The 54,041-nt window shown below is 69.2% G+C and carries 66 protein-coding genes (1 of these 66 running past the window's edge); 51 read left to right on the top strand and 15 right to left on the bottom strand.

All coding sequences use genetic code 11. The annotated features are described in order from the left end of the window. The 12 genes from rplD to A5673_RS21970 form a co-directional block, all read left to right on the top strand. A protein-coding gene (gene rplD, locus A5673_RS22025) for a 50S ribosomal protein L4 (RefSeq protein WP_068237447.1) crosses the window boundary here: on the top strand, window positions 1–515 show its 3' portion. 142 nt of this gene lie to the left of the window's left edge; the window shows 515 of its 657 coding nt (coding positions 143–657); the start codon falls outside the window, past its left edge; it ends in the stop codon at window positions 513–515. Continuing rightward, entirely contained in the window at window positions 515–817 is a 303-nt protein-coding gene (gene rplW, locus A5673_RS22020; protein WP_067873335.1) for a 50S ribosomal protein L23, read from the top strand. Before rplD ends, rplW begins: the two co-directional genes overlap by 1 nt. 16 nt (window positions 818–833) lie before the next feature. Continuing rightward, the gene (rplB, locus tag A5673_RS22015) at window positions 834–1,676 is read left to right on the top strand and encodes a 50S ribosomal protein L2 (protein ID WP_066907356.1); all 843 of its coding nucleotides are present in this window, start codon (window positions 834–836) and stop codon (window positions 1,674–1,676) included. Between the two features lie 9 nt (window positions 1,677–1,685). Then, window positions 1,686–1,967 carry a 30S ribosomal protein S19 gene (rpsS, locus tag A5673_RS22010; protein ID WP_066907363.1) on the top strand — a complete coding sequence of 94 codons (282 nt, stop codon included), beginning with the start codon at window positions 1,686–1,688 and terminating at the stop codon, window positions 1,965–1,967. Next, entirely contained in the window at window positions 1,964–2,497 is a 534-nt protein-coding gene (gene rplV / locus A5673_RS22005; RefSeq protein ID WP_068237445.1) for a 50S ribosomal protein L22, read from the top strand. The genes rpsS and rplV overlap by 4 nt, the downstream gene beginning before the upstream one ends. Next, window positions 2,497–3,333 (top strand): 30S ribosomal protein S3, encoded by an 837-nt coding sequence (gene rpsC, locus A5673_RS22000; protein WP_068237442.1) that lies wholly within the window; start codon window positions 2,497–2,499, stop codon window positions 3,331–3,333. The genes rplV and rpsC overlap by 1 nt, the downstream gene beginning before the upstream one ends. Window positions 3,334–3,336: 3 nt before the next feature. Then, window positions 3,337–3,753, top strand: coding sequence for a 50S ribosomal protein L16 (rplP, locus tag A5673_RS21995; protein ID WP_066907369.1), 417 nt, complete (start codon window positions 3,337–3,339; stop codon window positions 3,751–3,753). Further along, a complete protein-coding gene (rpmC, locus tag A5673_RS21990) occupies window positions 3,753–3,986 on the top strand; it encodes a 50S ribosomal protein L29 (RefSeq protein WP_068237439.1) in 234 nt (77 codons plus the stop codon). Before rplP ends, rpmC begins: the two co-directional genes overlap by 1 nt. Continuing rightward, window positions 3,983–4,345 (top strand): 30S ribosomal protein S17, encoded by a 363-nt coding sequence (gene rpsQ / locus A5673_RS21985; RefSeq protein ID WP_369806513.1) that lies wholly within the window; start codon window positions 3,983–3,985, stop codon window positions 4,343–4,345. Before rpmC ends, rpsQ begins: the two co-directional genes overlap by 4 nt. Before the next feature lie 116 nt (window positions 4,346–4,461). Beyond that, a complete protein-coding gene (locus A5673_RS21980; protein WP_068237433.1) occupies window positions 4,462–6,822 on the top strand; it encodes an arylsulfatase in 2,361 nt (786 codons plus the stop codon). Between the two features lie 13 nt (window positions 6,823–6,835). Beyond that, window positions 6,836–7,492: a hypothetical protein gene (locus tag A5673_RS30170; protein WP_231971421.1), complete on the top strand. Its 657-nt coding sequence runs from the start codon at window positions 6,836–6,838 to the stop codon at window positions 7,490–7,492. A gap of 51 nt (window positions 7,493–7,543) precedes the next feature. After that, window positions 7,544–8,470 (top strand): DUF4436 domain-containing protein, encoded by a 927-nt coding sequence (locus tag A5673_RS21970; protein WP_068237430.1) that lies wholly within the window; start codon window positions 7,544–7,546, stop codon window positions 8,468–8,470. Here the strand turns inward: A5673_RS21970 and pstS are convergent, their stop codons facing one another. After that, on the bottom strand, window positions 8,471–9,598 hold the full coding sequence (gene pstS, locus A5673_RS21965; RefSeq protein ID WP_068237427.1) for a phosphate ABC transporter substrate-binding protein PstS: 1,128 nt from the start codon (window positions 9,596–9,598) through the stop codon (window positions 8,471–8,473). 261 nt (window positions 9,599–9,859) lie between these two features. On the opposite strand from pstS, the gene A5673_RS21960 reads away from it, so the two are divergent. The 14 genes from A5673_RS21960 (at window position 9,860) to rplO (ending at window position 17,710) form a co-directional block, all read left to right on the top strand. Beyond that, entirely contained in the window at window positions 9,860–10,810 is a 951-nt protein-coding gene (locus tag A5673_RS21960) for a DUF4436 domain-containing protein (protein ID WP_068237423.1), read from the top strand. Window positions 10,811–10,831: 21 nt separating this feature from the next. Next, complete coding sequence (locus A5673_RS21955) at window positions 10,832–11,722, top strand: formylglycine-generating enzyme family protein (RefSeq protein ID WP_068237421.1); 891 nt, start codon at window positions 10,832–10,834, stop codon at window positions 11,720–11,722. A gap of 136 nt (window positions 11,723–11,858) precedes the next feature. Continuing rightward, window positions 11,859–12,818, top strand: coding sequence for a DUF4436 domain-containing protein (locus A5673_RS21950; RefSeq protein WP_082958886.1), 960 nt, complete (start codon window positions 11,859–11,861; stop codon window positions 12,816–12,818). 73 nt (window positions 12,819–12,891) lie between these two features. Next, window positions 12,892–13,428: a DinB family protein gene (locus tag A5673_RS21945; RefSeq protein WP_068237418.1), complete on the top strand. Its 537-nt coding sequence runs from the start codon at window positions 12,892–12,894 to the stop codon at window positions 13,426–13,428. A 132-nt stretch (window positions 13,429–13,560) separates the two neighbouring features. Next, complete coding sequence (rplN, locus tag A5673_RS21940; RefSeq protein ID WP_003403649.1) at window positions 13,561–13,929, top strand: 50S ribosomal protein L14; 369 nt, start codon at window positions 13,561–13,563, stop codon at window positions 13,927–13,929. After that, on the top strand, window positions 13,930–14,247 hold the full coding sequence (gene rplX, locus A5673_RS21935) for a 50S ribosomal protein L24 (RefSeq protein ID WP_068237416.1): 318 nt from the start codon (window positions 13,930–13,932) through the stop codon (window positions 14,245–14,247). Continuing rightward, window positions 14,247–14,810, top strand: coding sequence for a 50S ribosomal protein L5 (gene rplE / locus A5673_RS21930; RefSeq protein WP_068237414.1), 564 nt, complete (start codon window positions 14,247–14,249; stop codon window positions 14,808–14,810). Before rplX ends, rplE begins: the two co-directional genes overlap by 1 nt. Window positions 14,811–14,814: 4 nt before the next feature. Then, a complete protein-coding gene (locus A5673_RS21925) occupies window positions 14,815–15,000 on the top strand; it encodes a type Z 30S ribosomal protein S14 (protein ID WP_055580333.1) in 186 nt (61 codons plus the stop codon). Between the two features lie 15 nt (window positions 15,001–15,015). Continuing rightward, on the top strand, window positions 15,016–15,414 hold the full coding sequence (rpsH, locus tag A5673_RS21920) for a 30S ribosomal protein S8 (protein WP_066907410.1): 399 nt from the start codon (window positions 15,016–15,018) through the stop codon (window positions 15,412–15,414). Between the two features lie 12 nt (window positions 15,415–15,426). Further along, window positions 15,427–15,966 carry a 50S ribosomal protein L6 gene (gene rplF / locus A5673_RS21915; RefSeq protein WP_066907413.1) on the top strand — a complete coding sequence of 180 codons (540 nt, stop codon included), beginning with the start codon at window positions 15,427–15,429 and terminating at the stop codon, window positions 15,964–15,966. 41 nt (window positions 15,967–16,007) lie between these two features. Beyond that, on the top strand, window positions 16,008–16,376 hold the full coding sequence (rplR, locus tag A5673_RS21910) for a 50S ribosomal protein L18 (RefSeq protein ID WP_082958888.1): 369 nt from the start codon (window positions 16,008–16,010) through the stop codon (window positions 16,374–16,376). Between the two features lie 22 nt (window positions 16,377–16,398). After that, window positions 16,399–17,088 carry a 30S ribosomal protein S5 gene (gene rpsE, locus A5673_RS21905; RefSeq protein ID WP_068237410.1) on the top strand — a complete coding sequence of 230 codons (690 nt, stop codon included), beginning with the start codon at window positions 16,399–16,401 and terminating at the stop codon, window positions 17,086–17,088. A 2-nt stretch (window positions 17,089–17,090) separates the two neighbouring features. Continuing rightward, complete coding sequence (gene rpmD / locus A5673_RS21900; RefSeq protein WP_066907422.1) at window positions 17,091–17,273, top strand: 50S ribosomal protein L30; 183 nt, start codon at window positions 17,091–17,093, stop codon at window positions 17,271–17,273. Continuing rightward, entirely contained in the window at window positions 17,270–17,710 is a 441-nt protein-coding gene (rplO, locus tag A5673_RS21895; RefSeq protein WP_068237408.1) for a 50S ribosomal protein L15, read from the top strand. Before rpmD ends, rplO begins: the two co-directional genes overlap by 4 nt. A gap of 18 nt (window positions 17,711–17,728) precedes the next feature. On the opposite strand, the gene A5673_RS21890 is transcribed toward rplO, so the two are convergent. Further along, the gene (locus tag A5673_RS21890) at window positions 17,729–18,655 is read right to left on the bottom strand and encodes an LLM class flavin-dependent oxidoreductase (protein ID WP_068237405.1); all 927 of its coding nucleotides are present in this window, start codon (window positions 18,653–18,655) and stop codon (window positions 17,729–17,731) included. A gap of 39 nt (window positions 18,656–18,694) precedes the next feature. Here A5673_RS21890 and sppA point away from each other — a divergent pair, with 39 nt between their 5' ends. Beyond that, window positions 18,695–20,470, top strand: coding sequence for a signal peptide peptidase SppA (gene sppA, locus A5673_RS21885; protein WP_068237403.1), 1,776 nt, complete (start codon window positions 18,695–18,697; stop codon window positions 20,468–20,470). Here the strand turns inward: sppA and A5673_RS21880 are convergent. From A5673_RS21880 to A5673_RS21870, 3 genes are read right to left on the bottom strand one after another with little or no spacing between them, the layout of a single operon-like run. After that, a complete protein-coding gene (locus A5673_RS21880; RefSeq protein ID WP_068237401.1) occupies window positions 20,467–21,378 on the bottom strand; it encodes a class I SAM-dependent methyltransferase in 912 nt (303 codons plus the stop codon). The genes sppA and A5673_RS21880 overlap by 4 nt on opposite strands. Window positions 21,379–21,388: 10 nt before the next feature. Continuing rightward, entirely contained in the window at window positions 21,389–22,297 is a 909-nt protein-coding gene (locus A5673_RS21875) for a class I SAM-dependent methyltransferase (protein ID WP_068237398.1), read from the bottom strand. Next, the gene (locus tag A5673_RS21870) at window positions 22,290–23,234 is read right to left on the bottom strand and encodes a class I SAM-dependent methyltransferase (RefSeq protein WP_068237395.1); all 945 of its coding nucleotides are present in this window, start codon (window positions 23,232–23,234) and stop codon (window positions 22,290–22,292) included. The genes A5673_RS21875 and A5673_RS21870 overlap by 8 nt, the downstream gene beginning before the upstream one ends. A gap of 96 nt (window positions 23,235–23,330) precedes the next feature. On the opposite strand from A5673_RS21870, the gene A5673_RS21865 reads away from it, so the two are divergent. Beyond that, window positions 23,331–24,107 (top strand): SDR family oxidoreductase, encoded by a 777-nt coding sequence (locus A5673_RS21865; protein WP_068237393.1) that lies wholly within the window; start codon window positions 23,331–23,333, stop codon window positions 24,105–24,107. Then, the gene (locus tag A5673_RS21860; RefSeq protein ID WP_068237390.1) at window positions 24,104–25,336 is read left to right on the top strand and encodes a zinc-binding dehydrogenase; all 1,233 of its coding nucleotides are present in this window, start codon (window positions 24,104–24,106) and stop codon (window positions 25,334–25,336) included. Before A5673_RS21865 ends, A5673_RS21860 begins: the two co-directional genes overlap by 4 nt. Here A5673_RS21860 and A5673_RS21855 read toward each other — a convergent pair. Beyond that, on the bottom strand, window positions 25,333–25,971 hold the full coding sequence (locus A5673_RS21855; RefSeq protein WP_369806512.1) for a class I SAM-dependent methyltransferase: 639 nt from the start codon (window positions 25,969–25,971) through the stop codon (window positions 25,333–25,335). The genes A5673_RS21860 and A5673_RS21855 overlap by 4 nt on opposite strands. Before the next feature lie 74 nt (window positions 25,972–26,045). Here A5673_RS21855 and A5673_RS21850 point away from each other — a divergent pair, with 74 nt between their 5' ends. Continuing rightward, window positions 26,046–26,900, top strand: a complete 855-nt coding sequence (locus A5673_RS21850) for an AraC family transcriptional regulator (RefSeq protein WP_068237384.1) — start codon at window positions 26,046–26,048, stop codon at window positions 26,898–26,900. Here the strand turns inward: A5673_RS21850 and A5673_RS21845 are convergent. The 4 genes from A5673_RS21845 to A5673_RS21830 are packed head-to-tail and all read right to left on the bottom strand — an operon-like array spanning window position 26,889 to window position 30,449. After that, the gene (locus A5673_RS21845) at window positions 26,889–27,923 is read right to left on the bottom strand and encodes a dihydrodipicolinate reductase (protein WP_068237379.1); all 1,035 of its coding nucleotides are present in this window, start codon (window positions 27,921–27,923) and stop codon (window positions 26,889–26,891) included. The two genes, A5673_RS21850 and A5673_RS21845, sit on opposite strands and share 12 nt — an antisense overlap. Window positions 27,924–27,925: 2 nt before the next feature. Beyond that, window positions 27,926–28,819, bottom strand: a complete 894-nt coding sequence (locus A5673_RS21840; protein WP_068237377.1) for an MBL fold metallo-hydrolase — start codon at window positions 28,817–28,819, stop codon at window positions 27,926–27,928. Then, on the bottom strand, window positions 28,819–29,472 hold the full coding sequence (locus A5673_RS21835) for an L-fuculose-phosphate aldolase (protein ID WP_068237375.1): 654 nt from the start codon (window positions 29,470–29,472) through the stop codon (window positions 28,819–28,821). The genes A5673_RS21840 and A5673_RS21835 overlap by 1 nt, the downstream gene beginning before the upstream one ends. After that, on the bottom strand, window positions 29,469–30,449 hold the full coding sequence (locus A5673_RS21830; protein WP_068237489.1) for an NAD(P)-dependent oxidoreductase: 981 nt from the start codon (window positions 30,447–30,449) through the stop codon (window positions 29,469–29,471). Before A5673_RS21830 ends, A5673_RS21835 begins: the two co-directional genes overlap by 4 nt. A 30-nt stretch (window positions 30,450–30,479) precedes the next feature. On the opposite strand from A5673_RS21830, the gene A5673_RS21825 reads away from it, so the two are divergent. Together A5673_RS21825 and A5673_RS21820 are read left to right on the top strand one after the other, a co-directional pair. Continuing rightward, the gene (locus tag A5673_RS21825) at window positions 30,480–31,838 is read left to right on the top strand and encodes an FGGY-family carbohydrate kinase (RefSeq protein ID WP_068237373.1); all 1,359 of its coding nucleotides are present in this window, start codon (window positions 30,480–30,482) and stop codon (window positions 31,836–31,838) included. A 9-nt stretch (window positions 31,839–31,847) separates the two neighbouring features. After that, window positions 31,848–32,513 (top strand): GNAT family N-acetyltransferase, encoded by a 666-nt coding sequence (locus tag A5673_RS21820; RefSeq protein WP_068237369.1) that lies wholly within the window; start codon window positions 31,848–31,850, stop codon window positions 32,511–32,513. Window positions 32,514–32,708: 195 nt separating this feature from the next. Here the strand turns inward: A5673_RS21820 and A5673_RS21815 are convergent, their stop codons facing one another. Continuing rightward, the gene (locus A5673_RS21815; protein WP_068237366.1) at window positions 32,709–33,626 is read right to left on the bottom strand and encodes a class I SAM-dependent methyltransferase; all 918 of its coding nucleotides are present in this window, start codon (window positions 33,624–33,626) and stop codon (window positions 32,709–32,711) included. 184 nt (window positions 33,627–33,810) lie between these two features. Here A5673_RS21815 and secY point away from each other — a divergent pair, with 184 nt between their 5' ends. The 11 genes from secY to A5673_RS21760 all read left to right on the top strand — a co-directional run bounded on the left by secY (window position 33,811) and on the right by A5673_RS21760 (window position 43,498). Further along, entirely contained in the window at window positions 33,811–35,136 is a 1,326-nt protein-coding gene (gene secY, locus A5673_RS21810) for a preprotein translocase subunit SecY (protein WP_068237363.1), read from the top strand. Further along, window positions 35,133–35,678, top strand: coding sequence for an adenylate kinase (locus A5673_RS21805; protein ID WP_068237359.1), 546 nt, complete (start codon window positions 35,133–35,135; stop codon window positions 35,676–35,678). The genes secY and A5673_RS21805 overlap by 4 nt, the downstream gene beginning before the upstream one ends. Window positions 35,679–35,680: 2 nt before the next feature. Further along, a complete protein-coding gene (map, locus tag A5673_RS21800; protein WP_068237350.1) occupies window positions 35,681–36,481 on the top strand; it encodes a type I methionyl aminopeptidase in 801 nt (266 codons plus the stop codon). Window positions 36,482–36,588: 107 nt separating this feature from the next. After that, window positions 36,589–37,134: a sigma-70 family RNA polymerase sigma factor gene (locus tag A5673_RS21795; RefSeq protein WP_082958885.1), complete on the top strand. Its 546-nt coding sequence runs from the start codon at window positions 36,589–36,591 to the stop codon at window positions 37,132–37,134. A 46-nt stretch (window positions 37,135–37,180) separates the two neighbouring features. Further along, a complete protein-coding gene (locus tag A5673_RS21790) occupies window positions 37,181–37,945 on the top strand; it encodes an anti-sigma factor (RefSeq protein ID WP_068237344.1) in 765 nt (254 codons plus the stop codon). A 49-nt stretch (window positions 37,946–37,994) separates the two neighbouring features. After that, window positions 37,995–39,713 carry a thiamine pyrophosphate-binding protein gene (locus tag A5673_RS21785; protein ID WP_068237341.1) on the top strand — a complete coding sequence of 573 codons (1,719 nt, stop codon included), beginning with the start codon at window positions 37,995–37,997 and terminating at the stop codon, window positions 39,711–39,713. After that, on the top strand, window positions 39,694–40,341 hold the full coding sequence (locus A5673_RS21780; RefSeq protein WP_068237338.1) for a hypothetical protein: 648 nt from the start codon (window positions 39,694–39,696) through the stop codon (window positions 40,339–40,341). The genes A5673_RS21785 and A5673_RS21780 overlap by 20 nt, the downstream gene beginning before the upstream one ends. A 1-nt stretch (window position 40,342) precedes the next feature. Next, a complete protein-coding gene (locus A5673_RS21775; protein WP_068237336.1) occupies window positions 40,343–41,362 on the top strand; it encodes a 3-oxoacyl-ACP synthase III family protein in 1,020 nt (339 codons plus the stop codon). After that, complete coding sequence (locus A5673_RS21770; RefSeq protein ID WP_068237334.1) at window positions 41,362–42,414, top strand: histidinol-phosphate transaminase; 1,053 nt, start codon at window positions 41,362–41,364, stop codon at window positions 42,412–42,414. Before A5673_RS21775 ends, A5673_RS21770 begins: the two co-directional genes overlap by 1 nt. Window positions 42,415–42,422: 8 nt before the next feature. Beyond that, window positions 42,423–42,932, top strand: a complete 510-nt coding sequence (locus tag A5673_RS21765) for a MarR family winged helix-turn-helix transcriptional regulator (protein WP_068237329.1) — start codon at window positions 42,423–42,425, stop codon at window positions 42,930–42,932. Between the two features lie 20 nt (window positions 42,933–42,952). Next, window positions 42,953–43,498, top strand: coding sequence for a TIGR03086 family metal-binding protein (locus A5673_RS21760; RefSeq protein ID WP_068237326.1), 546 nt, complete (start codon window positions 42,953–42,955; stop codon window positions 43,496–43,498). Between the two features lie 16 nt (window positions 43,499–43,514). Here A5673_RS21760 and mmsB read toward each other — a convergent pair whose 3' ends face one another. The 3 genes from mmsB to A5673_RS21745 are packed head-to-tail and all read right to left on the bottom strand — an operon-like array spanning window position 43,515 to window position 47,087. Continuing rightward, window positions 43,515–44,390, bottom strand: a complete 876-nt coding sequence (gene mmsB, locus A5673_RS21755) for a 3-hydroxyisobutyrate dehydrogenase (protein ID WP_068237324.1) — start codon at window positions 44,388–44,390, stop codon at window positions 43,515–43,517. A 10-nt stretch (window positions 44,391–44,400) separates the two neighbouring features. Continuing rightward, window positions 44,401–45,561 carry an isobutyryl-CoA dehydrogenase gene (locus A5673_RS21750; protein WP_068237322.1) on the bottom strand — a complete coding sequence of 387 codons (1,161 nt, stop codon included), beginning with the start codon at window positions 45,559–45,561 and terminating at the stop codon, window positions 44,401–44,403. A gap of 5 nt (window positions 45,562–45,566) precedes the next feature. Beyond that, the gene (locus tag A5673_RS21745) at window positions 45,567–47,087 is read right to left on the bottom strand and encodes a CoA-acylating methylmalonate-semialdehyde dehydrogenase (RefSeq protein ID WP_068237318.1); all 1,521 of its coding nucleotides are present in this window, start codon (window positions 47,085–47,087) and stop codon (window positions 45,567–45,569) included. A gap of 118 nt (window positions 47,088–47,205) precedes the next feature. Between A5673_RS21745 and A5673_RS21740 the strand changes: the two genes are divergently transcribed. From A5673_RS21740 to A5673_RS21705, 8 genes are all read left to right on the top strand, one after another. Beyond that, window positions 47,206–48,036, top strand: coding sequence for a DUF4226 domain-containing protein (locus tag A5673_RS21740; protein WP_082958884.1), 831 nt, complete (start codon window positions 47,206–47,208; stop codon window positions 48,034–48,036). Between the two features lie 97 nt (window positions 48,037–48,133). Further along, window positions 48,134–48,649 (top strand): hypothetical protein, encoded by a 516-nt coding sequence (locus tag A5673_RS29250; RefSeq protein WP_156748474.1) that lies wholly within the window; start codon window positions 48,134–48,136, stop codon window positions 48,647–48,649. A gap of 5 nt (window positions 48,650–48,654) precedes the next feature. After that, window positions 48,655–50,070: an NAD(P)-binding protein gene (locus tag A5673_RS21730; protein ID WP_068237317.1), complete on the top strand. Its 1,416-nt coding sequence runs from the start codon at window positions 48,655–48,657 to the stop codon at window positions 50,068–50,070. A gap of 22 nt (window positions 50,071–50,092) precedes the next feature. Further along, complete coding sequence (locus tag A5673_RS21725) at window positions 50,093–50,629, top strand: RNA polymerase sigma factor (RefSeq protein WP_068237314.1); 537 nt, start codon at window positions 50,093–50,095, stop codon at window positions 50,627–50,629. Continuing rightward, a complete protein-coding gene (locus A5673_RS21720) occupies window positions 50,626–51,324 on the top strand; it encodes a Rieske (2Fe-2S) protein (protein ID WP_068237312.1) in 699 nt (232 codons plus the stop codon). Before A5673_RS21725 ends, A5673_RS21720 begins: the two co-directional genes overlap by 4 nt. Window positions 51,325–51,345: 21 nt before the next feature. Then, a complete protein-coding gene (locus A5673_RS21715; RefSeq protein ID WP_068237308.1) occupies window positions 51,346–51,777 on the top strand; it encodes a cupredoxin family copper-binding protein in 432 nt (143 codons plus the stop codon). Then, window positions 51,774–52,700, top strand: coding sequence for a metallophosphoesterase (locus A5673_RS21710; RefSeq protein WP_068237305.1), 927 nt, complete (start codon window positions 51,774–51,776; stop codon window positions 52,698–52,700). The genes A5673_RS21715 and A5673_RS21710 overlap by 4 nt, the downstream gene beginning before the upstream one ends. Then, window positions 52,697–53,089, top strand: a complete 393-nt coding sequence (locus tag A5673_RS21705; protein ID WP_068237303.1) for a hypothetical protein — start codon at window positions 52,697–52,699, stop codon at window positions 53,087–53,089. Before A5673_RS21710 ends, A5673_RS21705 begins: the two co-directional genes overlap by 4 nt. Window positions 53,090–53,270: 181 nt before the next feature. On the opposite strand, the gene A5673_RS21700 is transcribed toward A5673_RS21705, so the two are convergent. Continuing rightward, a partial coding sequence (locus A5673_RS21700) for a PecA family PE domain-processing aspartic protease (protein ID WP_197518449.1) occupies window positions 53,271–54,041 on the bottom strand: 771 nt, incomplete at its 5' end.

Here is a 54,041-nt window from a genome sequence, read left to right as displayed (position 1 = left end):
AGGGCACGCACTCGACCAAGACGCGCGGCGACGTCAGCGGCGGCGGGCGCAAGCCGTACCGGCAGAAGGGCACCGGCCGTGCCCGGCAGGGTTCGACGCGGGCCCCGCAGTTCACCGGCGGTGGCGTCGTGCACGGTCCGAAGCCGCGCGACTACAGCCAGCGCACGCCCAAGAAGATGATCGCCGCGGCGTTGCGGGGTGCGCTGTCCGACCGTGCGCGCAACGGACGCATCCACGCCATCACCGAGTTGGTCGCGGGCCAGGCCCCGTCCACCAAGAGCGCCAAGGCATTTCTGGGCACGCTCACCGAGCGCAAGCAGGTGCTGCTCGTCATCGGCCGCACCGACGAGACCGGTGCGAAGAGCGTGCGCAACCTGCCGGGCGTGCACGTGCTGGCGCCCGACCAGCTCAACACCTATGACGTGCTGCGCTCCGACGACGTGGTGTTCAGCGTCGAGGCCCTCAACGCCTACATCGCGGCCAACACCAGTTCTGCCGAGGAGGTTTCGGCCTGATGGCGACCATCGCTGACCCCCGCGACATCATCCTGGCGCCGGTCATCTCCGAGAAGTCCTACGGGCTCCTCGACGAGAACGTCTACACCTTCGTGGTGCACCCCGACTCGAACAAGACGCAGATCAAGATCGCTGTCGAGAAGATCTTTTCCGTCAAGGTCGCGTCGGTGAACACCGCGAATCGACAGGGCAAGCGCAAGCGCACCCGCACCGGATACGGCAAGCGCAAGAGCACCAAGCGCGCGATCGTCACCCTGGCGCCGGGCAGCAAGCCGATCGACCTCTTCGGCGCACCGAGCTAGAAAGACCTGATCAGACATGGCAATTCGTAAGTACAAGCCGACGACCCCGGGTCGCCGCGGCGCCAGCGTCTCCGACTTCGCGGAGATCACCCGGTCGGAGCCGGAGAAGTCGCTGGTTCGTCCGCTGCACGGTCACGGTGGCCGCAACGCGCACGGGCGGATCACCACCCGCCACAAGGGTGGCGGGCACAAGCGCGCCTACCGGGTGATCGACTTTCGCCGCAACGACAAGGACGGCGTCAACGCCAAGGTCGCGCACATCGAGTACGACCCGAACCGCACCGCCAACATCGCGTTGCTGCACTACCTGGACGGCGAGAAGCGTTACATCATTGCGCCGCTTGGCCTCTCGCAGGGCGACGTGGTGGAGTCCGGCGCCAACGCCGACATCAAGCCGGGCAACAACCTGCCGCTGCGCAACATCCCGGCCGGCACCCTGGTGCACGCCGTGGAGCTGCGGCCGGGCGGCGGCGCGAAGCTGGCGCGGTCGGCCGGGTCGAGCATCCAGTTGCTCGGCAAGGAGGGCAGCTACGCCTCGCTGCGGATGCCCAGCGGTGAGATCCGCCGCGTCGACGTGCGCTGCCGCGCCACCGTCGGCGAGGTGGGCAACGCCGAGCAGGCGAACATCAACTGGGGCAAGGCCGGTCGCATGCGGTGGAAGGGCAAGCGCCCGTCGGTCCGCGGTGTGGTCATGAACCCGGTGGACCACCCGCACGGCGGTGGTGAGGGCAAGACCTCCGGCGGTCGGCACCCGGTCAGCCCGTGGGGCAAGCCGGAGGGCCGCACCCGCCACCCGAACAAGGCCAGTAACAAGCTCATCGTCCGGCGACGCCGCACCGGCAAGAAGCATTCGCGGTAGGAGTAGCACATGCCACGCAGCCTGAAGAAGGGTCCGTTCGTCGACGGCCATCTGCTCAAGAAGGTCGACGTACAGAACGAGAAGAACACCAAGCAGGTCATCAAGACCTGGTCGCGCCGGTCGACGATCATTCCGGACTTCATCGGCCACACCTTCGCGGTGCACGACGGCCGCAAGCACGTCCCGGTGTTCGTCACCGAGGCGATGGTCGGCCACAAGCTCGGCGAGTTCGCCCCGACGCGCACCTTCAAGGGGCACATCAAGGATGATCGGAAGGCCAAGCGGCGATGACCAGTACTGAGTTTCCGTCTGCGGTCGCCAAGGCGCGGTTCGTGCGCGTGTCGCCGAGAAAGGCGCGCCGGGTGATCGACCTGGTGCGCGGCAGGTCCGTGGAGGACGCGCTGGACATCCTGCGCTGGGCGCCGCAGGCCGCCAGCGAGCCGGTCGCCAAGGTGATCGCCAGCGCGGCGGCCAACGCGCAGAACAACAACGGGCTGGACCCGGCGACCCTGGTGGTCGCCACCGTCTATGCCGACGAAGGGCCGACCGCCAAGCGCATCCGCCCGCGCGCCCAGGGCCGCGCCTTCCGGATCCGCAGGCGCACCAGCCACATCACGGTCGTGGTGGAAAGCCGGCCGGCGAAGGACGCCGGGTCGGCGAAGTCGACGCGGGCCCGCCGCGCCGAGGCCAGCAAGGCCGCGGCGAAGGCGCCCGCCAAGAAGGCGCCCGCCAAGAAAGCGCCGGCCGCAAAGAAGGCGCCGGCAAAGAAGGCCCCGGCCAAGGCTTCTGAGGCTTCTGAAGCGAAGGGAGGCTCAGACTAGTGGGCCAGAAGATCAATCCGCACGGCTTCCGGCTGGGCATCACCACGGACTGGAAGTCCCGCTGGTACGCCGACAAGCAGTACGCCGACTACGTCAAGGAAGACGTCGCGATCCGCCGGCTGCTGTCCACGGGCCTGGAGCGCGCCGGCATCGCCGACGTCGAGATCGAGCGCACCCGCGACCGGGTTCGGGTGGACATCCACACCGCGCGCCCGGGCATCGTCATCGGTCGCCGCGGCACCGAGGCCGACCGGATCCGCGCGGACCTGGAGAAGCTGACCGGCAAGCAGGTCCAGCTGAACATCCTCGAGGTCAAAAACCCGGAGTCGCAAGCGCAATTGGTGGCCCAAGGCGTCGCCGAGCAGTTGAGCAACCGCGTGGCGTTCCGCCGGGCGATGCGCAAGGCCATTCAGTCGGCGATGCGCCAGCCCAACGTCAAGGGCATCCGGGTGCAGTGCTCCGGCCGCCTCGGCGGCGCGGAGATGAGCCGCTCGGAGTTCTACCGCGAGGGCCGGGTCCCGCTGCACACGCTGCGCGCCGACATCGATTACGGCCTGTACGAGGCCAAGACCACCTTCGGCCGGATCGGCGTGAAGGTGTGGATCTACAAGGGCGACATCGTCGGCGGCAAGCGCGAGTTGGCGGCCGCCGCCCCGGCGGGCGCCGACCGTCCGCGCCGCGAGCGGCCGTCGGGCACGCGTCCGCGGCGCAGTGGCGCGTCGGGCACCACGGCGACCAGCACCGAGGCCGGCCGCGCGGCGGGTGCCGAAGAAAGCACTCCGCCGGCCCCGGCCGAAGCTGCGCCTCCCCTCGAACCAGAGAGCACGGAGAGCTGAATCATGTTGATTCCCCGCAAGGTCAAGCACCGCAAGCAGCACCACCCCCGCCAGCGCGGCATCGCCAGCGGCGGCACGGCGGTGAACTTCGGCGACTACGGCATCCAGGCCCTCGAGCACGCCTACGTCACCAACCGGCAGATCGAGTCGGCCCGTATCGCGATCAACCGGCACATCAAGCGTGGCGGCAAGGTCTGGATCAACGTCTTCCCCGACCGCCCGCTGACCAAGAAGCCCGCCGAGACCCGAATGGGTTCGGGTAAGGGCTCGCCGGAGTGGTGGGTCGTCAACGTCAAGCCGGGCCGGGTGCTGTTCGAGCTCAGCTACCCCAACGAGCAGGTCGCCCGGGCGGCGCTCACCCGCGCAATCCACAAGCTGCCGATCAAGGCACGCATCGTGACCCGAGAGGATCAGTTCTGATGGCACTGGGAATTTCGCCTGGCGAACTGCGCGAGCTCACCGACTCCGAACTCGCCGAGCGCGTGCGGGAATCCAAGGAGGAGCTGTTCAACCTGCGCTTCCAGATGGCGACCGGACAGCTCACCAACAATCGCCGGCTCCGCACGGTGCGTCAGGAAATCGCGCGCGTCTACACGGTGCTGCGCGAACGAGAACTGGGCCTCGCCAGCGGGCCCGATGGTAAGGATTCGTGATGGCAGAAGCGAAGAAGGCCACCGCCAAGGCCGCTCCCAAGAAGGCCGCCGCCAAGGACGCCGACTCGAAAGACAAGGGCCCCAAGCACACTCCGGCCAACCCCAAGTCGCGCGGCCGGCGCAAGGTGCGCATCGGCTACGTGGTGAGCGACAAGATGCAGAAGACCATCGTGGTCGAGCTGGAAGACCGTATGCGCCACCCGCTGTACGGCAAGATTATCCGGACCACCAAGAAGGTCAAGGCGCACGACGAGGACAGCACCGCCGGAATCGGCGACCGCGTCTCGCTGATGGAGACGCGCCCGATGTCGGCGACCAAGCGCTGGCGGCTGGTCGAAATCCTCGAGAAGGCCAAGTAGCGCTCAGGCAACGCAAAAGCGCCCGGGACCCCGTGGTCTCGGGCGTTTGCGTTCGCCGAGCGTAACCCCACCGCGAAAAAAGGCCGGAAGTCTCGCAGTGGCGTTACGCTCGGCGCATGTCTCCTGACTCGCGAAACTTCCAAGGCAAGATCGAGCTGGATATCCGCGATTCGGAGCCGGACTGGGGGCCGTACGCGGCGCCGACGGCCCCGGCGAACTCGCCGAACATCCTGTATCTGGTTTGGGACGACACCGGCATCGCGACGTGGGACTGCTTCGGCGGCCTGGTCGAGATGCCGGCCATGACGCGCATCGCCGAGCGCGGCGTGCGGTTGTCGCAATTTCACACCACCGCGCTGTGCTCGCCGACCCGGGCGTCGCTGCTGACCGGACGCAACGCGACCACCGTCGGCATGGCCACCATCGAGGAATTCACCGATGGTTTTCCCAACTGCAATGGGCGGATCCCCGCCGACACCGCGCTGATCTCCGAGGTGCTCGCCGAGCGGGGTTACAACACGTATTGCATCGGCAAGTGGCACCTGACGCCGCTCGAAGAGTCCAATCTCGCGTCGACGAAACGACACTGGCCCACCTCGCGCGGCTTCGAGCGGTTCTACGGGTTCATGGGCGGCGAGACCGACCAGTGGTATCCCGACCTGGTCTACGACAACCACCCCGTCAGCCCGCCGGGCACGCCGGAAGACGGCTATCACCTGTCCAAGGACATTGCCGATAGGACCATCGAATTCATCCGCGACGCCAAGGTGATCGCGCCGGACAAGCCGTGGTTCAGCTACGTGTGCCCGGGCGCCGGGCATGCGCCCCACCATGTCTTCAAGGAGTGGGCGGACCGCTACGCCGGCCGGTTCGACATGGGCTACGAGCGCTACCGCGAGATCGTGCTGGAAAAGCAGAAGTCGATGGGCATCGTGCCGCCGGACACCGAACTGTCGCCGGTCAACCCGTATTCGGACGTCAAGGGACCGAACGGCGAGACGTGGCCGCTGCAGGACACGGTGCGTCCCTGGGATTCGCTGGGCGACGAAGAGCGCAAGCTGTTCTGCCGTATGGCCGAGGTGTTCGCCGGGTTCCTCAGCTACACCGATGCCCAGATCGGCCGCATCCTGGACTATCTCGAGGAGTCCGGCCAGCTGGACAACACCATCATCGTGGTCATCTCCGACAACGGCGCCAGCGGTGAGGGTGGGCCCAACGGGTCGGTGAACGAGGGCAAGTTCTTCAACGGTTACATCGACACCGTCGAGGAGAGCATGAAGCTCTTCGACCACCTGGGCGGGCCGGAGACCTACAACCATTACCCGATCGGGTGGGCGATGGCGTTCAACACCCCCTACAAGCTCTACAAGCGCTACGCCTCGCACGAGGGCGGCATCGCCGACACGGCAATCGTCTCGTGGCCCAACGGCATTGCCGCGCACGGCGAGGTCCGCGACGCCTATGTCAACGTCTGCGACATCACACCGACCGTCTTCGACCTGCTGGGCATGACGCCGCCGGAGACCGTCAAGGGCGTCGCGCAGAAACCGCTGGACGGCGTGAGTTTCAAGGCGGCCCTGGGCGAGCCGGGCGCCGACACCGGAAAGAAGACCCAGTTCTACACCATGCTGGGCACCCGCGGCATCTGGCATGAGGGCTGGTTCGCCAACACCGTCCACGCCGCCACCCCGGCCGGCTGGTCGCACTTCGACGCCGATCGCTGGGAGCTCTTCCACATCGAGGTCGACCGCAGCCAGTGCCACGACCTGGCCGCCGAGCGCCCCGACAAGCTGGAAGAGCTTAAGGCGCTGTGGTTTTCCGAGGCGGCCAAGTACAACGGCCTGCCGCTGTCGGACCTGAACATCGTCGAGACGATGATGCGTTCGCGTCCCTACCTGGTCGGCGAACGGTCCAGCTACACGTACTACCCCCACTGCGCCGACGTCGGCATCGGCGCCGCCGCGGAGATTCGCGGCCGCTCGTTCGCCGTGCTCGCCGACGTGACCGTGGATACCACCGGCGCCGAGGGCGTGCTGTTCAAACAGGGCGGCGCCCACGGGGGCCACGTCCTGTTCGTCCAGGACGGTCGGCTGCACTACGTCTACAACTTCCTCGGTGAACGCCAGCAGCTGGTCTCGTCGTCCGGCCCGGTCCCGTTGGGGCGACACCTGTTCGGCGTTCGCTATGCGCGCACGGGAACGGTCGAGAACAGCCATACCCCACTTGGCGACCTCACGCTGTTCGTCGACGACGAAATGGTCGGCACGCTGCCGGCGGTGACGACTCACCCCGGGACGTTCGGCCTGGCCGGGGCCGGCATCACGGTCGGGCACAACGGTGGATCGGGGGTGTCGAGCCGCTACAAGGCGCCGTTCGCCTTCACCGGCGGCACCATCGCGCAGGTCACCATCGACCTGTCGGACAGGCCGTACCAGGACGTCGAAAAGGAACTCGCGCTTGCGTTTTCGCGCGACTGATCTGGCAGTCGGTGTGGCCGTCCTGGTCTGCCTGGGGGCGGGTGTGGGTTGCGAGCGGAGCACCGGCGGCCGCGCGGTCCGCACGAGCGGTGCGGCTCCGTCGACGACGTCCGTCGCGCCGACGCGGTCCGACCCCGCCGAGCCGGTGCCCGGCGTCGAAGTCACGCTGCCCGAACACATTCCGCCCAACGCCGTGGTGTGCTTTCCACGCCCGCCCGCCAGCGGCACCATGGCCGTCGCCTCGGTGCCGGATCCGGCGGCGCCCGTCATCACGCTCCCGCTGCCCGACGGCTGGAACTCTGCCCGCGGCTCCGGCGACGTGGCGTTGACGGCGTCAGGGCCCGCCGGCATGTCGGTGCGGGTGACGATCACGCCGACGGACCTCGAAGCCGGCGGGGCGTTCCTGCGCTACGCGGCCGAGCTGCGCACCCGATGGCCGGGCGTCGCCGTCGCCGTCGCGCCGGCGCAATTCTGCGGCTACAGCAGCCAGTTGCTGAGCGGGACCGTCGCGGGGCCCGGCGGGGTGGCGTTCGCCGACCGCATCACCCACGTCTGGACGAACACAAAGTCGTTCCTGGTGGTAATCCATCTCGAGGGGCCGGTCGGTGTCCCCGGATTCGACGCGGCGAAGGCGACGACGATGCAGCAGTTTGCTGTCGTCATTCCGTAAAGACCCGTTTTCAGCGCACGCGGGCGGTAGCATCTCGCCCCGTGATGCCCCATGAGCACTGATCCGTCGCCCCCGCCGGCACCGCCCGCCCCACGAGGACCGCGCATCGCCATCGCGTTCGGCATCGTCGTGGCGATCATCGTCATCTACGTCCTCTCCCTGATTGCCGTGCACCTGCTGGCCCAATCGGCGCCTGCGCTGCCCTCGGTGGACCTGAGCAAGGTCGAGGCCGAAGACAGCGTGGTGCAGGTTCGCCTGGAAAAGCTGGACACCGTCGCCAACCGACTCACGGTGAATGTGCTTGTCTACCCGAAGGATTCGCTGTACGACAAGAACAACGGCGTGCTCACGACCGACGCCGCCGTGCGCCTGTACCCGGAGAACGACCTGGGCGACCTGCAGTACCCGGTCGGAAAAGCGCCGGCGCAGGTCAGCACCACCATCCAGGCGCAGGGCGACCCCGGTAATTGGCCGTTCGACTCCTACACCACGCAGGTGATCGCGGCCGACGTGTTCACCGGCACCGGCCAAAGCCGTGAGAAGGCGCCCGCCCGCGTCGAAGTCACCGGAAAGCTGGACGGCTGGGACGCCAGTGTCACCCGGGTCCACGACCCCGAGGACCCCAACCCGGACGTGAAGGACAACGTGACCATCACGCTGCACCGGGCCAGGGGTCCGCTGATCTTCGACCTCGGCATCTGCCTGGTGCTGATCGCCCTGCCCGTGCTGGCGCTGTGGGTGGCCATTCCGGTCGCGCTGGGCAAGACCTCGTTCCTGCCGCCGATGACCACCTGGTACGGCGCGATGCTGTTCGCCATCGTCCCGCTGCGCAACATCCTGCCGGGCAGCCCGCCCTACGGTTCGTGGATCGACCAGGCCGTCGTGCTGTGGGTGCTGATCGGTCTCGTCGCCGCGATGGCCCTGTTCCTGTTCGGTTGGTGGCAGCAGCGCGACCGAAGACAGCCGAAGAAGGGCTGATCACTCGGCGACGGCCGCTCCGGCGTAGCTGATCGCGTCGACGGCGCCGGAGACCCTCGACTGGAAGTTGGGCGACAGCGGTATGTAGCCGTTCCGCGCCAACTCGACCTGGCCGGGGCCGATCGCCGCCTGCAGGAACGCCTTGACGGCCTTGGCCTGGTCCGCCAGGGGGTACTTGGAGCAGACGATCTCGTAGGTGGCCAGGACGATCGGGTACACGTCGGGCTGGGCGGGGTTGTAGAACGACGAGATGTCGAGCACCAGATCGTTGCCCGTACCAGCGATTTTGGCGCCGGTGATTGTCTTGCCGACCGTGTCGGTGCCGATCCGTACCGGCCTCAGCGACCTGCGGCTCGCCGGGGTCTTGATATCCGCGGCGAAAAGCCCCTGCTGCAGCGCGAACGACAACTCGTTGTAGCTGATCGCGCCCTCGGTGGCCTTCACGAGCTCCGAGGTGCCCTTGTTGCCGGCTGCCCCGACGCCGACCCCGCCGTTGAACGACTTGCCGGTGCCCTGCTTCCAGGCTCCGCCGGACGCGGCCTGCAGGTAGAACTGGAAGTTCTCGGTGGTGCCCGATGCGTCGCTGCGGTAGACCACCCGGATGTCTTCGGCCGGCATCGATGTGTTGAACGCGGTGAGGGCCGGGTCGTCCCAGCGCGTGATGGTCCCGTTGAAGATCTTGGCCAGCGTGGGCGCGTCGAGCACCAACGAGTCGACGGAGCCGAGGTTGTAGGTGATGGCCAGCGGGCCGAACACCACGGGCAGGTTCCAAGCGTCGGCCCCGCCGCAACGCTGCTTGGCGGCGGCGTATTGGTCGCCGGATAGCGGTATATCGGAGCCACCGAAATCGGTTTTACCGGAAAGGAATTCGCTGATTCCGGCACCCGAGCCGTTGGCCGTGTAATTGAGGGTCTGCCCCGGGCACGCCCTGTGGTATGCGTCGATGAACTTCGTCATCGCGTTCGCCTGTGCGGTCGAGCCGCTGGCAACCAGCGTCTGCTTGCCGCCGCAGTCCACCTTGGCCCCCGCGGCGTACGCCAGGGTCGCGTGGGCGTTGCTGCATCCCGAGAGCACCAGGGCGGTGGCCGCCGCCAGGCTCATCGCGGCGGTCGTTCGGACGTGCTTCACCCTGCATGCCTCCTGGCGCTGGCGCTGATCGACATGTTTACCGCGGTCGAATTAACAGGCAAACAAACGAGGAATGAACGAGTCGTCATTCGTGCCCTGTTCGGGTTTCGCTGGGCGGCGATCGGGTGTGCGGCGGGTTGCGCATATTGCCTACTGATGGCGGGAAAATTTCTTTGGCGCATGGACAGCGACGGTTCGCTACGATCTAATCCTCCTGTGCTCGCCCCCCGAGCCCCGCACACCGCACGGAGGTGTTGACCGATGACCCATCAGGCTCCACCTGCACCACCGCCCGCGACACCTCCCACGCCGCCGGAGCCGCCGCCCGCCGCGCCGCCCGGGGCGCCCACCAAGCGCGGCGGACGGCGCACCCTGTTGGTGATCGGCATCCTGGTCGCCTTCCTCATCGTCTACGGCCTGTCGCTGTTCGGCGTCCACGCGCTGTCCAAATCGGCGGGACCGCTCAAGCCGCCGGATTTGAACGCGACCAGCGACACCGTCGTCTTGGTGCGTCTCGAAAAGCTGGAAACCGTCGCGAATCGCCTGACGGTGAAGGTGCTTGTGATTCCTGAGGATTCGATGTTCGACAAGCGCCTCGATGTGCTGAAGACCGACACCGCGGTGCGGATGGACCCCCCCAACGACCTGGGTGACCTGCAATACCCGGCGGGGAAGTCGCCGGCGCAGGTCGCCACCACGATCGAGGCGCACGGCGACCCCAACAACTGGCCGTTCGACTCCTACAGCACCGACACGCTGTCGGCGGAGGTGCTCGTCGGGCAAGGCGATGCTCGCCAGTACATACCCGCCCGGGTGGAAGTGACCGGGGCGTTGGACGGTTGGGACGTCAGCGTCCAGCGGGTGGGTGAAGCGAGCCAGGAGGCGGACCGCCCGGACAACGTGATCATCACCCTGCATCGGGCCAAGGGGCCGCTGATCTTCGACTTGGGCATCTGCCTCGTGCTGTTCGCCTTGCCCACCCTGGCTTTCGCCGTGGCCATACAGATCGCACTGGGCAGACGGAAATTCGTGCCGCCCTTCGTGACGTGGTTCGCCGCCATGCTGTTCGCCGTCATCCCCATCCGCAATTTCCTGCCGGGGTCTCCACCCCCGGGAGCGTGGATCGACCAGGTTCTGGTGATCTGGGTGTTGATGGCGCTCGTCGCGGCGATGGCCTTGTACATGTTCACCTGGTACCGACAATCCGACTGACGCGCGCCCTACCCTGAAGGGGTGCTCACCGAGTTGGTCGACCTCCCGGGCGGATCATTCCGCATGGGTTCGACGAGCTTCTATCCCGAAGAGGCGCCGATCCACACCGTGACGGTGGCGGCATTCGCGGTGGAACGCCACCCGGTGACCAACGCGCAGTTCGCCGAATTCGTCTCTGACACAGGCTATGTGACCGTCGCCGAGCAGCCGATGGACCCGGCGCTGTACCCCGGGGCGGACCCCGCCGACCTGGGTCCGGGAGCCATGGTCTTCCGGCCGACGCAAGGCCCGGTCGACCTGCGCGACTGGCGGCAATGGTGGGACTGGGTGCCGGGCGCCAACTGGCGAAATCCGTTCGGGCCGGGCAGCGATGTGCAGGACAGGGCCGATCACCCGGTGGTGCAGGTGGCCTACCCCGACGCCGCCGCGTACGCGCGCTGGGCCGGTCGGCGGCTCCCGACCGAGGCCGAGTGGGAGTACGCCGCCCGCGGCGGAACCGCGACGACCTATTCCTGGGGGGAGGAGGCCAACCCGGACGGCCGGCTGATGGCCAACACGTGGCAGGGACGCTTCCCGTATCGCAACGACGGCGCGCTCGGCTGGGTGCGCACCTCGCCCGTGGGGACCTTTCCCCCCAACGGATTTGGCCTGCTGGACATGATCGGAAACGTCTGGGAGTGGACGACCACCCGATTCTCCGCGCACCACCGGCTCGATCAACCACCGAAAGCGTGTTGCGCGCCCTCGGGGCCGGCGGATCCGTCCGTCAGCCAGACGCTGAAGGGCGGTTCGCACCTGTGCGCGCCGGAGTATTGCCACCGCTACCGCCCAGCCGCGCGGTCACCGCAATCACAGGACACCGCGACGACCCACATCGGCTTTCGCTGCGTGGTGGATTCGCCGACGCGCTAGGCCGCCCCACAGCAAAGCGACCGCGGGATTACCGCCCGATGGACGGTGCATGACGGAGCCTTCGTCACCGCGCGCGACCGGCGCAAGTTCACTAGCATCTGATCGGTGTTGCCCCCACTGTGCGCGCGGGTCAGCAATGACCGCTGAGGCTCAGACGACACAGGCTCCGCCACGGCCGTCGGACGAACCGCCGCCCCCACCCCCGCCGGCCGGCAAACCGTACCGCAGGCCGCGCATCGCGATCGGCGTGAGCATTCTGCTCGTCGTCATCTCCGCCTACGCCCTGTCTCTGTTCGGCGTCCACCAGCTGCAGGAAGCGGAGGCCCCGCTTCCTCCGCTGGATCTCAGCCAGGGCGGGGGCGACGCGACCATCGTGCAACTGCGCCTCGAGGAGCTCAAGCCCGTCGCGAATCGTCTTACCGTGAATGTCCTTGTCTATCCGGGTATCTCGGCGTACGACAATCGCTACGACGTGCTGGGCACCGATGTGGGCGTGCGCCTGTACCCGACCAGCGACCTGGGGGACCTGCACTACCCGAAAGGGAAGGCGCCGGCGCAACTCAGCACCACCGTGGAGGCGCACGGCGATCCCGGCAACTGGCCCTTCGACTCGTACCGGACCGAACCGATCTCGGCCGACGCGTTCGTCGGGTCCGGCGACAACGTCAAGAAGGTGCCCGCCCGCGTCGAAGTCACCGGTGAACTCGACGGGTGGGACGTCAGCGTCCAGCGGCTGCACGATCCCGGTGCGCTCCCGACCCAGCGTGGCTCCGACAACGGGAATGTCGTGATCACCTTCAAGCGCGCCAAGGGGCCGCTGATCTTCGACCTGGGCATCTGCCTGGTGCTCATCAGCCTGCCCACCCTGGCGCTGTTGGTCGCCATCCCCATGGCCCTGGGCCGACGGAAATTCCTGCCGCCGTTCGCGACGTGGTACGCCGCGAACCTGTTTGCGATCGTCCCGCTGCGCAACATCCTGCCCGGCGCCCCGCCCCCCGGTTCCTGGATAGACCAGGCCATCGTGCAGTGGGTGCTGATCGCGCTCGTGACGGCGATGAGCCTCTACATCTTCGCCTGGATCCGGCAAGGGGACTGACACCCGGGCGCGATGCTGTTCGCCGTCGTGCTGTTGTGTCACCGGCTGACGGCGATTGGTGCAGGATCTCCCCATGCCCGCGTCGCTGCCGCCGCTTGCCGCCGAGGATCACGTCTGCGACACCTGTGCGGTCGTTTACTCCGAAACGGGGATCGACGACGCCGTCGCAGTCATCGCCGGGCTGCCGGACGCGGTCGCCGACGCGATCGGCGTGATCGCGCCCGCGGCCCGGCGGGTGCGGCCCGCTCCAGACGTGTGGTCGGTCGCCGAGTACCTCTGCCACGTGCGCGACGTCTACGTCAGCTTCACCATCCGGCTGCACCGCGTCCGCGCGGAGCACGAACCCGCCCTCGAGCCGATGTTCAACGACCTGCGGGCCCGCCGGTTCCGGTACAACGACTGCGACATCGAGGCCACGCTGGGCGAGCTGGCCGCCGGCACCGCCGGGTTCCGCGACGAGGTCGGGCGCACGGAAGACTGGGACCGCGCGGGCTCCCGGTTGCCGGGCGAACGGCGCACCGCGCGGTGGCTGGTCCGCCAGGCGATGCACGAAGGCGTCCATCACCTCGCCGACATCCGCAGATTTGGCTCTGAGCTGGTCGTCCCCTAGACTCTAGGGGTTGCCTTGGGCAGACCTCGGCCGGTGCGAATCGGCCCCGCGTGCCCTTCGGTGACAAAGACCGCGCACGTCAGGCTTTGGGTTCGTCCTGTCGTGCACACATGAACCAGGTCAGGAGATCGAGTGATTCAGCAGGAATCGCGGCTGAAGGTCGCCGACAACACCGGCGCCAAGGAGATCTTGTGCATCCGTGTGCTCGGCGGTTCGTCGCGACGCTACGCCGGCATCGGTGACGTCATCGTCGCCACCGTCAAGGACGCCATCCCCGGCGGCAACGTCAAGCGCGGCGACGTCGTCAAAGCCGTGGTGGTGCGGACGGTCAAGGAGCGCCGCCGTCCCGACGGCAGCTACATCAAGTTCGACGAAAACGCCGCGGTGATCATCAAGCCCGACAACGACCCGCGCGGGACGCGCATCTTCGGGCCGGTCGGCCGCGAACTGCGCGAGAAGCGATTCATGAAGATCATCTCGCTGGCCCCGGAGGTGTTGTAGATGAAGGTCCACAAGGGCGACACCGTCCTCGTCATCGCGGGCAAGGACAAGGGCGCCAAGGGCAAGGTCCTGCAGGCCTACCCGGAACGCAACCGCGTGCTGGTCGAGGGCGTCAACCGGATCAAGAAGCACACCGCGATTTCGACCAACCAGCGCGGAGCGCGGTCGGGTGGCATCGTCACGCAGGAAGCGCCGATCCACGTCTCCAACGTGATGGTGGTCGACTCGGACGGCAAGCCCACCCGGATCGGCTATCGGACCGACGAGGAAACCGGCAAGCGGGTCCGCATCTCCAAGCGCAACGGCAAGGACATCTGATGAGCACCGCAGAGAAGACTCAGCCGCGCCTGAAAGAGCGCTACCGCAACGAGATTCGGGATGCGTTGCACAAGCAGTTCGGCTACGGCAACGTCATGCAGATCCCGACCGTGACCAAGGTCGTCGTCAACATGGGGGTCGGCGACGCCGCCCGCGACGCCAAGCTGATCAACGGTGCGGTCAACGACCTGGCCCTGATCACCGGGCAGAAGCCGGAGATTCGCAAGGCGCGCAAGTCCATTGCGCAGTTCAAGTTGCGCGAGGGCATGCCGATCGGCGCCCGGGTGACCCTGCGCGGGGACCGGATGTGGGAGTTCCTCGACCGGCTCACGGCGATTGCGCTGCCGCGTATCCGCGACTTCCGCGGCCTGTCGCCCAAGCAGTTCGACGGTGTCGGCAACTACACGTTCGGACTGGCCGAGCAGTCGGTGTTCCACGAGATCGACGTGGACAAGATCGACCGGGTCCGGGGCATGGACATCAACGTCGTCACCTCGGCGACGACCGACGACGAAGGGCGAGCGCTGTTGCGGGCCCTCGGCTTTCCGTTCAAGGAGAACTGAGCAAATGGCGAAGAAGGCACTGGTCAACAAGGCCAACCGCAAACCGAAGTTCGCGGTGCGCGGCTACACCCGCTGCAGCAAGTGCGGCCGTCCGCGTGCGGTGTTCCGCAAGTTCGGGCTGTGCAGGATCTGCCTGCGCGAGATGGCGCACGCGGGCGAGCTGCCCGGTGTGCAGAAGAGCAGTTGGTAACAGGGGACTAACGATATGACGATGACGGACCCGATCGCGGACTTCTTGACGCGTCTGCGCAATGCCAATTCGGCCTACCACGACGAGGTGAGCCTGCCGCACTCCAAGCTCAAGGCCAACATCGCCCAGATCCTCAAGGCCGAGGGCTACATCAACGACTTCCGCACCGAGGACGCTCGCGTCGGCAAGTCGCTGGTCATCCAGCTCAAGTACGGCCCGAGCCGGGAGCGCAGCATCGCCGGCCTGCGCCGGGTGTCCAAGCCGGGTTTGCGCGTGTACGCGAAATCCACCAACCTGCCGCGGGTGCTCGGCGGACTGGGCGTGGCGATCATCTCCACGTCGTCGGGTCTGCTCACCGACCGTCAGGCGGCCAGACAGGGCGTGGGCGGCGAAGTCCTCGCGTACGTGTGGTGAGGGGTAGTACAGATGTCGCGCATTGGTAAGCAGCCGGTTCCGGTACCCACCGGAGTCGACGTAACGATCGAAGGCCAGAACGTCTCGGTCAAGGGCCCCAAGGGCTCGCTGAACCTGACGGTCGCCGAACCGATCACGGTGGCGCGCAACGACGACGGCGCGATCGTGGTCACCCGCCCCAACGACGAGCGGCGCAACCGCTCGTTGCACGGGCTGTCGCGCACGCTGGTGTCCAACCTCGTCACCGGCGTGACGGAGGGCTACACCGTGAAGATGGAGATCTTCGGGGTCGGCTACCGCGTGCAGCTCAAGGGCTCCAACCTCGAGTTCGCGCTGGGCTACAGCCACCCCGTGGTGATCGAGGCGCCCGAGGGCATCACGTTCGCGGTCCAGTCGCCGACGAAGTTCACGGTGTCGGGGATCGACAAGCAGAAGGTCGGCCAGATTTCGGCGAACATCCGCCGCCTGCGCCGTCCCGACCCGTACAAGGGCAAGGGCGTGCGCTACGAGGGCGAGCAGATCCGCCGCAAGGTCGGAAAGACAGGTAAGTAGTCATGGCGCAAAAGAAGGCTGAGACCGACGCGCGGAAGCCGGTGGGGCAGAGCGTATCCGCGACCCGGCGCGTCTCGCGGCTGCGCAGGCACGCGCGGCTGCGCAAGAAGATCGCGGGCACCCCGCAGCGCCCGCGGCTGGTGGTGCACCGCTCGGCGCGGCACATCCACGTGCAACTGGTCAACGACGAGAACGGCACCACGCTGGCGGCCGCCTCGTCGATCGAGGCCGACGTGCGGGGCCTGGACGGTGACAAGAAAGCCCACAGCGTGCGGGTGGGCCAGCTGATCGCCGAGCGCGCCAAGGCCGCCGGCATCGACTCCGTGGTTTTCGACCGTGGCGGGTACACCTACGGCGGACGGATCGCGGCGCTGGCCGATGCCGCGCGCGAGAACGGATTGAGTTTCTGATGACAACTGGAAGGACCGCATAATGGCGGAACAGTCAGCCGGCGGCCCCGAGGCCCGCGGCGACAACCGCGACTCGCGCGGTGACAACCGCGACAGCCGCGGCCGGCGCGATGGTGGCGGCCGCGGCGGTCGTGACCGCGACGGAGACAAGAGCAACTACCTGGAGCGCGTCGTCGCCATCAACCGCGTCTCCAAGGTGGTCAAGGGTGGACGTCGGTTCAGCTTCACCGCCTTGGTCATCGTCGGTGACGGCGCCGGCATGGTCGGCGTGGGATACGGCAAGGCCAAGGAGGTCCCCGCCGCGATCGCCAAGGGCGTCGAGGAGGCCCGGAAGGGCTTCTTCCGCGTTCCGCTGATCGGCGGGACCATCACGCACCCGGTGCAGGGCGAGGCGGCCGCCGGCGTGGTGCTGCTGCGCCCGGCCAGCCCGGGTACCGGTGTGATCGCCGGCGGTGCGGCGCGCGCGGTGCTGGAATGCGCCGGGGTGCACGACATCCTGGCCAAGTCGTTGGGCAGCGACAACGCGATCAACGTGGTGCACGCCACCGTGGTCGCGCTCAAGCTGCTGCAGCGTCCCGAGGAGGTGGCCGCTCGTCGCGGCCTGCCCATCGAGGACGTCGCCCCGGCCGGGATGCTGAAGGCGCGCCGCGAGAGCGAAGCGCTCGCCGCCAGCCTGCCCGCGGGCGCGGCGGTCCGGGAGGGAACGGCATAGCCATGAGTCAGCTCAAGATCACCCAGGTGCGCAGCACCATCGGTGCGCGCTGGAAGCAGCGTGAGAGCCTGCGCACCCTGGGGTTGCGGCGGATCCGCCACTCGGTGATCCGCGAGGACAACCCGCAGACCCGCGGCCTGATCGCGGTGGTGCGCCACCTGGTGCAGGTGGAGGAGGCCAAGTGACCATCAAATTGCACGACCTCAAACCCGCGCCGGGGTCGAAGAAAGCCCGCACCCGCGTCGGTCGCGGTGAGGGCTCCAAGGGCAAGTCGGCCGGCCGGGGTACCAAGGGCACCAAGGCCCGCACGAACGTGCCGGCCACCTTCGAGGGTGGCCAGATGCCGATCCACATGCGGTTGCCGAAGCTCAAGGGATTCCGGAACCGGTTCCGCACCGAATACGAGATCGTCAACGTCGGCGACATCAACCGGCTGTTCCCGCAGGGCGGTTCGATCGGGGTGGACGAACTGGTGGCCAAGGGCGCGGTGCGCAAGAACGCGTTGGTCAAGGTCCTCGGGGACGGCAAGCTGACCGTCAAGGTCGACCTGACCGCGCACAAGTTCAGCGGCAGCGCGCGCGAGAAGATCACCGCCGCGGGCGGCTCGGCGACCGAGCTGTAGCTTGTCCTGCTCGCGGCATTAGGTCAGCTGCGGAATGACCTCCGCGGCAAGCCGTTCCATCTGCTCGCGGTTGTCTGGGACGTCGACCCCGACGGGGTTGAGCAACACGTACTCGGCGCCCGCGTCGATCACCTTGCGCAGCCCGCGCGCCACGTCGTCGGGTGTGCCCGACACCGGCACGTCGTCGACGCCGGGCATGTCGCCGTAGATGCGGTGCAGCCCGGCGAGCACCCGCTCGCGGGCCCGGGCCGCGTCGTCGTCGACCATCAGGTACACGCGTTTGCCAATCGTGAAGCGCGCCGGGTCTTTTCGCTGTTCGTCCAGTTCGCGGCGCACCACCGCGACCGCGCCGGCGAAGGCCTCGGTCGTCGACGAGCCCGCGCCCAGAAACGAGTCCCCGAGGCGCACCGCCCTGGCCAGGGCCTTGGGGGCCAGCCCACCGAACCAGATCGGTGGATGGGGACGCTGCACCGGCTTGGGCGCGATCGGTAAATCGTCGACATCGCGGAACCGGCCGTGGAACGTCACCCGCGGTTCGTCGGACCAGGCCGCCTTCATCAGCTCCAGGCCCTCGGTGAAATACGAGATGTACGTTGCCTTCTCGACGCCGAATGCGTCGAACCGGCGGAAGCCGCCACCGGTTCCCACGCCGAAATCGAGCCGTCCGTGGCTGAGCCGGTCGACAGCCGTCGCGGCCGAGGCGAGCTGCAGCGGGTCGTGCAGCGAGGTCACCAGGACGGCGACCCCCAGGCGCAGCCGGTCGGTGCAGGCGGCGCAGTATGCCAGCAGTTCCAACGGTGCCAGCAGCGGCGCGTTTCCGATGATCTGCTCGAGCACCCACCCGCCCTCGAAGCCGAGTTCCTCGGCGCGGGCCAGGTAGGACCGCACGCCGGCCGCGTCGAAGCCGTCGTAGTCGAATTGGGGGATGGCGATGGAAAACCTCACCCGACCACGGTACGGCCGCCGATCGGTACCCTGCACAGTATGTTCGGTTTTCTCCCCTCCATTCCCGGGGTCGACGAGGTCCGCGCGCTGGCCGGCCGGGTCGACACCGCCCGCCACCACGGCGTGCCCAACGGCTGCGTGCTCGAGCTGGACCTGCGGTCGACGCCGCCGGAGACGGCGGGCTTCGATCCGCTGGCGATCCTCACCGGTGCCGGCCGGCCGATGACGCTGCGCGACACCGTCGCCGCGATCCGCCGCGCCGCCGAGGACCCCCGGGTGGCCGGGCTGATCGCCCGCGTGCAGCTGGGCGCATCGCCTCCGGCGGCGGTGCAGGAGCTGCGGGCGGCCATCGAGGCCTTCAGCGCCGCCAAGCCGTCCGTGGCGTGGGCCGAGACCTATCCCGGCACGCTGTCCTACTACCTGGCCTCCGCTTTCGGTGAGGTCTGGATGCAGCCGGCGGGAAGCGTCGGGCTGATCGGCTTCGCGAGCAACGCGATGTTCCTGCGCGACGCGCTCGACAAGGCGGGCATCGAAGCCCAGATCATCTCGAAGGGTGAATACAAGTCGGCGGCAAACCTTTTCACCGAACACGGCTTCACCGAGGCCCACCGGGAGGCCGTCACCCGGATGCTGCAGAGCCTGCAGGACCAGGTGTGGCGGGCGGTCGGCGAGTCGCGCAAGGTCGAGCCGGAGACGCTCGACGAGCTGGCCGACCGGGGCCCGCTGCTGCGCGACGACGCGGTGGCCGCCGGCCTGGTCGACCGGATCGGGTTTCGCGACGAGGCCTACGGCCGCATAGCGGAACTGGTTGGGGGGCGGGGTGATTCGGACGACGACGAGCCGCCCCGGCTGTACCTCGCGCGTTACGCCGGGGCGGCCCGGTCGCGGCTGGCCCCGCCCGTGCCGTCGGTGCCCGGGCGGCGGCCCAAGCCGACGTTCGCCGTGGTCACCGTCGACGGCAGCATCGTCGGCGGGCGCGGCGGCCCGCAATTCCTGCCCCTCGGCACGCCCACCGCGGGCGCCGACACCATCGCGGCGGCGCTGCGCGAGGCCGCCGCCGACGATTCGGTGTCCGCGATCGTGCTGCGGATCAACAGCCCGGGAGGGTCGGTCACCGCGTCCGAAACCATCTGGCGCGAGGTGAAGATGGCGCGCGAACGCGGCAAGCCGGTGGTGGCGTCCATGGGTGCGGTCGCCGCGTCCGGCGGCTACTACGTCGCGATGGCCGCCGACGCGATCGTGGCCAATCCGGGCACGATCACCGGCTCGATCGGCGTGATCACCGGGAAGCTGGTGGTTCGCGGCCTGAAGGGGCGGCTGGGGGTCGCGTCGGATACGGTGCGCACCAACGCAAACGCCGACGCCTGGTCGGCCGATGAGCCGTTCACGCCGGAGCAGCGGGCGCATCGGGAGGCCGAGGCGGACCTGATGTACGGCGACTTCGTGGAGCGGGTCGCCGAGGGCCGCAAGCTGAGCACCGAGGCCGTGGATGTCGTTGCCCGGGGGCGGGTCTGGACCGGTGCCGACGCCGCCGAGCGGGGCCTGGTCGACGAGCTCGGCGGCTTCCGGGCGGCGGTGCGGCGCGCCAAGGCCCTCGCGGGCCTGGACGAGGACACCGAGGTCCGCCTCGTCGGCTACCCGAGCTCGTCGCTGCTGGACCTGGTGCGACCCCGGTCCTCGTCGCAGCCGGCCGCCGCGTCGCTGCCGGATGCGTTGGGCGCGCTGCTCGTTCGCTCGATCGCCGGGATTGTGGACAGCGCGGAGCAGACGCTGAGCGGTGCCAGCGCGTTGTGGCTGGGGAATTCGCGCCTTTAAACCAGCTTGCCGCTGATGAAGATGATCTCGCCCAGTGGGTCGTCCTGCTCGGGGTCGGGCACCTCGATGTCGTTGCGCTGGAACAGTTCGGTTCGGGTGATGCCGTCGACGTCCCATCCCTTGGACCGCAGGTAGTCGACGACGTGGTTGCGCTCGCCGGTGTAGACCAGCGAGGCCATGTCGATGTCGACGCCGTGCTCGCGGAATACGCCGGCCATGTCCCGCACCCGGCTGGCGTCGAAATCGACGATGCCGGGCACGAATTCGGTGGCGATGGTGCTGCCGGGCGCGCTGAGCGCGGTGATGTTGTCGAACAACCGGTCCTGGGCGTCCGGCGGCAGGTAGATCAGCAGCCCCTCGGCCAGCCACGCGGTGGGCGCCGCGGTGTCCAGGCCGGCCGCCGTCAGCGCGGCCGGCCAGTCCCCGCGCAGGTCGATGGCGATGGTGCGCCGGGTGGCGGTCGGTTCGGCGCCGATGCCGGCCAGCGTGGTCGTCTTGAACTCGATCACCTGGGGCTGGTCGAGCTCATAGACCACCGTGCCGTCCGGCCACGGCAACCGGAACGCGCGCGAGTCCAGGCCGGATGCCAGGATCACCGCCTGGCGCACGCCGGCGCCGGTGGCGTCGACGAAGTAGTCGTCGAAGTACTTCGTGCGCACGGCCATTCCGTCGCTCATCGCTTGCATGCGCGCCGGCGACGCGTTCTCGATGGCGCTGAAGTCGATGTCGCCGTCCATCAGCTTGGTGAACAGGTCCACCCCGACGGCGCGCACCAGCGGCTCGGCGAACGGGTCGTTGATCAGGCCGCGGGGATCCCTGGTGGCCATGGCCCGGGCGGCCGCGACCATGGTCGCGGTCACGCCCACGCTCGAGGCAAGATCCCAGTGGTCGTCGTGGGTGCGTGGCATATCCGAAACCCTACTTGAGCGTCGCGGCGACGTAACTCAGCTCGCCGAAGGTGGCCGCCATCTCGTCCTCGGGAAAGTCAAAGCCGTTGCGCGCGTATAAGTCCCGGGCGGGGTGGGCGGTGACGTCCCAGCCGTGCGTGCTCAGGTAGTCGACGACGACGCTGCGCTCGCCGCGGTAGAACAGGTTGGCGGCGTTGAGGTCGAAGCCGAAGCGCTGCCACCGCTCGGAGATGCGCGCCAGGCGTTCGTCGGAGAACGCGTTCGGGTCGGGCACGTGCTCGGTGGCCAGCCGGCTGCCCGGCGCGCTGAGCGCGGTGATGTTGTCGAACAGCCGGTCCTGCGCCTCGGGCGGCAGATACGGCAGCAGCCCCTCCGCGCTCCACGCGGTCGGCCGGGCCGGGTCGAAACCGGCGCCGCGCAGGGCGGCCGGCCAGTCGTCGCGCAGGTCGATGGCGACCGTGCGGCGCTCGGCGGTCGGTTCGGCCCCGATGTCGGCCAGCGTGTCGCTCTTGAACGCGAGGACCTGCGGCTGGTCGATCTCGTAGACCACGGTGCCAGAAGGCCACCGCAGCCGGTACGCCCTGGTGTCCAGACCGGAAGCCAGGATCACCGCCTGCCGCACCCCGTCTTCGCCTGCGCCGGTGAAGAAGTCGTCGAAAAACCTTGTGCGCACCGTGATCTGCTGCGCCCGCGCTTTGCGGTTGAACAGCGCGTCGTCCTCGACATCGAGCTCGCCGTCGATGATGCGGATGAAGGGGTCAAGCCCGACCGCACGGACCAGCGGATCGGCAAACGGATCGTCGAGGAGCGCATCGGGTCCCTGCGACGCGACGGCGCGGGACGCCGCGACCATGGTGGCCGTCGCGCCCACGCTGGCCGCGGGACCCCAGCTGTCGCCGTCGGTGCGGCCCCTACTCATGCGTGCCGCTCACATAGAGCACGTCGCCCATGCGCGTGTCGTCGCCCTCCAGGGGTGCAAGGCCGTTGGCCGCGAACAGGTCCCGGATGCTGATGCCCTCGAGCGCCCAACCGCGCTCGCGCAGGTAGGAGGCCGCCTCGTTGCGCTCCCCGAAGTAGACGAGCCCCGCCATGTCCAGCTCGAAACCGTGCGCCCGCCACCGTTCGGAGATGGCTTGCATGCGCTCCTTCAGCTTCTCTTCGTCCCCGGGCTGGGGGTTGGGCGCGCTCTCGGTGGCCAGCCGGCTGCCCGGCGCGCTGAGCTCGGTGATGGTGTCCAGCAGGCGATCCTGCGCCTCCGGCGGCAGATAGCCGAGCAGGCCCTCGGCGCTCCACGCCGTCGGCCGGGTCGGGTCGAAGCCGGCGGCGCGCAGGGCGGCGGGCCAGTCGTCACGCAGGTCGACGGCCACCACCCGCCGATAGGCGGTCGGGGAGGCACCGAGCTCGGCCAGCGTGCGGGACTTGAACTCGATCACCTGCGGCTGGTCGACCTCGTAGACCACCGTCGCGGCGGGCCAGGCCAACCGGTACGCGCGGGAATCCAGCCCCGAGGCCAGGATGACCACCTGCTTGACGCCGGCCCGCGTCGCATCCAGGAAGAACTCGTCGAAGAACTTGGTGCGCACCGCCATGTTGTCGGCCATGCGCGACATCGCCCCGGTGGACCCGTCAGCGCCGTCGTGCACGTCGTTCAGGTCGTCGGGATTGATCTCGCCCGTCGCCAGCCGGGTGAGCAGGTCCACGCCGACGGCCCGCACCAGCGGCTCGGCGAACGGGTCGTCGATCAGCGGACGGTCGGCGCGGGTGGCCACGGCGCGGGCGGCGGCCACCATGGTCGCGGTCACCCCGACGCTGGAGGCCAGGTCCCAGGTGTCGCCCTCATACCTGGTGGAAGTCATGATCGCCCCTGTTCGGATCTAGTTAATCTAATATTTAGCCGATATAACAAGCTTTCCCCACTGTACCCTTCCCGCGTTTAGCGGCAACCTTGACGGATGACGTACGGTGCGGCCGGCAGGCGGGTCCTCATCACCGGCGCCTCGTCGGGCCTGGGGGCGGCTCTGGCCCGGCAGCTGGCGGCGCGGGGAGCGGTGGTAGGGCTGGTCGCCCGGCGGCGGGACCGCCTGGCCGAGGTGCTGGCCGACTGTCGGCGGGCCTCCCCGGAATCGGCGATGTGGGTGGCCGACCTGGCGGACACCGCGGCGCTGCCGGAGCTGGCGGCGCGGGCATGGGGGGCGCTCGGCGGCGTCGACGTGCTGGTCAACAACGCCGCGATGCCGAAACGGCGCCCGGTCACCGCCCTGGCGCCCGACGAGGTCGAGGACGTCATGCGGGTCAACTTCTTCGCGCCGATGCGGCTGACGCTGGCCCTGCTGCCGCGGATGCTGGCGCGCGGGTCCGGCCTGATCGTCAACGTGTCGAGCGTCGGCGGCCGGCTCGGAATCATCCACGAAACCGCCTACTGCGCAAGCAAGTTCGCCCTGTGCGGCTGGAGCGAGGCGATGGCCGTGGACCTGCACGGCAGCGGGGTCGCGGTGAAGCTGATCGAACCGGGGCCCGTCGACACCGAGATCTGGGACCACCCGGGCAGCGAGGAGCCCCTCTACCGGGGCCCCAAGGTGCCGGCCGACGAGGTGGCGCAAGGGGTCATCGAGGCGTTGGGCACCGCCACGTTCGAGCACTACGTGCCCGACATGAAAGCGGTCGTCGACGCCAAGAACGCCGACATCGATGCGTTCATCGCGGGCTCGGCGGGCATGGCGCCGCGATGAGGGCGCTCGTCTACGGCGTGCCGCCGGAGCCGTTCGAGGTTCCCGTTGACGCCAACGCGCTGACCCAGAACCTGGCCCGCACCCCGACGGCCATGCGGGAGGTGCCGGATCCGGCACTGCCGCACGAGGATTGGGTGATCACCCGGCCGCGGCTGACCGGGATTTGCGGTTCGGACTCCAAGCAGATCCTGATGGATTTCGGCGAGGCCGACGCCGACAACGCCATGTCCGCCTTCTGCTCGTTTCCCCAAGTCATGGGGCACGAGGTGGTCGCCGATGTGGTCGCGCTGGGGCCGAAGGCCAGGGGCCTGCAGATCGGCCAGCGGGTGGTGCTCAACCCGTGGCTGTCCTGCGGGCCGCGCGGCATCTCTCCGGCCTGTCCGGCCTGCGAAAGCGGCGACTACAGCCTGTGCTGGAGTTTCACCGACGGCGACATCAAGCCTGGCATCCACACCGGGGTGTCGGCCGACGTGACCGGCGGCTACGCCGAACTGATGCCGGCCCACGACAGCATGCTCTTCGCGGTGCCGGATTCGGTGCCCGACGAGCTGGCGGTGTTCGCCGACCCGTTTTCGGTGTCCCTGCACGCGATCACCCGGCACCCGCCGCCGCGCTCGGGCCGGGCGCTGGTCTACGGGGCCGGCTCGCTGGGGCTGTGCGCGGTCGCGATCCTGCGGGCGCTGTACCCCGGGGTGGCCGTCGCGGTGGTCGCGCGGTTCGCGGCCCAGCAGGAGCTGGCCCGCCGGTTCGGGGCCGAATTGGTGCTGGAGCACGAACCCCGCCTGGGGATCATCGAGGAACTGGTCGCGTGGGGCGGCGGCCGGCTGCGCCACCCGCTGCTCGGCCTGCCGATGGCGTACCCCGGCGCGGTCGACGTCGTCTACGACACCGTCGGCAAGCCGGAGACCTTCGAGGTCGGGGTGCGGGTACTGCGCGCCCGCGGGACGCTGGTGAAGGCCGGCGTGCACGCGCCCGGCCGCTGGGAGTGGAGTCCGTTGTATTTCAAGGAGATCGCCCTCGTGGGGTCGAACGCCTTCGGTGTCGAGGAGGTCGAGGGCCGGCGCCGGCACGCCATCGCCCACTACCTGGACCTGGCGGCCGCCGGTCGGGTGGACCTGCGCCCGATGCTGACCCATACCTTCGCGCTCGAGCGGTGGCGCGACGCGTTTCTGGCGATCGCCAACCAGGCCGACAGCGGCGCGGTCAAGGTGGCGATCGACCAGCGCTAGGCGGGGCGCGTGGCGCGAAAGTAGTTCAATTGCCCGACAATGCGGTGTCGCGTCGACGCGACCTGGGCGCAGTCGAATCCCGCCGCGGTCAGCAGTCGAGGGATCGCGTCGCCGAGGTTGCCGGCGGCGTGGGGGTTGCGCCTGATCAGCCGCGCCATCGGGCCGTGGTCGGCGGCCGCATCGCCGCCGATGTCGACCAGGTGTAGCCGTCCGCCGGGACGCAGGACCCGGAAGATCTCCGCCGCCGCATCGGTTTTCGCGTCGCCGTGGACGTGGTGCAGCATCATCGACGACAGCACCCGGTCGAATTCGCCGTCGGCGTAGGGCAACCGCTCGGCGTAGCCGCGCTCGAAACGGATGTCGCTCGCCTTGCGCCGCGCCCGGTCGAGTGCCCGCGGGTCCGGGTCGCATCCCGTGACCTCGGCGCCGGGGTGGGCGCGCTTGGCTCGGGTGGTGAGATTGCCGGTGCCGCAGCCGATTTCCAGGATGCGCTGGCCGTCGGCGATCTCGGCCTGCGTGATCAGAGTGGCATAGACCTTGGGCATTCCCAGCAGCCGGGCGAACAGGTCGTAGCAGGGCAGCAGCGCGTCATGGCCGGCGGCGGGCAGGTAGTCATGTGGATGATGTTTTGTCACGCTTCCCATGATGAGCCGCTGGCGCGGCGAATAATTAGGTGATCGTCGGTAAAAGTAGGACTATCTTTGGTGCCATGGACGTGGCAACCCGGTTGATCAGCCATCGCGGCGGCGTGCCCGTCTATCAGTACCGGAGCGATCGGGACACCCCACCGGTGTCCGTGGTGTGGGCCGGACGCGACGACGTCCTCGCGCATGGTCGCCACATCCACGACTTCCCCGCGTTGTGGTACATCCCGGCCGCCGGGCAGGTGTACGTGGTGGCGGCGGGCGAGGTGATCGACCCCGCCGCGGTGAGCCACATCGCCGGCGGGGCGGGGGTCTTCTTCGATCCCGCGGCGCTGGGCGAGGACGGGCGGTCGCCGTGGCCGGCGTGGCGCGCGCATCCGCTGCTGTTCCCGTTTTTGCACGAGCGCTCCGGCGGGCTGCTGCGGCTGGACGTGCCCGGGGATCGGCGGTCGGCGTGGGAGGGCGCGATCGCGTCGATCGACACCGAGTTGACCGGGCGCCAAGACGGTTACCAGCAGGCCGCGCTGGCCCATCTCACGTTGCTGCTGATCGACCTCGCGCGCCTGGCCGTCGACGTGGTCGGCGACCTGCGCCGCAGCGGCGAACCACTGCTGGCCGAGGTCTTCGAGGTGATCGACCGCCGGCACGCCGAGCCGTTGTCGCTGCGCGACGTGGCCGGCGAACTCGGCCTCACGCCGGGACACCTGACCACCGTGGTGCGCCGCCGCACCGGGCGCACCGTGCAGGAGTGGATCATCGAACGCCGCATGGCCGAGGCCCGGACTCTGCTGGCCGAAACGGATCTTCCGGTCGCGGAGGTTGCGGGGCGGGTCGGGATCGGCGACCCGGGCTATTTCAGCCGGCTCTTCGGCCGCACGCACGGCACCTCGCCCCGCGCTTGGCGCGGCTCAAACCGCTAGTGCCCCTTTGGATCCGGTGACAGGCAGGTCGATCGGGGTGATGACGCCCGGCGGTGCCTCGCACAGGAACGGGATGGCGTTGACCGCCGCGATGGCCGTGCTGTCCATCAACACGGTCATCACGTCCTCGCCGGGGTTGCCGAACCGGATCGTCGCGTCGACGCGTGGTGCGCCCTCGATCACCACGCTGAAACCTTTGGGGTCGGTCCACTTCGGGTCGAGCGCGTCGTCGCTCATGGTCCAGCAGATGGCCAGCTCGACCACCGGGCGGCCGTCGCGATAACCGCGATAGGTGCGGCGCTGGCCCCCGGCGGTGCCGGCGGCGTAGTCCACCCAGCCCAGGTTCAGATCCCGGGTCAGCACCGCGGGCTCGACGAATGCCTCCTTGGAGTCGAGCTCGGTACCCAGCATGGTGGCGATCATGTCCAGCGTCTCGAAGTAGCCGAGGCCGTAGCGTTGCGTCGCCGGATCGAGGTGCGTCACCCGCTCCCGGGGTGGCTTCCCGAACCCGAGCACCTTCCACACGTCCGCGACGGGATAGGTGGTGCAGTCCAGCGTTTCGACGAGCTTGACGCTGCGGACCTTTCGGCAGGCGCCGGTCAGGAAGCCGGCGACGACGTTGATGAAGCCCGGCTCGAACCCCGTGCCCAGGAAGGTCGCACCGCCCTGCCGGGCCGCCTGCTGCAGCGCCGGGAGTTCGGCCGGGTGGTGGCTGCCGGTCACGAAATCTCCCGTGGTGACGACGTTGATGCCGGCGCGCAGCAGCTCGAGCACCAGGTCGTAGTCGATGGCGCGGGGCATGTAGCACACGCAATCGGGTCGCAACGCGATCAGCGCGTCGGCATCGCCGGTCGCGGCAACGCCGACCGGGGCCTGGCCCGCCAGCTCGCCTGCGTCGCGGCCCACCTTGTCCGCGCCGAAGGCGTGGACGCCGACCACGTCGAAGTCGTCGCGCTCCAGCAGGGCGCCGAGCGCCCGCGTGCCGATGTTGCCGGTCGACCACTGGACCACCCGGTACGTCATGCTCACACCGTATCGATGTCCAGCCACTCGTCGACCTCGAATTGGTCGTCGACGGCACGGATCGTCGCGCCACCGTGGCCCGGGTAGTGCGCGGGTATCACGGCGGCCTTGGCCCGGGCGGCCTCGGTGAAGATCCGGCTGCGGGTCGCCGCGGCGGCGGAGGCGTCCACGTCGAACGCGCAGGCGTCGGCGGGCCGGCGCAGTTGCAGCGGGCTGTGGGTGAGATCGCCGACGAAGACGGCCGGCCGGCCGGCGTCCAGCCACAGCACCGAGGACCCCGGCGTGTGCCCGGGGGCGGGCCGCAGCCGCAGCGACGGGCTGATCTGAAAGTCGTCGGTCCATTCGACGAGCTGCCCGGCCTCCGCGATGGGCAGCACGCTGTCGGCGAACACGATCCGGTCGCCGGGCTGCTGGCCGGCGGGCCCGTCCGGGGCGAAGTGGCGGTAGTCGGCGGCCGGAACCAGGTACCGGGCGTTGGGAAAGGTCGGCACCCAGGTGCCCCGGGAGTCCTTGTCCGCCATGGTGTTCCACCCGACGTGGTCGGAGTGGATGTGGGTGTTGACCACCACGTCCACCGCGTTGCGGTCGATGCCCGCCGACCCCAGCGCCGCCAGAAACCCGGTGTCCAGGTGGTCCAGCGGTGGCATGTGTGGGCGGTCGCGGTCGTTGCCGACGCCGGTGTCCACGACGACGGTCAGCCCGTCGACCTCGATGACCCAGCTCTGGATCGCGATGTGCCACTGATCGGTGTCGGGGTCGAAGAAGTCCGGCACCAGCAGGTCGGCGTTGTCCCGCCACCCCGAGGGCGGCGTGCCTGCGAAGGTGCGGGTCGGCAGGTCGAACCGAAGTTCCAGCACCCGCGCGACGCTCGCGTGGCCGAACCGGACCCGGCGCATCAGGTGTTGGCGCGCAGATAGGTGTAGACGCCGGCGAAGTTGCGGTTCACGTCCTCGGGAATGGGCACCGGTCCGCCGAGCGCCCTTGCACCCCAGACTATTTGGGCGGTCCGCTCGACCAGCGCGGTGATGTGCAGCACCTTGTCGGGCCGCGGCCCCACCGCGACCAGGCCGTGGTTGGCGATCAGGGCGGCCCCCCGGCCCTCGAGCGCCTTGACCGCGTTGGTGCCGACCTCGGGCGTGCCGGACGCGGCGTAGTCCGTGCAGCGGACCTCCCCGCCGCAGTAGACCGCGAACTCGTCGATGCAGGCCGGAATCGGCTGGTGCGCAATGGCGAACATGGTCGCCCACACCGGATGGCTGTGGATGACGCTGCCGACGTCGTCGAACGCCTGGTAGCACGCCAGGTGCAGCTTCGCCTCCGACGACGGCGAGCGGCCCTCGGCAGCGTGCAGCACGGCACCCTCCGGGTCGATCAGCACCAGGTCGTCGAGCTGCATGTCGCGGTAGTCGACCGACGACGGCGTGATGACGATGTTGCCGTCGGGCCGCCGCGCCGAGATGTTGCCGGCGGTTCCCTCGACCAGGCCCCGACGCAGCATGTCCTTGGCGGCGTCCAGCACTGCGTTCTCGGCGTTGTCGACAAACTTCATGAGCCCAGCACCTCCGGGTTGACGATATGGGTGGGCGTCCCGCCGGCCAGCAGCGCTTCGAGGTCGTCGGCCACCAGCTGCGCCTGCCGCGCCTCAGTGTTCCACGTGGCGCCCCCGATGTGCGGCGTCAGTACGACGTTGGGCATGGCCACCAGCGGGTGATCGGTCGGCAGCCATTCGCCGACGAAATGGTCCAGCCCGGCGGCGGCGACCTTGCCACTGCGCAGCGCGTCGACCAGCGCGTCGGTGTCGTGCAGCTGCGCCCGGGCGGTGTTGAGGAACACCACGCCGTCGCGCATGGCTGCGAACTCCCGTGCGCCGATCATGCCGGCGGTGTCGTCGGTGACCGGCGCGTGCAGGGACACCACGTCGGCCTCGGCCAAAAGTTCGTCGAGACAGTGGTGCGCCTCGTCGTTGTACGGGTCGTGGGCGATCACCCGCATGCCGAGCCCGGCCAGCCGCCACCGGGTGGCGCGGCCGACGGCGCCCAGGCCCACCAGCCCGGCCGTGCGCCCGGCGATCTCCCAGCCCCGGAACCGCTGATAGGGGATGCTGCCGTCGCGAAACGTGTTGCCGCTGCGGACATCCGCGTCGGCGGTCAGCAGGTGGCGGGTGACCCCCAGCAGCAGCGCGACCGCCATCTCGGCGACCGCGTCGGCGTTGCGGCCGGGGGTGTTCAGCACCGGGATGCCGGCGGCGGTGGCCCCGTCGATGTCGACGTTGTTCGGGTCCCCCCGGGTGGACGCGATCGCGCGAAGATTCAGGTCGAACACCGGGCCGCGCACCGAGTCGCTCTCCACCACAACGACATCGGCGGCCTCGGCGGCGATCCGCTCGGCCAGTTGCTCGGCGCTGTAGATCCGCAGCGGCGTCTGGTCGATCCAGGGGTCGTAGAGCACGTCGGCCAGTCGCCGGAGCTTGTCGAAGCCCGGCCCCCGCAGCGGGGCGGTCACCAAGGCGCGCGGTCTGGACGTCACGAACCCCAATGCTGGCGTACGGTGACGCCCGTGTCACGTGATGACGTCACAATCGGCATCGACATCGGCAGCACCGCGGTCAAGGCGGTCGTCGCCGACGCCGACGGCCGGGTGACGGCGCGGGCGCGGATCCCGCACCAGTTGCGGGTGCCGGCGCCGGATCGGCTCGAGCACGACGCCGCCGAGGCCTGGCGGCGTGGGCCGCTGGCCGCGCTGGCGCAATTGGACCGCGCGGACGCGAGGGCGGTGGCCGTCGCGGCGATGGTGCCCTCGCTGACCGCCGTCGACGCCGCGGGCACGCCGCTGACGCCGGGGCTGCTGTACGGCGACGGACGCGGCCGCGTGCCGGGGTCGGACGAGCAGCCGCTGCCGGCGCTGGGCGAGGCCGCCGAGTTCCTGCGCTGGACGGCCGCCACGGCGCCCGGCGCGGCCGGGTACTGGCCGGCGCCCGCCGTGGCCAACCACGCCCTGGCGGGCGAGGCGGTGCTGGACGTCGCGACCGCCGCCACCGCCTTCCCGTTGTTCGACGGGACCGGATGGAACGAGCAGGCGTGCGCCGAGCGCGGCGCGTCCGTCGAGCAGATGCCCCGGGTGGCCACGATCGGAAGCGCGGCCGGGCAGCTTCCCGGCAGCGGCGCCGTGCTCGGCATCGGCGCCATCGACGCGCTGTGCGAACAGATCGTGGCCGGCGCCGACCGCGACGGCGACGTGCTGGTGCTGTGCGGCACCACCCTGATCGTGTGGAACACGATCCCCGAGGCACGGCAGGTGCCCGGCCTGTGGACCATCCCGCACACCGCCCCCGGCAAGAGCCAGATCGGCGGGGCCAGCAACGCCGGCGGGCTGTTCCTCGGCTGGGTGGATCGCGTTGTCGCCCAAGGCGATCCGGCGGCCGCCGATCCGCGCCGGGTGCCCGTCTGGTCGCCCTACATCCGGGGGGAACGCACGCCGTTTCACGACCCCGACCGCCGGGCCGTGCTCGACGCCCTGGACCTGACCCACGACGCTGCCGCGCTGCGGCGGGCCGCCTACGAGGCGTCGGCCTTCGTCGTCCGGCAGCTGATCGAGCTGAGCGGGGCGTCGGTGGCGCGCATCGTGGCCGCGGGCGGCGGCACCCGGGTCGCGCCGTGGATGCAGGCCATCGCCGACGCCACCGGGCGGCCGGTGGAGGTGTCCGCGGTGGCCGAGGGGGCCGCGCTGGGGGCGGCCTTCCTGGCTCGCATGGCGGCCGGCCTGGAAACGGCGATCGCCGACGCGGCCCGGTGGGCCCGGGTGGAGCGCATCGTCGAGCCGCGGCCCGAGTGGGCCGCCGCCACCGCGGACCGCTACCAACGCTTCCTGGAGCTGGGAAACCGACGATCTGAGGCACTACCCCCGGCGGCGTTCTAGGCTGGTGCAATGACCGACCAGGACCGTAAAGCCGCCCGCCGAGAGATCGCCAACGCCCTCTTGAAAGCTCTCGAACGCCGGCACGAGATAGCCGATGTCGTGGTCGAGGCGGAGAACAATGCGGCCGCGGTCGAGGAGATCGTCCGGCTGCTCGACACGTCGCACGTGGCCGCCGAAGCCGTGATGAGCATGTCCTTCGCTCAACTCACCAAAGACTCGCGCCGCAAGATCCTGGCCGAGCTCGAGGACCTGAACAAGCAGCTCAGCTTCACCCTCGGCGAGCGCCCGGCCAGTTCGGGGGAGACCCTCGAGTTGCGGCCCTTCTCCGCCGAACAGGACCGGGACATCTTCGGCGCCCGCACCGAGGACATGGGCGCCGCCGGCGACGGGTCCGGCGGCCCGGCCGGCAGCCTCGACGACGAGATCCGCGCGGCGCTGGGGCGCCTCGACGACGAGGAGGCCGCCTGGTTCGTGGCCGTCGACTCGGGGGAGAAGGTCGGCATGGTGTTCGGCGAGTTGGTCCGCGGCGAGGTGAACGTGCGGATCTGGATTCACCCCGAGCACCGCAAGAAGGGCTACGGGACGGCCGCGCTGCGCAAGTCGCGCACCGAGATGGCGTGGTGCTTCCCCGCCGTGCCGCTGGTGGTGCGGACTCCGCCGGCCAGGCCCGCCTAGCCCGACGCCGCGATTGCGATGGTCACGGCGTCGCGTGTGAGCTCACGGCTTTCGGTGTGAAGCAAGGGCTTTCGCTGTGAGCCCAGGGCGGAACACCGGCCCGAATCCCGCCCGACACGCACACTGAACGCCACCGGCGCACACCCAAAGCCGCCACGTCACCCGCGATTTGTCGGCTTCCGCGATCGCGAGCCCCTAGCGCAGGGTGGCCGTGACGGCGATGATGTTGCGGAGCTGGGATTCCTCGTCGTCCGGGAACACGCGGCCGTAATCGGCGAAGAACTCCCGCCGCGGTCGGGTGCTCACTTCCCACCCGCGCTCGCCCAGGTAGTCCACGACATTGCTGCGTTCGCCGTCGAAGAACAGCCCCGAAAGGTCGATGTCGCACCCCAGGTTGGCCCACCGCTCGTTGAACTGTCGCGCGCGTTGGGTCATGGTGCGGCCCGAATCGCCGTGGTACTCGGTCGCCAGCTTGCTGCCCGGCGCGCTGAGGTCGGTGATGTTGTCGAACAGCCGGTCCTGCGCCTCGGGAGGCAGGTACATCAGCAGCCCCTCGGCGCTCCAGGAGGTCGGCCGCGACGGGCCAAATCCGCTGCGGCACAACACCTCCGGCCAGTCGTCGCGCAGGTCGACGGCGACGGTGCGCCGCTCGGCGGTCTCCTCGGCCCCGAGGTTGGCCATGGCGGCGCTCTTGAACTCGACGACCTTGGGCTGATCGACCTCGTAGACCACGGTGCCCGACGGCCAGGCCAGCCGGTAGGCGCGCGCGTCCAGGCCGGCGGCCAGGATCACCGATTGCGTGACGCCGTCGCGGGCGGCATTGAGGAAGAAGTCGTCGAAGAAGCGGGTGCGCACCGCGATCGAATCCGTCTCGAGCCGCAGGTCGCGTTCGCCGGCCGGCGCCTCGGTCGGGGCTTTCGATGGTGGTAGGTCGCCGTCGACCAGGCGGATGAAGAAGTCGAGGCCGACCGCCCGCACCAGCGGCGCCGCGAACGGGTCGTTGATGATCGCGTCCGGTTCGGCGCTGGCCAGCGCGCGGGCCGCGGCGACCATCGTGGCCGTGGCGCCGACGCTGGAGGCCAGATCCCAGGTGTCTTGATCGCTTCGCGTCATCGGTGCTCCCACTTACTTAGCCAATGCAATGAGCCACCGAAACTCTACGCCTCGCGGCTGTCGGCAAAGGGTGTCGAACCGACCAGTCCCGCCCAGCTGTTAGTCTCGTACACGGTTTGACGCGCGACGCCGTACGTCCTGGCCTGCGGGTGTTAGGCGCGTGACGCAGGACGCAGGAGGAAGAGTGCTTTCGGCTTTCATCTCATCGCTGCGGACAGTCGATCTGAGACGGAAGATCCTCTTCACGCTTGGCATCGTCGTCCTCTATCGGGTCGGTGCGGCTTTGCCGTCGCCGGGCGTCAACTACCCGAACGTGCAGCAGTGCATCAAGGAGGCCAGCGGCGGCGAGGCCGGACAGATCTATTCGCTGATCAACCTGTTCTCCGGCGGCGCGCTGCTTAAGCTCACGGTGTTCGCGGTGGGGGTGATGCCCTACATCACCGCCAGCATCATCGTGCAGCTGCTGACCGTGGTCATCCCGCGATTCGAGGAGTTGCGCAAGGAAGGCCAGTCCGGCCAGGCCAAGATGACGCAGTACACCCGCTATCTGGCCATCGCGCTGGCCGTCCTGCAGGCCACCAGCATCGTGGCGCTGGCCGCCAACGGCGGGCTGCTGCAGGGCTGCTCGCTGGACATCATCGCCGACCAGAGCATCTTCACCCTGGTCGTCATCGTGCTGGTGATGACGGGCGGTGCGGCGCTGGTGATGTGGATGGGCGAGCTGATCACCGAGCGCGGCATCGGCAACGGCATGTCCCTGCTGATCTTCGTCGGGATCGCGGCGCGCATCCCCGCGGAGGGCAAGACCATCCTGGACAGCCGCGGCGGCGTCATCTTCGGCGCGGTCTGCGTCGCGGCGCTGATCATCATCGTCGGCGTGGTGTTCGTCGAGCAGGGCCAGCGCCGCATCCCGGTGCAATACGCCAAGCGCATGGTGGGCCGGCGCATGTACGGCGGAACCTCGACCTATCTGCCGCTGAAGGTCAACCAGGCCGGCGTCATCCCGGTCATCTTCGCGTCGTCGCTGATCTACATCCCGCACCTGATCACCCAGCTGATCCGGAGCGGCAGCGGCGGCGTGGGCAACAGCTGGTGGGACAAGTTCGTCGGCAGCTACCTGTCCGACCCGAGCGACCCGGTCTACATCAGCATCTATTTCGGCCTGATCATCTTCTTCACGTACTTCTACGTGTCGATCACGTTCAACCCCGACGAGCGGGCCGACGAGATGAAGAAATTCGGCGGGTTCATCCCCGGCATCCGGCCGGGCAAGCCAACCGCCGATTACCTGCGTTATGTGCTGAGCAGAATCACCCTGCCGGGCTCGATCTACCTGGGCGCGATCTCGGTATTGCCCAACCTGTTCCTACAGATCGGCAATGGCGGAGCGGTCCAGAATTTGCCGTTCGGCGGTACTGCGGTTTTGATCATGATTGGCGTCGGTTTGGATACGGTCAAACAAATCGAGAGCCAGCTCATGCAGCGCAACTACGAAGGGTTCCTCAAGTGAGAGTGGTTTTGCTGGGACCGCCCGGGGCGGGCAAGGGTACGCAGGCCCAAAAGCTCGCCGAAAAGCTGGGGATCCCGCAAATCTCCACCGGGGAGCTGTTCCGGGACAACATCGAGAACGGGACCAAACTCGGCCTGGAAGCCAAGCGCTACCTGGACGCCGGTGACCTGGTGCCCTCCGATCTGACCAACCAGCTCGTCGACGACCGGCTGGACGATCCCGACACCGCCAACGGCTTCATCCTGGATGGCTACCCTCGCTCGCTCGAGCAGGCCAAGGCGCTGCACGAGATGCTCGAACGCCGCGGCACCGACATCGACGCGGTGGTCGAGTTCCGTGTCTCGCAGGACGAATTGCTGCAACGGCTCAAGGCGCGCGGCCGCGCCGACGACACCGACGACGTCATCATCAACCGGATGAAGGTCTACCGCGACGAGACGGCGCCGCTGCTGGAGTACTACAGCGACGAATTGAAGACCGTCGACGCGGTCGGCTCCCTGGACGAGGTGTTCGCCCGCGCGCTGCAAGCGCTGGGCAAGTAATCATGAGCGCGCTGGCACGGCTGCGGAGTCGCAGGGTCGTGCCGCAGCGCAGCCCCGGCGAACTCGACGCGATGGCGGCGGCCGGCGCGGTGGTGGCCTCCGCCCTGCAGGCGGTCCACGCGGCCGCGGTCGCCGGCGCATCGACCCTGAGCCTCGACGAGATCGCCGAGTCGGTGATCCGCGAGGCCGGGGCCGTCCCGTCGTTCCTGGGCTATCACGGCTACCCGGCGTCGATCTGCGCGTCGGTCAACGACCGCGTGGTGCACGGCATCCCGTCCGCCGCGGAAATACTGGCGCCCGGCGACCTGGTGTCGATCGACTGCGGCGCGGTGCTGGACGGCTGGCACGGCGACGCCGCCATCACCTTCGGGGTCGGGACGCTGGATGGCGCCGACGAGGCGCTGTGCGCGGCGACCAGGGAATCGCTGGAGGCCGGCATCGCGGCGATGGTGCCCGGCAACCGGTTGACCGACGTCGCACACGCCATCGAAACGGGCACCCGCGCCGCCCAGTCCCGCTACGGGATCGCGTTCGGGATCGTGGAGGGCTACGGCGGCCACGGCATCGGCCGGCACATGCACATGGACCCCTTCCTGCCCAACGAGGGCTCCCCGGGGCGGGGCCCGCTGCTGGCGCCGGGCTCGGTGCTGGCCATCGAGCCGATGCTGACGCTGGGAACCAGAAAAACGCTGGTGCTCGACGACGCCTGGACCGTCACCACCGCCGACGGCTCGCGCGCCGCGCACTGGGAGCACACCGTCGCGGTCACCGACGCCGGGCCGCGCATCCTGACGCTTGCCTAGCCGCCTGAACTGGCCACGATCGCAAGCCCGGCGAAGCCGGGTGTTGGGGGTCGTGGCGAATGAACCGAGCGCCCATTCGACTCGTTTCAGTAGTCGGAGGTGATCGAGTGGCCCGTGTGGCAGGCACGTGGAGGGCTTCCGGGGCTGCCGAAGCCGCCCTGATGAAGGCGCTCTACGACGAGCACGCTGCGGTTTTGTGGCGCTACGCGCTCCGGTTGACCGGGGACGCGAGCCAGGCCGAGGACGTCGTCCAGGAGACGCTGTTGCGGGCGTGGCAGCATCCCGAGGTCATCGGCGACACCGACCGGTCGGCGCGGGCGTGGCTGTTCACGGTCGCGCGCAACATGATCATCGACGATCGGCGCAGCGCGAGGTATCGCAACGTCGTCGGTTCGCTGGACGAAGAGGGGGCGCCGGAGCAGTCGACGCCCGACGAGGTCAACGCGGCGCTGGACCGGCTGCTGATAGCCGAGGCCATGACGCAATTGTCCGCCGAGCACCGGGCCGTGATCGAACGGTCCTACTACCGCGGATGGACCACCGCACAGATTGCTGCGGACCTCGAGATCGCCGAAGGAACAGTGAAGTCGCGACTACACTATGCCGTGCGGGCATTGCGGCTCACTCTGCAGGAACTTGGAGTCACGCGATGACCATCCGCGTGGTCATCGGCTCCGAATGCTTGATGGGTGACAGGAGATGGACGAGATGAGGACGCCGCTACGGGGCATCGGCCCGCCCGGTGACAACGAGGTGTTTGGGTTGACGACTGGGGACGACCACCGTTACGCGATGTGGGATGCCGCATACGTGTTGGGGTCGTTGTCCGCCAACGACCGCCGCGAGTTCGAGTCGCACATGGCCGGCTGCCCGGCCTGCCGGGAGGCCGTCGCCGACCTGAGTGGCGTGCCGGCCCTGCTGTCGCAGCTCGACCGCGCGGACGTCGCCGCGATCGACGAACCGGGCCGCGCCACGGCGACACCCGAGATGTCGCCGGAGTTGCTGCCGTCGTTGTTGGCGACGGTGCGCTGGCGCCGGCGGCGCACCCGGGTGGCGACCTGGGTCGCCTCGTCCGCCGCGGCCGCGGTGCTGGGGGTCGGCGTGCTGGTCGGCGTGCACGGGTACACCTCGTCGCCCGCGCAGCAGGTGGCCGCGTCCTCGCAACCGATGGCGCAGGTCGGCACCACCCTGCTGGCGTCCACGGTGCAGCTGACGGGCCAGCACTGGGGGACGTCGATCAACATGAAGTGCGTCTGCCTGGCCCCACTGAACGCCCACCACGACACGCTGGCGATGGTGGTGGTCGGTCGCGACGGCAGCCAAACCCGGCTGGCGACCTGGGTGGCCGAACCCGGCCACACCGCGACGCCGGCGGGCAGCATCTCCACGCCGGTCGAGCAGATCGCCGCCGTTCAGGTGGTTTCGGCCGACAGCGGCCAGGTCCTGCTGCAGCGCTCGCTGTAAAGACACGACGCGCGGTGAACTGAAGTTCCCCGCGCGTCGTGTTACTTCCATGCCCAGGAAGCAGCGGGTGGTCGACCACATCGTCGGGCGTCTCGCCTCGGTCGGCGTCGATCACATCTTCGGCGTCGACGGCGCCAACATCGAAGACCTGTACGACGCCGCGCACTTCCGATCCGACGTCACCGCGGTGCTCGCGAAGCACGAGTTTTCCGCCGCGGCCATGGCCGACGGGTACAGCCGCAGCGGGGCCGGCCTGGGATCCGGCCTGGGCGTGGTGGCGGCGACCTCGGGTGGCGGGGCGCTCAATCTCGTTGCCGCCCTCGGCGAGTCGCTGACCAGCCGGGTTCCGGTGCTGGCCCTGGTCGGCCAAGCGCCCACCGCCCTGGACGGCCGGGGCAGCTTTCAGGACACCAGCGGCGACAACGGATCGCTGAACGCGCAAGCGGTTTTCTCCGCGGTGTCGGTGTCATGCGAGCGGGTCCTCAGCGCTGCCGACGCCGCGCCGGCGCTGTCGAGGGCGATCGCCGCCGCACGCACCGGCGGTCCCGCAGTGTTGTTGCTGCCCAAGGACATTCAGCAGGGCTACCTGGACTGCGAGCGCAACGGGCACGGCGTGCAGTACCTGCGGCCGATCGGGAACCCCCACCGCCTCGCCGGCATCCTGCGCGACGCGAACGGCCCGGTCACCATCATCGTCGGGGAGCAGGTGGCCCGCGACGACGCCCGCGGCGAGCTCGAGGCGCTGCGGGCGGTGTTGCGGGCCCGGGTGGCGACCGTGCCCGACGCCAAGGACGTCGCCGGCACCCCGGGTCTGGGCTCGTCATCCGCGCTCGGGGTGACCGGCGTCATGGGCCACCCGGGGGTGGCCGAGGCGGTGGCCGACAGCGCCGTGTGCCTGGTGGTCGGCACCCGCCTGTCGGTCACCGCGCGCACCGGCCTGGACGACGCCTTGGCCGCGGTGCGGACGCTCTCGATCGGCTCGGCGCCACCGTACGTGCCGTGCACGCACGTGCACACCGACGACCTGCGCGCCTCGCTGCGCATGCTGACCCACGCGCTGTCCGGGCCGGGGCGGCCGACGCGGGTGCGGGTGCCCGACGGGGTCCGGCGCACCGAGTTGTCGCCCCCGCCGTGCGCGGGCCCGGGCGTGCGCTACCGCGACGCGATGGCGGTCCTGGACGGCTGCGTGCCCGACGGCGCGGACATCGTCGTCGACGCGGGCAACACCGGCGCGGCGGCCGTGCACTACCTGCCCGCGCGGCGGGACGGCAGGTTCGCGGTCGCGCTGGGGATGGGCGGCATGGGTTACAGCTTCGGCGCCGGCATCGGGATGGCCTTCGGGCGGGCCGGCAGCGGACGCCCCGGCGGGCGCACCGTGGTGATCGCCGGCGACGGTGCGTTCTTCATGCACGGCATGGAGGTGCACACCGCCGTGCACTACCGGCTGCCGGTGACCTTCGTGCTGTTCAACAACAACGCCCACGCCATGTGCGTGACCCGCGAGCAGCTGTTCTATGACGACCTGTACAGCTACAACCGATTCCGGTCCAGCCGACTGGGCGCGGGCCTGGCGGCGATGTTCCCCGGCCTGGTCTCAGTCGACGTCACCGATCTCGACGGCCTGTCTTCGGCGCTGCGCGCGGCGCTGGCCACCGACGGGCCGGCCGTCGTCAGCGTCGAATGTGCGGCCGACGAAATTCCGCCGTTCGCACCGTTTTTGATTCCGACCGCCAGGGAGGCCAGGACCGATGTCGCTGCCAGCGCTTGAGGACATTCCCACGCCCATCGATGGCGTGACCCGCATCGAGACCAGCCCCCGGGAGCAGGCGACCCCGATCATCATGGACATGATGCGTTCGGTGTATCCGCACGACCAGGTCTTCGGGGACTATTGCACCGTCAACGCCTACGTCGACTGCCCGCCCGACGAGCTGTACGACTACATGGCCGACACCCGCAGCCTCGAGGAGTGGACCTACAGCCTGCGCGGTTTCACCCCCACCGACGAACCGGGGCTGTGGCTGGCCCACGACCGGCTCGGCTCGGAGACCGAGATCTACACGCGGACCATCGCCAACCCGCGGGCCCGCACCGTCGACTACCACTGCGCCTGGGATCAGGGCAAGCACCTGTGGATGGTCTACCTGATGCGCGTCGTCGATGCGCAGGTCGTCCTCGACAAGCCCGGTTCCGTTGTGCTGTGGACCAATTGCCACCACCCGTTCTACGACCACAACCCCTACCCGGAGACCGCACCGCCGCAGCGGCCGGTGTGGGTCGGCGATTTCTGGGACATGTTCGGCGCCGGCCACCTGCTGGAGCTGAAGAACCTCAAGGCCATCGCCGAGTACCGCCATCGTCACGGCCTGCCGGTGACGCCGGATTGGATGAGCTGAGATGAGCACGCCGAGCGTCAGCCTGGTCGACGTCTCCACCTACCTGCCCGGTGAGCCGATCGGCGCCGAGTACTACGCGCAATTCGCCGAAAACGACGACCTGCGTGAGCATCTCATGTTCCGCGCGCCGGCGTTTCGCCATCACGTCGGGCCGGACGAAAGTTCGATCGACATGATCGAACGCGCGGCCCGCGGGCTCGTCGAACGGCACGGCCACGACGCCGTCGAGGGCGCCGACGTGCTGATCACCCACACCCAGGTGCCGGACATGGCGTTCTACGGGCAAGGGGGCGGCATCGCGCACCGGTTGGGCATGCGACCCTCCTGGGTGCTCGACCTGAACAACGGCGGGTGCGCGGCATTCGTGTTGGCGCTCAACGTGGCCCGCAAGCTGTTGTCGTCGGGGGAAGGGCACACCGCGCTGATCGCCATCGCGCAAAACGCCGCGGGGCAGTTCTTCGATCAGCCGACGATTCGGCGCAAGGCGCAATCGGCGGTGCCCGGCGACGGGGCGGCGGTGGCGCTGGTGACGCGCTCCGACCAGTCGCCCATCCTCGACGTCGAGTGCCGCACCTACGGCGAATACGCCGGCGAGATGACGCTGTCCTACGACCCACCCCGCAAGTGGTGGCAGGCGGGGCCCGGCGAGGGCAGCATCGGCTTCACCGAGAGCAAGATCACCAAGGTGCTGGCCCGCGGCAACCGGGAGGTACCCGAGGTGGCGTTCGCAGTCTGCGACCGAATCGGCCTGCCCCCCAAGGACATCGACCTGCTCGTCACCAACCAGCCCAACCGGGCGTTTCTGCGCAATTGGCGCGACGCACTCGAAGTGCCCCCGGAACGCCATCGGGACACCTTCGAGCAGTGCGGCAATCTGTTCGGCGCCGGGATCCCGATCAACCTCGACCGTGCCATCTCCGATGGTCAGGCGAAGGCGGGCGATGTGGTCCTGATGGCGGCGTTCGCCCACGCCGGCGACTTCGCCGGCGCGGCGGCGGTGCGCTGGGGCGGGCGAGGCTGATGCAACCCGTCCGCGGCCCGTTCGCCGCCGAGATCGACGACGCGTTCCCCACCGCGATCGATCCGCTTGCCCTGTCGCTCAACGAGAATCCGTTCCCGCCGCTGCCGGCGGTGCGATCGGCGCTGATCCGCTCCATCTACGCGGTCAACCGCTACCCCGAGTTCCTGCCCGAACGGCTGCGCGGCGTGATCGCCGGCCACGTCGGGCTGCCCGCCGAGCAGGTGGTGCTGGGTGCCGGCGCGACGGGGGTGGCGCTGCAGGCCCTGCAGGCGCTGACCGCACCGGGTGACGCGGTGGCGATGGCCTCGCCGACGTTCGACGGCTACCCGATCATCGCCGCGATGGCCCGGCTGAATTCGCTGACCGTGCCGCTGGACAAGGACGGCCACAACGACCTCGACGCGCTGGCCGACGCCGCGGCCGGCGCCCGGGTGGTGGTGGTGTGCCGCCCGCACAACCCGACCGGCACGCTGGAGCCCGCCGCCGCGTTGGTGCGGTTTCTGGGCCGGGTGCCGCGTGACACCGTCGTGCTGCTCGACGAGGCGTACATCGAATTCGCCGCGCCCGAGCACCGCCTCGACGGCGCGGCGCTGCTCGGGCGCTTTCCCAACGTGGTGGTGGTGCGGACGTTCTCCAAGGCGTATGGGCTGGCGGGATTGCGGATCGGCTACGGGCTGGCGTCGCGGGAGCTGGCCGGGGCCCTGTGGTCCCAGCAGCTGCCGTTCGGGGTCGCGCTCACCAGCCTGCTCGCGGTCGCCGCCTCGTATGAGGCCGAAGACCAACTGCTGCAACGGATCCAGGCGATCAACGCGGAACGTCGCTATCTGCGGATGCGGCTGAGCGCGTTGGGCGTCTACACCACCGACGCCCACGCGAACTTCATGTACCTGCCCTCGAGGGGTGGGCCGTGGCAGGAGGTTTTCGCGGGCAGCGGCCTGCAGGTCCGTCACTACACGGACGGCGGTGCGCGGATTACGGTGGGCACTCGCGCGTCGACCCTGGCGGTGGTCTCGGCGATAGGAAAGGCCACGGCCCAGCCGCAGATGCGGTAAGAAGGGGCGTGGCCCCATCAAGCTCCAAGCGGGATCCGATCGCCGCGGCGCGGTCCAACTGGGAGCGCGCCGGGTGGGGAGACGTCTCACAGGGCATGGTCGCAGTCACCTCGGTGATGCGCGCGCACCAGATCCTGTTGGCCCGGGTGGAGAACGCGCTGCGGCCCTACGACTTGAGCTTCTCCCGTTTCGAGTTGCTGCGGCTGCTGGCGTTCAGCCGGACCGGGGCCCTGCCCATCACCAAGGCGTCCGATCGCCTGCAGGTGCACGTCACCAGCGTGACCCACGCCATCCGCCGGCTGGAGGCCGACGGGCTGGTCCAGCGGGTGCCGCACCCGACCGACGGGCGCACGACGCTGGTGCAAATCACCGATCTCGGCCGCTCCACGGTCGAGGACGCTACCGTCACGCTCAACCAGCGGGTGTTCGCCGACATCGGAATCGAGGCCGACGAATCGGAGGCGCTGGTGTCATCCATCGAAACGCTGCGGCGCAACGCGGGCGACTTCTCAGACTGAAACGAGAGAAAGGCAAGACGATGGACCCATTAGTCGCGCATCAGCGCGCCCAGGAGGCGTTCGCCGACGTCCTTGCCCGCGTCAGCCCCGACCAGCTCGGCGCGCCGACGCCCTGCTCGGAGTGGACGATCGGGGACCTGATCGACCACGTCATCGGCGGCAACGAGCGCGTCGGGATATGGTCGGGCGGCGACGAGCCTCCGGCCCGGCCCGGCGATGTCGTCGCGGCCCACCGCGCTTCGGCCGACGCCGCTCAGGAGATCTTCGCCGGGCCCGACGGCATGTCCACGATGTTCAAGCTGCCGTTCGGCGACGTCCCGGGGCAGGTCTTCGTCGGGATGCGCACCTCCGACGTGCTCACCCACGCGTGGGATCTCGCCTTTGCCACCCACCAGTCCACCGATCTCGACCCGGAGCTGGCGACCGAGCAGCTGGCCGCCGCGCGTGTGTTTGTCAGGCCGGAATTCCGCGGGCCGGGCCGGCCGTTCGGCCACGAGCAGTCGTGCTCGGACGACCGCCCGCCCGCCGATCGGCTGGCGGCGTTTATGGGCCGAAAGGTGCACTGACGCAAGCCGTCAGGCCTCAGGCGCCGCGCAGCGCCTCGATCACCGCGCTGAAGTCCTTGTCGGCGTGGTCGGCGGCGAATTTGGCGTAGATCTCCGCGGCGTGGGTGCCCAGCGGCGCCGCCGAACCGGTGGAGCTCACGGCGTCCATCGCCAGGCCGAGGTCCTTGTTCATCAGCGCGGTCGCGAAGCCCGGCTTGAAGTCGTCGTTGGCCGGCGACGTCGGAACCGGTCCGGGCACCGGACAGTTGGTGTGCACCGCCCAGCAATTCCCGGTCGCGCCGGTGATGACGTCGAACAGGGACTGCGCCGACAGGCCCAGCTTCTCGGCGAGCACGAACGCCTCGCCGACCACGATCTGCTGCACCGCGAGCACCATGTTGTTGCACACCTTGGCCGCCTGGCCCGCCCCGGCGCCGCCGCAGTGAATGACCTTGCCCGCCATGGGTTCCAGCACCGGCCGGGCGCGCTCCAGCGCCGCCTCGTCGCCGCCGACCATGAACGCGAGGGTCCCGGCGACGGCGCCCTTCACGCCGCCCGACACCGGGGCGTCGAGCTGCGCGACACCGTGCCGCTGGGCCAGCGCGTGCACCTCGCGGGCGTCATTGACCGAGATCGTCGAGCTGTCGATGAACAGCGCGCCGTCCCGGGCGGCCGGCAGCACCTCGGCGTAGCAGCGTTTGACGATGTCGCCGTTGGGCAACATCGTGATGACGACGTCGGCCTCGCTCACCGCGTCGGCGGCGCTGTCGAACACCGTGACGCCGCCGGCGGTCGCGGCGGCAGCCGCCGCGGGCACCGGGTCGAACCCGCGCACTCCGTGGCCCGCGGCGACCAGATTGGCCGACATGGGGCCGCCCATGTTGCCCAGCCCCAGGAACGCGATTGCGGTCATTGCTGCCTTTCTACGCGCTCGCCCGCACGCGGCCGGCCTCGGCCCGGCCGATGACCACCCGCATGATTTCGTTGGTACCTTCCAGGATTCGATGCACCCGCAGGTCGCGAACGATCTTTTCCAGACCGTACTCGCGCAGGTAGCCGTAGCCGCCGTGCAGCTGCAGCGCCTTGTCGGCGACCTCGAAGCAGGTGTCGGTGACGTAGCGCTTGGCCATCGCGCACAGCTCGACCTTGTCGGGGTCGTCGGTGTCCAGCGCATTCGCCGCGCGCCACAACATCATCCGCGACGTCTCGAGCCCGGTGGCCATGTCGGCCAGGGCGAACCGGATGGTGGGTTCGTCGAGCAGGGGGGAGCCGAAGGCCTGTCGTTCGCGCACGTAGGCGCCGGCCTTGTCGAAGGCGGACTGCGCGCCGCCGAGCGAACACGCCGCGATGTTGAGCCGACCGCCGTTGAGGCCGTTCATCGCGACGGGAAAGCCGGCGCCCTCGCCGTCGGTGCCGCCCAGCATGGCGTCGGCGGGCACCCGCACGCCCTCGAAGATGACCTGCGCGGTGGGCTGGGCGTGCCAACCCATCTTCTCCTCGAGCGCCCCGAAACTCAGCCCCGGCGTGCCCTTTTGGACGACGAACGCGGAGATGCCTCGCGGCCCGTCGCCGCCGGTGCGGGCCATCACCACGTAGACGTCCGATGCCCCCGCTCCGGAGATGAACTGCTTGACGCCGTCGAGCACGTAGTCGCCACCCTGCTTGACGGCGCGGGTGCTCAACGCGCCGGCGTCCGAGCCGGCGCCCGGCTCGGTGAGGCAGTAGCTGGCGATGACGTCCATCGAGGCCAGCCGCGGCACCCAGAACTTGCGCTGCTCGTCGGTGCCGAAGCTGTCGATCATCCATGCGCACATGTTGTGGATGGACAGGAACGCCGCGGTGACCGGGTCGGCGATGGCCAGCTGCTCGAAGATGCGGACCCCGTCGAGCCGGCGCAGCCCGCTGCCGCCGACGTCCTCGCGGCAGTAGATCGCCGCCATGCCCAGCTCGGCGGACTCGCGTAGCACGTCGGTCGGAAAGTGCTTGGCCGAATCCCATTCCAGCGCGTGCGGGGCGATTCGTTTGGCGGCGAACGCGGCCGCCGTCTCGGTGATGACCCGCTCGTCGTCGTTCAGGGTGAACATATTGGCTAATTCATGGTGGGGATGACGAATTCGGCGCCGTCCTTGATGCCGGACGGCCACCGCGACGTGACGGTCTTGGTCTTGGTGTAGAAGATGATCGACGAGGGGCCGTGCTGGTTGAGGTCGCCGAACCCGGAGCGCTTCCAGCCGCCGAACGTGTGGTAGGCCACCGGCACCGGGATCGGCACGTTGACCCCGACCATGCCCACCTGCACGCGGGACACGAAGTCGCGGGCGGCGTCGCCGTCGCGGGTGAAGATCGCCACGCCGTTGCCGTACTCGTGCTCGGAAGGAAGCCGTAGCGCCTCTTCGTAGTCGTGGGCGCGCACGATGCACAGCACCGGACCGAAGATCTCGTCGGTGTAGATCGACATGTCGGGGGTGACGTGGTCGAACAACGTTGGGCCGATGAAGAATCCGCCCTCCAGGTTGGCGTCACCGAAGGTCAGGTCGTCGCTGGTGCGCTCGCGGCCGTCGATGACCAGTTCGGCGCCCGCCTCGACGCCCTGGCCGATGTAGTTGCGCACCCGGGCGAGCGCGGCCTCGGTGACCAGCGGGCCGTAGTCGGCCTTGGGGTCCAGGCTGTGGCCCACGCGCAGGTTGTTGATCCGGTCGATCAGCCTGGCGCGCAACCGATTTGCGGTCTGCTCGCCGACGGGCACGGCGACGCTGATCGCCATGCAGCGCTCGCCGGCGCTGCCGTACCCGGCGCCGATCAGCGCGTCGACGGCCTGGTCGAGGTCCGCGTCGGGCAGCACGATCATGTGGTTCTTGGCGCCGCCGAAGCACTGCGAGCGCTTGCCGGTCGCGGCGGCCGTCGAGTAGATGTAGTGGGCGATGTCGGAGCTGCCGACGAATCCCACGGCCTGGATGTCGGGGTGGTGCAGGATGGCGTCGACGGCCTCCTTGTCGCCGTGCACGACCTGGAAGACGCCCGGCGGCAGGCCCGCCTCCACGAACAGCTCGGCCAGCCGCAGCGGGACGGAGGGGTCGCGCTCGCTGGGCTTGAGCACGAAGGCGTTTCCGCACGCCAGCGCCGGCCCGGCCTTCCACAGCGGGATCATCGCCGGGAAGTTGAACGGCGTGATGCCGGCGACCACGCCGAGGGGCTGGCGCAGCGAGTAGACGTCGATGCCGGGGCCGGCGCCCTCGCTGTACTCGCCCTTGAGCAGGTGCGGGATCCCGATGGCGAACTCGATCACCTCGATGCCGCGTTGGATGTCGCCCCGGGCGTCGGGCACCGTCTTGCCGTGCTCGAGGGACAGCAGCTCGGCGAGCTCGTCGGTGTTGGCGTTGACCAGCTCGATGAAGCGCATCATCACCCGCGCGCGGCGCTGCGGATTCCATGCGGCCCAACCCTTTTGGGCCTCGACGGCCGAGGCCACCGCCGCGTCGACGTCGGCCTGGCCGGCCATCGGCACCTTCGCCTGCACCTCGCCGGTGCTGGGGTTGAAGACGTCGGCGGTGCGGGTGGACTGGCCGGCGGTGCGCTTCCCGTCGATGAAGTGCGGGATCTGTGTGGTCATGGGTGCCCTCGAGTGGTTAGGCGCGGTGAAGCGGATACTTGCATATCCTAGTAACTGCACTGGGGGTTGGCAAGGCGGGTGACTTGTCGGCGAAAGTGAGGCTGATTAGCGTTTCGGCGTGTCGGAAGAGACCGGTCTCGGTGCCGACGCGGCACGCGCCCGCGAATCGGCGCTGGCGGCGGCCGTGCGACCTCCCATGGCGGCTGACCGGACTGTCGTCCCCACGCTGCGAGCGGCCTATGAGAGCGCGATGCGGGGACGTCGGCAACTCGACGCCATCGGGGTGGACATCGAGAGCGCCGTGGCGAATCAGCGGGCGTTGGCTCTTGATTCCCCGGCCGGTGCCGCCACCTTCTCGAGGTTTCTGGCCGCCAAGACATCGGACATCCATCGGGTGGTCACCGAGACCACCGCGCATGCCCGAGCAGGAGCGGCCACACTCCATTCCCTGGGGCCGTCGTACCAGGCCGTCGGTTTCGGTCCCAAGCCGGAAGAACCGCCGCCGCCCCCGGTGCCGTTTCCTCCGTACCAGCCGAAGGTGTGGGGCGCCTGCCGCGCGCGGGGCCAGGACCCCGGCAAGGTCGTCCGCACCTTCTATCACGCGCCGATCAGCGCGGGATTCCGCTCGTTGCCCGGCGGTGACTCCGTCTTGTACTGCGGCAACGACAAATACGGGCTGCTGCACATCGAGAAGGAACACGAAGCCCAGTGGGATCAGGTTGCGAACACGCGATGGCCGACCGCCGGCAATTGGCGCTACCTCGCTGATTACGCGATCGCGCAGACGCTGGCCTATCCAGAGCGGGTGGAGTACAACCAGGACAACGACACGTTCGCCGTGTACCGGAAAATCTCGAGCTCAGACGGCACTTGCGTCTTCACCACCCGGGTCGTCATCTCGGCGAGCGACGGGAAGATCATCACGGCATTCCCGCAGACGAAGGGGTAGGCGAGTGACCGCAGAAGGCGCCGAGTTGCCGCGCAGCTATACGGGACGCCGAGACCTCATCGCCGAGAAGCTCGAGCCGTACTTTCAGATCAGCACCATGCTTCCGAAGAACACCAGACCCACCTCGGAAGCCGCCGAGAAGTTTTGGGATAACTCCCTGCTGTGCAGCTGGGCCGACCGCGAAACGGGCAATACCCGCACGGTCACGGTGTCGATCTATCGGGCCGCGGACGGCGAACGGCGAGCCGACGAGATTCGCGGCATGATGCGAGAAGAGTGCCCGCCCGGCCTGGATCCGCGGACGCCAAATCCAGACGCTTACGAAATCGCCGGCCCACGGCCGGGAGAATGCGTCTTCGTGCTGGGCTACCTGGGGCATGTGAGAGCCGTGGTGGGCGACTGCGTCGTCGAGATCATGCCGTTGGGCACGGGGATCGACCTCAGCAGTCTCGCCGACGTGGCACTGGACATCGGCCGCACCGTCGGCTGCTCGGCGTACCAGAACGATTTCACGCTGCCGGACGTGCCAGAAGCGTGGCGGAATCAGCCCCGGGGGTGGTCTACGGAGGGCGTTCCGCCGTACCTGCCGGGGCCAGTGGAACCCGAGGGCTAGGACGTATGCCCTCCATCGAGGCCGACTACCTGGTGGTCGGGGCGGGCGCCATGGGGATGGCGTTCCTCGACACGCTCGTCAGCGAGACGCAGGCCCGCGTGGTGCTGGTGGATCGCAACCATGCGCCGGGCGGGCACTGGACCACCGCCTACCCGTTCGTGCGGCTGCACCAGCCGTCGGCGTTCTACGGCGTCAACTCGCTGCCGCTCGGCAGCGACGCCCTCGACCAGGTCGGCTGGAACGAGGGGCTTTACGAGCTGGCGACCGCCGGTGAGGTCTGCGCGTACTACGACCACGTCCTGCGCCGGCGGTTCCTGCCGACCGGTCGCGTCGCCTACTTCCCGATGAGCGAATACCGCGGGGACGGCCGCTTTACCACGCTCGGCGGCACCGAGTACGCCGTCGACGTCGGGCGCCGCATCGTCGACGCCACCTACATGCGCGTCATGGTCCCCTCGATGCGCCCGCCGCCGTTCCAGGTGGCGCCCGGCGTCGCGTGCGTCCCGCCCAACGACCTGCCCCGGCTCGCCGCCCGCGAGCGCTACGTCGTGGTCGGGGCCGGCAAGACCGGCATCGACGCCTGCCTGTGGCTGCTGGGCCAGGGCATCGCCCCGGACCGGCTGACCTGGATCATGCCGCGGGACTCGTGGCTGCTGGATCGCGCGACGATCCAGCCGGGGTCGTTGTTCGCCGGCCGGATCAAGGCCGCCTTCGCCGCGCAGCTGCGGGCCGTCGGCGACGCGGACTCGGTCGACGACCTGTTCTCCCGCCTCGAGGACGCCGGTGCGCTGCTGCGGATCGACCCGGCGATCCGCCCCACCATGTACCGCTGCGCCACCGTCACGCACGCCGAGCTGGAGCAGCTGCGGCGCATCACCGACGTCGTGCGCATGGGCCACCTGCTGCGCGCCGACGCCGACGGGATGGTCCTCGAGGGCGGCGCCGTCCGCACCCATGCCTCGGTGCTGTACGTCGACTGCACGGCCGACGGTGCCGAAAAGCGGCCCGCCGCACCGATTTTCGAGCCGGGACGCATCACCCTGCAGAGCGTGCGGGGCTGCCAGCAGATCTTCAGCGCGGCGCTGATCGCCCACGTCGAGGCCGCCTATCCCGACGACGCCACGCGCAACGAGCTCTGTCCGCCGTTGCCGCATCCCGACACCGACCTCGACTGGTTGCGCGTCGCGCGGGCCGACTACGGCAATCAGCTGCGCTGGCTCGACGACGCGGACCTGACCGCCTGGCTTGCCACGGCGCGCCTGGACCTGTTCGGCCATCTGATGGGCCACCTGCTGGCGCCGGCGTCGGCGAAGCCCCGGGTGCGGGAACGGATCCTGCGCATGGCCCGCTCGGCGCTGTCGGCCACCGCCGCGAAGCTGGACCGGCTGATGGCCGACGAACTCTCGTGTAACCCGAGCTGATACTTATCGGTGAAGGAGGCACGTGGCGGCTCACAACGAACCCGGCCCGCGTCCGTTGCGCGCGGTCCCCGATGACGGCTACCCGGACTGGGAGGCCGTGTACTCCGACAACGCGTCCTGGGTGTACCGCACGCTGTTCGCCCGGGTGGGCAACCGCGCCGACGCCGAGGACCTCACCGCGGAGGTCTTCCTGGCCGCGCTGCGGCCGCTGCGCCTGACCGCGAGCGTCGGCGAGGTCCGCGCCTATCTGCGGGCCACGGCCAGGACGGTCCTGGCCGCGCACTGGCGGGAGACGATGGGCAGGGAGATAACCTCGATCGAGGACATCGAACAACCACCGGAGAGCGAGGAGGCGATCAGCACCGCGCCCCAGCGGGTGGCCCGGGTCCTCGACAACCTGCCGGGCCGGTACCGCCGGATTTTGGAAATGCGTTTCTTGCAAGGCAATTCGATCAGGGAGTCTGCTGCCGAGCTGGGCATCAGCGTCGCCAACGCCAAAGTGCTGCAGCACCGGGCGCTGCGGCTGGCGGCACAGGTCAACGAGGGAGGTCAGCGATGAACGCGCGAGGGTTGCGCCGCTATGTCGATGACCTGCTGCGGGGCCGCCGGCCCAAACCGTTTGCGGCCGACGACTTCGAGGCGGCGCAGATCCGGACCGCGATCGAGCTGCGCGCGGCGGGGCAGGGCGCTGACGTGGACGCCGAGCCGCGCCAGGAGTTCCTCGCCGAGCTGCACGGCCGGCTCGCCGAGCAGATGAACGGCGCGCCGGCGCCGGCGCCGGCCAAGCATCCCACGACGCGCCGCCAGGTCATCGTGGGCACGTCGGCGGCCGCGGCCGCCGCGGCGGCGGCGGTCTCCATCGACCGGGCGCTGATGGGCGGCCCCGCCGAAGGCCCCGCCGTCGCAGGCGAACTCACGCCCTACGACGGAAGCTGGCAGCGCGTCGCGGCCAGCACCGACGTGCCCGACGGCGTCATGCATCCGTTCGATCTGGGCTCGGTCACCGGGTTCGTCCGCCGCGTCGACGGCAAACCGGAAGCGATATCCGGCGTCTGCACGCATCAGGGTTGCCGGCTGTGGTTCGACGCGCCGGAGGACACCCTGCGCTGCCCGTGCCACACGACGTCGTTCTCGCCCAGCGGAAAGGTGCTGACCCACCAGCTGCCGATCTCGCCGAAGCCCTTGCCCGCGCTGATGGTTCGCGAGGTCAACGGCGTGATCGAGGTGTTCGCCCCGCCGCGCCGCGAGGTGTAACCCCCCGCCCTATATCTTGGCATGGATATCGCCAAGCTTCGAAAACATCTGGTCGCGGTGGCGGCCGCCGGCGCGAGGGTGCTGGCCGGCTGCTCGTCCTCGCCGCCCGCCGCGCAGCCGTCGGTGAGCTTCGGCTCGGGCGCCGGCGGGATGCCCGGCATGCCGGGCCCCCCGTCGGGGACCGGGTCGCCGGCCGCCGCCGCGGGCGATCAGGTCAGCATCGACAATTTCGCCTTCGCGCCGGCCACCCTGACCGTCAAGGCGGGCACCACCGTCATGTGGACCAACCGCGACGAGGAACCGCACACGGTGGCCGCGAGCGACGGGTCGTTCCATTCGCCCGGAATGGGAACAGGCGCCACGTATTCGCACACCTTCCCCACGGCCGGCACGTTCGACTACGTCTGCTCGATTCACCCGATGATGCACGGCACGGTGGTGGTGACGGGATGAACGACCCGAACGCGATGACCCGCCGCCAGCTCATCCGGCACTCGGCGTGGTTCGGCGCTGCGGTCGGGTTCGCCGTCGTCGGCGGCGAGGTCATCTCGCATGTCGCCGGCACGGCTGCCGCTTCGCACGCCGGCGCACGGCCCACACTGCGGTTCGCCCAGATCAGTGACAGCCACATCGGCTTCGCCGGCCCGCCCAACCCGGACGTCGCGGGCACGTTCGGCCGCGCGATCGACGCGATCAACGACCTCGGCTACACACCGGATTTCGTCATCCACAGCGGCGACCTCACACACCTGTCCAGCCCGCAGCAGTTCGACCAGGTGAAGCAGATGATGACCAAGCTGCGGACGCCCCACATCTTCACGGTGCCCGGCGAACACGACTCGGTCGACGACGCGGGGCAGAAGTATCGAAGCGTGTTCGGCGCCGGAACCCGCGGCGACGGGTGGTACAGCTTCGACGTCGCCGGGGTTCACGTGATCGCCCTGGTGAACACCTTGAACCTCAAGAAGCTTGGGCATCTGGGCACCGATCAGCTGGCCTTCGTCGAGAAGGACGTCGCGGGGTTGTCGAACGACACACCGATCGTCGTGTTCAGCCACATCCCGCTGTTCGCGATGTATCCCGACTGGGGCTGGGGCACCGACGACGCCGCCCAGGCGCTGAGCTACCTGAGCCGCTTCTCGTCGGTCACCTGCCTCAACGGGCACGTGCACCAACTGTTTTCCAAGACCGAGGGCAATGTGACGTTCTACAGCGGCACGACGACGGCCTACCCGCTGCCGCACCCCGGCGACGGCCCGGCGCCCAAGCCGGTCACGCTGCCGGCCGGCAAACTGCGCGACGTGCTGGGAATTCGCGAGGTCAACTACACCAAGGGGCAGACCGCCCTGGCACTGAAAGAGACTACACTGCAATGAAACTCATGCTCCGGCTCGCCCTGGCCGCCGCCCTGGCGGTCAGCGCCTTCAGCCACGCCTACCTGTACATCCACGGCTACCAACACATCCCGATGATCGGAAACGCCTTCCTGGTCCAGGCCAGCGCGTCGCTTTCGCTGGCGCTGCTGATCGCCGCGGGCGGCCCCTGGTGGCTGCAGTGGGCCGCCGCCGCGCTGGCCGGCGGCTCCCTGGTGGCCTTCGTGTTGTCGAGAACCGTTGGGCTGTTCGGGTTTTCCGAACGCGGTTGGGAGCCGTCCCCGCACGCGGCGCTCAGCGTGGTCGCGGAGGTGCTGTGCGTGGCGCTGTGGGCGGCCGCCTTCGTCGGGCTGCCCCGGGCGAGGCGCGTCGCCGCCGTGCCTAAGGGCTGATCGAAATAGATGGTCCCCTGACCGGTGGGCGCGTAGGAGAAGTAGATCGGCATCTGCTTGACGATGTAGTTTCCGGTATTGAAGGTACCTGGGTCGGTGAGTGGTGACCCGATGAGCGACGAGCGACGTTAGGGGCGCCGGCGCGAAATTGCTTGTTTTCCAAAGCGAATTCAGGGTCGACTCACGCGTCGAAGACCGTCGTCCCGTAACCGGTGGGGCTGTAGGAGAGGTAGATCGGATCCTGGAGGAAGGGAGCGATGCCGGTGTTGAAGTTGCCACCCAACAAACTCGACACGACGGGTGTCTGTTGCGAACCGGCCGTCGTCGTGTAGAGCAATGTCGTCCCATCGGGGGTGTAGACGGAAATGCTGGTTCCCGCCGGCAGGTATCCGCCGGCATTGGGAGGGTTGAGATTGTCCGGGACGGATCCGCCCAGGCCCCCCGAATCGATGAACGCGCCGGCGCTCTGTTGCAGGGCCCCGTTATTGATGCGGATGTCCAGGGTGGCGGAGGGGGCGCCGGTGACGGAGCCGATGGCGGGCAACGGGTTTGGTCCGAACTCCATGACGCCCTTGGGTTCATCGATCAGCACGCCCTGACCGAAACTGCCGGGCAACGCCGTGACGGGGCCGCTGCCGAGTGGCCCGGCGGGATTGACCCCGATGCCCAAGATGGCCGGCACTTGCGAGGTTGGAACGGGATTCGAAAAGAAAAAGTCGATGGTTTGGGTCGCGGAGGTGGCCACGGCCACGGTCGTCGGCTGGGTGACGATCCCGTTCCCGAAATTCACCGTCGTCGTATAGGTGTTGTAGTTCACGGTCAACGTATTGCCGGGGTAGCCGTATACGACGCTGCCGCTCCCGGTGGGCGCGCCGAGGGTGGCCGTGTTCACGTCTTGGGGCGGAAGTATCAGACCCCGCGACCCGGTATCGACGACCACGGACGCGCTCGG

Origin of the sequence: Mycobacterium sp. E3198, assembly GCF_001667015.1 — a bacterium.
In the GTDB taxonomy this organism is placed as follows: Bacteria; Actinomycetota; Actinomycetes; order Mycobacteriales; family Mycobacteriaceae; genus Mycobacterium.
Note: the sequence above shows the minus strand (reverse complement) of the source record. Positions and strands in the feature narration are given on the sequence as shown.

Excerpts from the sequence above, each read along its gene's own strand:
- A5673_RS21950 (WP_082958886.1), top strand. The coding sequence starts at position 11,859 with ATGACCGCTGAGGCTCAGACGACACAGGCTCCGCCACGGCCGTCGGAC.
- A5673_RS21860 (WP_068237390.1), top strand. The coding sequence starts at position 24,104 with ATGAGGGCGCTCGTCTACGGCGTGCCGCCGGAGCCGTTCGAGGTTCCC.
- A5673_RS21785 (WP_068237341.1), top strand. The coding sequence starts at position 37,995 with ATGCCCAGGAAGCAGCGGGTGGTCGACCACATCGTCGGGCGTCTCGCC.
- rpsH (WP_066907410.1), top strand. The coding sequence starts at position 15,016 with ATGACGATGACGGACCCGATCGCGGACTTCTTGACGCGTCTGCGCAAT.
- rpsS (WP_066907363.1), top strand. The coding sequence starts at position 1,686 with ATGCCACGCAGCCTGAAGAAGGGTCCGTTCGTCGACGGCCATCTGCTC.
- rplX (WP_068237416.1), top strand. The coding sequence starts at position 13,930 with ATGAAGGTCCACAAGGGCGACACCGTCCTCGTCATCGCGGGCAAGGAC.
- sppA (WP_068237403.1), top strand. The coding sequence starts at position 18,695 with ATGTTCGGTTTTCTCCCCTCCATTCCCGGGGTCGACGAGGTCCGCGCG.
- A5673_RS21865 (WP_068237393.1), top strand. The coding sequence starts at position 23,331 with ATGACGTACGGTGCGGCCGGCAGGCGGGTCCTCATCACCGGCGCCTCG.
- rplE (WP_068237414.1), top strand. The coding sequence starts at position 14,247 with ATGAGCACCGCAGAGAAGACTCAGCCGCGCCTGAAAGAGCGCTACCGC.
- A5673_RS21750 (WP_068237322.1), bottom strand. The coding sequence starts at position 45,561 with ATGTTCACCCTGAACGACGACGAGCGGGTCATCACCGAGACGGCGGCC.
- A5673_RS21710 (WP_068237305.1), top strand. The coding sequence starts at position 51,774 with ATGAACGACCCGAACGCGATGACCCGCCGCCAGCTCATCCGGCACTCG.
- A5673_RS21945 (WP_068237418.1), top strand. The coding sequence starts at position 12,892 with ATGCCCGCGTCGCTGCCGCCGCTTGCCGCCGAGGATCACGTCTGCGAC.
- A5673_RS21770 (WP_068237334.1), top strand. The coding sequence starts at position 41,362 with ATGCAACCCGTCCGCGGCCCGTTCGCCGCCGAGATCGACGACGCGTTC.
- A5673_RS21960 (WP_068237423.1), top strand. The coding sequence starts at position 9,860 with ATGACCCATCAGGCTCCACCTGCACCACCGCCCGCGACACCTCCCACG.
- A5673_RS21720 (WP_068237312.1), top strand. The coding sequence starts at position 50,626 with ATGAACGCGCGAGGGTTGCGCCGCTATGTCGATGACCTGCTGCGGGGC.
- A5673_RS21870 (WP_068237395.1), bottom strand. The coding sequence starts at position 23,234 with ATGACTTCCACCAGGTATGAGGGCGACACCTGGGACCTGGCCTCCAGC.
- A5673_RS21880 (WP_068237401.1), bottom strand. The coding sequence starts at position 21,378 with ATGCCACGCACCCACGACGACCACTGGGATCTTGCCTCGAGCGTGGGC.
- A5673_RS21790 (WP_068237344.1), top strand. The coding sequence starts at position 37,181 with ATGGACGAGATGAGGACGCCGCTACGGGGCATCGGCCCGCCCGGTGAC.
- A5673_RS21875 (WP_068237398.1), bottom strand. The coding sequence starts at position 22,297 with ATGAGTAGGGGCCGCACCGACGGCGACAGCTGGGGTCCCGCGGCCAGC.
- A5673_RS21980 (WP_068237433.1), top strand. The coding sequence starts at position 4,462 with ATGTCTCCTGACTCGCGAAACTTCCAAGGCAAGATCGAGCTGGATATC.
- rpmD (WP_066907422.1), top strand. The coding sequence starts at position 17,091 with ATGAGTCAGCTCAAGATCACCCAGGTGCGCAGCACCATCGGTGCGCGC.
- A5673_RS21705 (WP_068237303.1), top strand. The coding sequence starts at position 52,697 with ATGAAACTCATGCTCCGGCTCGCCCTGGCCGCCGCCCTGGCGGTCAGC.
- rplF (WP_066907413.1), top strand. The coding sequence starts at position 15,427 with ATGTCGCGCATTGGTAAGCAGCCGGTTCCGGTACCCACCGGAGTCGAC.
- A5673_RS21815 (WP_068237366.1), bottom strand. The coding sequence starts at position 33,626 with ATGACGCGAAGCGATCAAGACACCTGGGATCTGGCCTCCAGCGTCGGC.
- A5673_RS21775 (WP_068237336.1), top strand. The coding sequence starts at position 40,343 with ATGAGCACGCCGAGCGTCAGCCTGGTCGACGTCTCCACCTACCTGCCC.
- A5673_RS21835 (WP_068237375.1), bottom strand. The coding sequence starts at position 29,472 with ATGAAGTTTGTCGACAACGCCGAGAACGCAGTGCTGGACGCCGCCAAG.
- A5673_RS21715 (WP_068237308.1), top strand. The coding sequence starts at position 51,346 with ATGGATATCGCCAAGCTTCGAAAACATCTGGTCGCGGTGGCGGCCGCC.
- rplP (WP_066907369.1), top strand. The coding sequence starts at position 3,337 with ATGTTGATTCCCCGCAAGGTCAAGCACCGCAAGCAGCACCACCCCCGC.
- map (WP_068237350.1), top strand. The coding sequence starts at position 35,681 with ATGAGCGCGCTGGCACGGCTGCGGAGTCGCAGGGTCGTGCCGCAGCGC.
- A5673_RS21925 (WP_055580333.1), top strand. The coding sequence starts at position 14,815 with ATGGCGAAGAAGGCACTGGTCAACAAGGCCAACCGCAAACCGAAGTTC.
- rplB (WP_066907356.1), top strand. The coding sequence starts at position 834 with ATGGCAATTCGTAAGTACAAGCCGACGACCCCGGGTCGCCGCGGCGCC.
- A5673_RS21745 (WP_068237318.1), bottom strand. The coding sequence starts at position 47,087 with ATGACCACACAGATCCCGCACTTCATCGACGGGAAGCGCACCGCCGGC.
- rpmC (WP_068237439.1), top strand. The coding sequence starts at position 3,753 with ATGGCACTGGGAATTTCGCCTGGCGAACTGCGCGAGCTCACCGACTCC.
- A5673_RS21780 (WP_068237338.1), top strand. The coding sequence starts at position 39,694 with ATGTCGCTGCCAGCGCTTGAGGACATTCCCACGCCCATCGATGGCGTG.
- A5673_RS21845 (WP_068237379.1), bottom strand. The coding sequence starts at position 27,923 with ATGACGTACCGGGTGGTCCAGTGGTCGACCGGCAACATCGGCACGCGG.
- rplW (WP_067873335.1), top strand. The coding sequence starts at position 515 with ATGGCGACCATCGCTGACCCCCGCGACATCATCCTGGCGCCGGTCATC.
- rpsE (WP_068237410.1), top strand. The coding sequence starts at position 16,399 with ATGGCGGAACAGTCAGCCGGCGGCCCCGAGGCCCGCGGCGACAACCGC.
- A5673_RS21820 (WP_068237369.1), top strand. The coding sequence starts at position 31,848 with ATGACCGACCAGGACCGTAAAGCCGCCCGCCGAGAGATCGCCAACGCC.
- A5673_RS21760 (WP_068237326.1), top strand. The coding sequence starts at position 42,953 with ATGGACCCATTAGTCGCGCATCAGCGCGCCCAGGAGGCGTTCGCCGAC.
- A5673_RS21730 (WP_068237317.1), top strand. The coding sequence starts at position 48,655 with ATGCCCTCCATCGAGGCCGACTACCTGGTGGTCGGGGCGGGCGCCATG.
- mmsB (WP_068237324.1), bottom strand. The coding sequence starts at position 44,390 with ATGACCGCAATCGCGTTCCTGGGGCTGGGCAACATGGGCGGCCCCATG.
- A5673_RS29250 (WP_156748474.1), top strand. The coding sequence starts at position 48,134 with ATGCTTCCGAAGAACACCAGACCCACCTCGGAAGCCGCCGAGAAGTTT.
- A5673_RS21970 (WP_068237430.1), top strand. The coding sequence starts at position 7,544 with ATGAGCACTGATCCGTCGCCCCCGCCGGCACCGCCCGCCCCACGAGGA.
- A5673_RS21850 (WP_068237384.1), top strand. The coding sequence starts at position 26,046 with ATGGACGTGGCAACCCGGTTGATCAGCCATCGCGGCGGCGTGCCCGTC.
- A5673_RS21840 (WP_068237377.1), bottom strand. The coding sequence starts at position 28,819 with ATGCGCCGGGTCCGGTTCGGCCACGCGAGCGTCGCGCGGGTGCTGGAA.
- rplV (WP_068237445.1), top strand. The coding sequence starts at position 1,964 with ATGACCAGTACTGAGTTTCCGTCTGCGGTCGCCAAGGCGCGGTTCGTG.